This is a genomic window from Lysobacter sp. Soil_N_23 (genome assembly GCF_057656135.1).
Window position 1 is genome coordinate 55,047 of the sequence record NZ_JBDGKY010000010.1, and the last position, 57,671, is coordinate 112,717.

The 57,671-nt window shown below is 67.4% G+C and carries 44 protein-coding genes and 1 tRNA gene (2 of these 45 cut by a window edge); 23 read left to right on the forward strand and 22 right to left on the reverse strand.

Going from position 1 to position 57,671, the window contains the following annotated elements:
* From AC3A3X_RS09445 to AC3A3X_RS09485, 9 genes are all read left to right on the forward strand, one after another.
* On the forward strand, positions 1–533 hold the 3' portion of the coding sequence (locus tag AC3A3X_RS09445; protein WP_487582771.1) for a DUF1318 domain-containing protein. It extends 109 nt beyond the left edge of the window; 533 of the gene's 642 nt are visible here — the last part of the coding sequence; the start codon falls outside the window, past its left edge; it ends in the stop codon at positions 531–533.
* Between the two features lie 182 nt (positions 534–715).
* The gene (rlmD, locus tag AC3A3X_RS09450; protein ID WP_487582772.1) at positions 716–2,047 is read left to right on the forward strand and encodes a 23S rRNA (uracil(1939)-C(5))-methyltransferase RlmD; all 1,332 of its coding nucleotides are present in this window, start codon (positions 716–718) and stop codon (positions 2,045–2,047) included.
* A 20-nt stretch (positions 2,048–2,067) separates the two neighbouring features.
* Complete coding sequence (locus tag AC3A3X_RS09455; protein ID WP_487582773.1) at positions 2,068–2,592, forward strand: CYTH domain-containing protein; 525 nt, start codon at positions 2,068–2,070, stop codon at positions 2,590–2,592.
* Between the two features lie 32 nt (positions 2,593–2,624).
* Positions 2,625–3,326 (forward strand): DsbA family oxidoreductase, encoded by a 702-nt coding sequence (locus AC3A3X_RS09460; RefSeq protein ID WP_487582838.1) that lies wholly within the window; start codon positions 2,625–2,627, stop codon positions 3,324–3,326.
* A 132-nt stretch (positions 3,327–3,458) separates the two neighbouring features.
* On the forward strand, positions 3,459–4,454 hold the full coding sequence (gene nagZ, locus AC3A3X_RS09465) for a beta-N-acetylhexosaminidase (protein ID WP_487582774.1): 996 nt from the start codon (positions 3,459–3,461) through the stop codon (positions 4,452–4,454).
* Complete coding sequence (locus AC3A3X_RS09470) at positions 4,454–5,023, forward strand: hypoxanthine-guanine phosphoribosyltransferase (RefSeq protein ID WP_487582775.1); 570 nt, start codon at positions 4,454–4,456, stop codon at positions 5,021–5,023. The genes nagZ and AC3A3X_RS09470 overlap by 1 nt, the downstream gene beginning before the upstream one ends.
* 4 nt (positions 5,024–5,027) lie before the next feature.
* Positions 5,028–5,792, forward strand: coding sequence for an S-methyl-5'-thioinosine phosphorylase (locus AC3A3X_RS09475; protein ID WP_487582776.1), 765 nt, complete (start codon positions 5,028–5,030; stop codon positions 5,790–5,792).
* Positions 5,793–5,889: 97 nt separating this feature from the next.
* The gene (locus tag AC3A3X_RS09480; RefSeq protein ID WP_158733706.1) at positions 5,890–6,096 is read left to right on the forward strand and encodes a cold-shock protein; all 207 of its coding nucleotides are present in this window, start codon (positions 5,890–5,892) and stop codon (positions 6,094–6,096) included.
* A gap of 483 nt (positions 6,097–6,579) precedes the next feature.
* Complete coding sequence (locus AC3A3X_RS09485) at positions 6,580–8,244, forward strand: acyl-CoA dehydrogenase family protein (protein WP_487582777.1); 1,665 nt, start codon at positions 6,580–6,582, stop codon at positions 8,242–8,244.
* A 15-nt stretch (positions 8,245–8,259) separates the two neighbouring features.
* Here the strand turns inward: AC3A3X_RS09485 and AC3A3X_RS09490 are convergent, their stop codons facing one another.
* The 6 genes from AC3A3X_RS09490 to AC3A3X_RS09515 form a co-directional block, all read right to left on the reverse strand.
* The gene (locus AC3A3X_RS09490) at positions 8,260–8,703 is read right to left on the reverse strand and encodes an HIT family protein (RefSeq protein WP_487582778.1); all 444 of its coding nucleotides are present in this window, start codon (positions 8,701–8,703) and stop codon (positions 8,260–8,262) included.
* A 114-nt stretch (positions 8,704–8,817) separates the two neighbouring features.
* Positions 8,818–9,228, reverse strand: a complete 411-nt coding sequence (locus AC3A3X_RS09495) for a hypothetical protein (RefSeq protein WP_487582779.1) — start codon at positions 9,226–9,228, stop codon at positions 8,818–8,820.
* 113 nt (positions 9,229–9,341) lie between these two features.
* Positions 9,342–11,108: an ABC transporter transmembrane domain-containing protein gene (locus AC3A3X_RS09500; RefSeq protein WP_487582780.1), complete on the reverse strand. Its 1,767-nt coding sequence runs from the start codon at positions 11,106–11,108 to the stop codon at positions 9,342–9,344.
* Entirely contained in the window at positions 11,105–11,710 is a 606-nt protein-coding gene (locus AC3A3X_RS09505) for an IMPACT family protein (RefSeq protein WP_487582781.1), read from the reverse strand. The genes AC3A3X_RS09500 and AC3A3X_RS09505 overlap by 4 nt, the downstream gene beginning before the upstream one ends.
* Complete coding sequence (locus AC3A3X_RS09510) at positions 11,707–12,795, reverse strand: hypothetical protein (RefSeq protein ID WP_487582782.1); 1,089 nt, start codon at positions 12,793–12,795, stop codon at positions 11,707–11,709. The genes AC3A3X_RS09505 and AC3A3X_RS09510 overlap by 4 nt, the downstream gene beginning before the upstream one ends.
* Positions 12,796–12,798: 3 nt before the next feature.
* Positions 12,799–13,374, reverse strand: coding sequence for an RNA polymerase sigma factor (locus tag AC3A3X_RS09515; RefSeq protein ID WP_487582839.1), 576 nt, complete (start codon positions 13,372–13,374; stop codon positions 12,799–12,801).
* A gap of 175 nt (positions 13,375–13,549) precedes the next feature.
* On the opposite strand from AC3A3X_RS09515, the gene AC3A3X_RS09520 reads away from it, so the two are divergent.
* The 4 genes from AC3A3X_RS09520 (at position 13,550) to AC3A3X_RS09535 (ending at position 23,481) form a co-directional block, all read left to right on the forward strand.
* Positions 13,550–16,462 (forward strand): putative bifunctional diguanylate cyclase/phosphodiesterase, encoded by a 2,913-nt coding sequence (locus tag AC3A3X_RS09520; RefSeq protein WP_487582783.1) that lies wholly within the window; start codon positions 13,550–13,552, stop codon positions 16,460–16,462.
* A 358-nt stretch (positions 16,463–16,820) separates the two neighbouring features.
* On the forward strand, positions 16,821–19,889 hold the full coding sequence (locus AC3A3X_RS09525) for a TonB-dependent receptor (RefSeq protein WP_487582784.1): 3,069 nt from the start codon (positions 16,821–16,823) through the stop codon (positions 19,887–19,889).
* 474 nt (positions 19,890–20,363) lie between these two features.
* Positions 20,364–21,914 (forward strand): sulfotransferase family protein, encoded by a 1,551-nt coding sequence (locus tag AC3A3X_RS09530; protein ID WP_487582785.1) that lies wholly within the window; start codon positions 20,364–20,366, stop codon positions 21,912–21,914.
* A gap of 1 nt (position 21,915) precedes the next feature.
* The gene (locus AC3A3X_RS09535) at positions 21,916–23,481 is read left to right on the forward strand and encodes a tetratricopeptide repeat-containing sulfotransferase family protein (protein ID WP_487582786.1); all 1,566 of its coding nucleotides are present in this window, start codon (positions 21,916–21,918) and stop codon (positions 23,479–23,481) included.
* Positions 23,482–23,571: 90 nt separating this feature from the next.
* Here the strand turns inward: AC3A3X_RS09535 and AC3A3X_RS09540 are convergent, their stop codons facing one another.
* Positions 23,572–25,383 carry a vWA domain-containing protein gene (locus tag AC3A3X_RS09540; protein WP_487582787.1) on the reverse strand — a complete coding sequence of 604 codons (1,812 nt, stop codon included), beginning with the start codon at positions 25,381–25,383 and terminating at the stop codon, positions 23,572–23,574.
* A 362-nt stretch (positions 25,384–25,745) separates the two neighbouring features.
* On the opposite strand from AC3A3X_RS09540, the gene AC3A3X_RS09545 reads away from it, so the two are divergent.
* A complete protein-coding gene (locus tag AC3A3X_RS09545) occupies positions 25,746–26,411 on the forward strand; it encodes a hypothetical protein (protein ID WP_487582788.1) in 666 nt (221 codons plus the stop codon).
* A gap of 93 nt (positions 26,412–26,504) precedes the next feature.
* Here the strand turns inward: AC3A3X_RS09545 and AC3A3X_RS09550 are convergent, their stop codons facing one another.
* The 3 genes from AC3A3X_RS09550 to xseA form a co-directional block, all read right to left on the reverse strand.
* On the reverse strand, positions 26,505–27,968 hold the full coding sequence (locus tag AC3A3X_RS09550) for an aldehyde dehydrogenase family protein (RefSeq protein ID WP_487582789.1): 1,464 nt from the start codon (positions 27,966–27,968) through the stop codon (positions 26,505–26,507).
* 35 nt (positions 27,969–28,003) lie between these two features.
* Entirely contained in the window at positions 28,004–29,650 is a 1,647-nt protein-coding gene (locus AC3A3X_RS09555; protein WP_487582790.1) for an acetolactate synthase large subunit, read from the reverse strand.
* Positions 29,651–29,869: 219 nt separating this feature from the next.
* A complete protein-coding gene (gene xseA / locus AC3A3X_RS09560; protein ID WP_487582791.1) occupies positions 29,870–31,237 on the reverse strand; it encodes an exodeoxyribonuclease VII large subunit in 1,368 nt (455 codons plus the stop codon).
* Positions 31,238–31,345: 108 nt separating this feature from the next.
* On the opposite strand from xseA, the gene ispG reads away from it, so the two are divergent.
* Together ispG and AC3A3X_RS09570 are read left to right on the forward strand one after the other, a co-directional pair.
* A complete protein-coding gene (gene ispG / locus AC3A3X_RS09565) occupies positions 31,346–32,626 on the forward strand; it encodes a flavodoxin-dependent (E)-4-hydroxy-3-methylbut-2-enyl-diphosphate synthase (RefSeq protein WP_487582792.1) in 1,281 nt (426 codons plus the stop codon).
* Entirely contained in the window at positions 32,616–33,305 is a 690-nt protein-coding gene (locus AC3A3X_RS09570) for a phosphatase PAP2 family protein (RefSeq protein WP_487582793.1), read from the forward strand. The genes ispG and AC3A3X_RS09570 overlap by 11 nt, the downstream gene beginning before the upstream one ends.
* Positions 33,306–33,425: 120 nt before the next feature.
* On the opposite strand, the gene AC3A3X_RS09575 is transcribed toward AC3A3X_RS09570, so the two are convergent.
* From AC3A3X_RS09575 to AC3A3X_RS09625, 11 genes are all read right to left on the reverse strand, one after another.
* Positions 33,426–34,313: a DMT family transporter gene (locus AC3A3X_RS09575; RefSeq protein ID WP_487582840.1), complete on the reverse strand. Its 888-nt coding sequence runs from the start codon at positions 34,311–34,313 to the stop codon at positions 33,426–33,428.
* Between the two features lie 23 nt (positions 34,314–34,336).
* Positions 34,337–35,374 carry a UDP-N-acetylmuramate dehydrogenase gene (gene murB / locus AC3A3X_RS09580; RefSeq protein ID WP_487582794.1) on the reverse strand — a complete coding sequence of 346 codons (1,038 nt, stop codon included), beginning with the start codon at positions 35,372–35,374 and terminating at the stop codon, positions 34,337–34,339.
* Positions 35,371–36,429: a quinone-dependent dihydroorotate dehydrogenase gene (locus AC3A3X_RS09585; RefSeq protein WP_487582795.1), complete on the reverse strand. Its 1,059-nt coding sequence runs from the start codon at positions 36,427–36,429 to the stop codon at positions 35,371–35,373. The genes murB and AC3A3X_RS09585 overlap by 4 nt, the downstream gene beginning before the upstream one ends.
* 154 nt (positions 36,430–36,583) lie before the next feature.
* Positions 36,584–38,116, reverse strand: a complete 1,533-nt coding sequence (gene amaB, locus AC3A3X_RS09590; RefSeq protein WP_487582796.1) for an L-piperidine-6-carboxylate dehydrogenase — start codon at positions 38,114–38,116, stop codon at positions 36,584–36,586.
* An 82-nt stretch (positions 38,117–38,198) separates the two neighbouring features.
* Positions 38,199–38,275 (reverse strand) — tRNA-Arg (locus AC3A3X_RS09595).
* Positions 38,276–38,468: 193 nt separating this feature from the next.
* Positions 38,469–39,728 carry a dicarboxylate/amino acid:cation symporter gene (locus AC3A3X_RS09600; protein ID WP_487582797.1) on the reverse strand — a complete coding sequence of 420 codons (1,260 nt, stop codon included), beginning with the start codon at positions 39,726–39,728 and terminating at the stop codon, positions 38,469–38,471.
* An 85-nt stretch (positions 39,729–39,813) separates the two neighbouring features.
* A complete protein-coding gene (locus AC3A3X_RS09605) occupies positions 39,814–40,590 on the reverse strand; it encodes a L,D-transpeptidase family protein (protein ID WP_487582798.1) in 777 nt (258 codons plus the stop codon).
* Position 40,591: 1 nt separating this feature from the next.
* Positions 40,592–41,440 (reverse strand): MurR/RpiR family transcriptional regulator, encoded by an 849-nt coding sequence (locus AC3A3X_RS09610; protein ID WP_487582799.1) that lies wholly within the window; start codon positions 41,438–41,440, stop codon positions 40,592–40,594.
* Between the two features lie 22 nt (positions 41,441–41,462).
* Entirely contained in the window at positions 41,463–42,560 is a 1,098-nt protein-coding gene (locus AC3A3X_RS09615) for a dipeptide epimerase (protein WP_487582800.1), read from the reverse strand.
* 171 nt (positions 42,561–42,731) lie between these two features.
* Positions 42,732–44,135 carry a C40 family peptidase gene (locus tag AC3A3X_RS09620; protein ID WP_487582801.1) on the reverse strand — a complete coding sequence of 468 codons (1,404 nt, stop codon included), beginning with the start codon at positions 44,133–44,135 and terminating at the stop codon, positions 42,732–42,734.
* Positions 44,136–44,178: 43 nt separating this feature from the next.
* On the reverse strand, positions 44,179–45,345 hold the full coding sequence (locus AC3A3X_RS09625) for a DUF819 family protein (protein WP_487582802.1): 1,167 nt from the start codon (positions 45,343–45,345) through the stop codon (positions 44,179–44,181).
* 246 nt (positions 45,346–45,591) lie between these two features.
* Between AC3A3X_RS09625 and AC3A3X_RS09630 the strand changes: the two genes are divergently transcribed.
* The 5 genes from AC3A3X_RS09630 to AC3A3X_RS09650 all read left to right on the forward strand — a co-directional run bounded on the left by AC3A3X_RS09630 (position 45,592) and on the right by AC3A3X_RS09650 (position 53,806).
* Positions 45,592–47,007: a transglutaminase-like domain-containing protein gene (locus tag AC3A3X_RS09630; protein WP_487582803.1), complete on the forward strand. Its 1,416-nt coding sequence runs from the start codon at positions 45,592–45,594 to the stop codon at positions 47,005–47,007.
* Positions 47,008–47,089: 82 nt separating this feature from the next.
* A complete protein-coding gene (locus AC3A3X_RS09635) occupies positions 47,090–50,098 on the forward strand; it encodes a TonB-dependent receptor (protein WP_487582804.1) in 3,009 nt (1,002 codons plus the stop codon).
* A 90-nt stretch (positions 50,099–50,188) separates the two neighbouring features.
* Complete coding sequence (gene lysA, locus AC3A3X_RS09640; RefSeq protein ID WP_487582841.1) at positions 50,189–51,484, forward strand: diaminopimelate decarboxylase; 1,296 nt, start codon at positions 50,189–50,191, stop codon at positions 51,482–51,484.
* Position 51,485: 1 nt separating this feature from the next.
* Entirely contained in the window at positions 51,486–53,039 is a 1,554-nt protein-coding gene (locus AC3A3X_RS09645; RefSeq protein ID WP_487582805.1) for a serine hydrolase, read from the forward strand.
* A complete protein-coding gene (locus AC3A3X_RS09650) occupies positions 53,036–53,806 on the forward strand; it encodes a M15 family metallopeptidase (RefSeq protein ID WP_487582806.1) in 771 nt (256 codons plus the stop codon). The genes AC3A3X_RS09645 and AC3A3X_RS09650 overlap by 4 nt, the downstream gene beginning before the upstream one ends.
* Positions 53,807–53,944: 138 nt before the next feature.
* On the opposite strand, the gene AC3A3X_RS09655 is transcribed toward AC3A3X_RS09650, so the two are convergent.
* On the reverse strand, positions 53,945–55,012 hold the full coding sequence (locus AC3A3X_RS09655; RefSeq protein WP_487582807.1) for a serine hydrolase domain-containing protein: 1,068 nt from the start codon (positions 55,010–55,012) through the stop codon (positions 53,945–53,947).
* A gap of 129 nt (positions 55,013–55,141) precedes the next feature.
* Here AC3A3X_RS09655 and AC3A3X_RS09660 point away from each other — a divergent pair, with 129 nt between their 5' ends.
* Positions 55,142–55,765 carry an ECF-type sigma factor gene (locus tag AC3A3X_RS09660; RefSeq protein WP_487582808.1) on the forward strand — a complete coding sequence of 208 codons (624 nt, stop codon included), beginning with the start codon at positions 55,142–55,144 and terminating at the stop codon, positions 55,763–55,765.
* On the forward strand, positions 55,762–57,671 hold the 5' portion of the coding sequence (locus tag AC3A3X_RS09665) for a serine/threonine-protein kinase (RefSeq protein WP_487582809.1). Its footprint extends 892 nt past the window's final position; 1,910 of the gene's 2,802 nt are visible here — the first part of the coding sequence; it begins with the start codon at positions 55,762–55,764; its stop codon lies beyond the right edge, outside the window. Before AC3A3X_RS09660 ends, AC3A3X_RS09665 begins: the two co-directional genes overlap by 4 nt.

Sequence of the window (57,671 nt, forward strand, 5' to 3'; positions counted from 1 at the left end):
TCGAGAAGGTCATTGGCGACGAAGCCCAGCAGACGCAGCCCCAGCCGCAGGACAAGCCCGGCGGGCAGAGCGCATCGCTGTCTCCGCGCGGCTCTGGTGCGATGAGTTCCGGTTCGCTGGCCTCGCGCATCGACTGGCTGTCGCTGGTCGGCATCGGCACGGCCCAGGCGCAGGACCAGCCGGACATCAACATCAAGACGCCGGCAATCCAGGCGATCCGGTCGCGAATGGCCTCGCGCTTCAACGACCAGCTGCGGGCGCATTTCGATTCCGGCGCGCTCGGCTTCGCCAACGACGGCACCATCAGTGTCCGCGATGCGGCCAAGATCCCGCTGCCCGAGCGGGTGGGCGTGAACCAGGCGGTCGCCGAGCAGGGCCGTGACGCCAAGGCCGTCTACCGCGAGATCGCGGTGGCCAACAACCATCCCGAGTGGGAGCAGCAGATCCGCGCCGTGTTCGCGCGCCAGTGGATCGACAGTGCGCGCGCGGGGTGGTGGGTGCAGGATGCGGGTGGCGGCTGGAAGCAGAAGTAGTGCGAGCCCCTCTCCCGCTTGCGGGAGAGGGGTTGGGGTGAGGGTGAGGGTGAGGGTGAGGGGTGAGGGTGAGGGTGAGGGGCAGCCCTCATCCGCCCTTCGGGCACCTTCTCCCGCACGCGGGAGAAGGGAGACAGTCGCATCTGCGACAATAGCCGGCCCCCAGTTTCACGCCAGCCGCTGTGGCCCGCATAGATCAGACCCCCTTCGAAGTACAAATCACCGGACTCACCCACGACGGCCGCGGCGTAGCCCGCCGGCCCGATGGCAAGGCCGTGTTCGTCGCCGGCGCATTGCCGGGCGAGCGCGTCATGGCCTCGCAGACCGGCCGCCACCGCAGTTTCGATGAAGCCCGCACGGTCGAAGTGCTCGAGGCGGCGCCCGAGCGCGTCGACCCGCGCTGCCCGCATTTCGGCACCTGCAGCGGCTGCGCCCTGCAGCACTACGCGCAGGACCAGCAGATCCTCGCCAAGCAGCGCGTGCTGATGGAGAACTTCGAGCGCATCGGCCATGTCACGCCCGAACGCATCCTCGCGCCGCTGACCGACGCCGCCTGGGGCTACCGCCGCAAGGGCCGCTTCTCGGTGCGCCGCGTCGAGAAGAAGGACAAGACCCTGGTCGGTTTCCGCGAAACCGATCCGCGTTTCGTCGCCGACCTGCGCGAATGCCACACGGTGATCCCGCAGATCGGCGAAAGCATCGGCGCGCTCGCCGCGCTGGTCGACGGCCTGCAGGCACGGCGCGAGATCCCGCAGATCGAGTTCATCGCCGGCGATCCGACCCCGGACTTCAGCGGCATCGCGTTGACGATCCGCCACCTGGTGCCGCTGACCGACGCCGACAAGGACGCCCTGGTCGCCTTCGGCCAGGCGCACGGCTTCGCGATCTTCCTGCAGCCGGCCGGCGTGGACAGCGTGCATGCGTTGTGGCCGGCCGAACCGAAACTCGCTTTCAGCCTGGCGCAGTGGAACCTGGAATTCCTGTTCCGCCCGCTCGACTTCATCCAGGTCAACGCCGGCCTCAACGGCAAGATGATCCAGCATGCGATCGACCTGCTGCAGCCGCAGCCGGGCGACCGCGTGCTCGACCTGTTCGCCGGCCTGGGCAACTTCACCCTGCCGCTGGCGCGCCAGGTGCGCGAGGTGGTCGGCGTGGAAGGCGAGGCGGGACTGGTGCGCCGCGCGCGCGAGAACGCCGCGCACAACAGCATCGCCAACGCCGACTTCCATGCCGCCGACCTGGCCAAGGACCTCAGCGGCGAGTCCTGGATGAAGCAGGGTTTCGACAAGCTGCTGCTCGATCCGCCGCGTTCAGGCGCAGACGTGGTGCTGGCGCAGCTTCCGCTGAAACAGTTCGGGCGCATCGTCTACGTCAGCTGCCATCCGGCCTCGCTGGCGCGCGATGCCGGCTACCTGGTCAACGAACGCGGCTGGAAACTGCGCGCAGCAGGCGTGATGGACATGTTCCCGCACACCGCGCACGTGGAGTCGATCGCGATGTTCGAGCCGGGCTGATCCAGCACAAAGGAGCTTTCATGGGCATCGAAATCGAACGCAAGTTCCTGGTCACCGGTGATGGCTGGCGCGCGGCCGCGCGCGAAGTCGTGCCGATGGCGCAGGGTTACATCAATGACCAGGCCGCGATGGACAGCGGCGCGATGAAGGCTTCGGTGCGCGTGCGCATCGCCGGCGACGAGGCCTTCCTCAACCTCAAGTCGCGCGAGTTGGGCCACACCCGCCAGGAGTTCGACTACCCGATCCCGGTCGACGATGCGCGTGGCCTTCTGGCGCTGTGCGTCGGCGGCCTGGTCGACAAGCGTCGCCACTACGTCCAGCACGAAGGCCACCTGTGGGAAGTCGACGAGTTCCTCGGCGACAACGCCGGGCTGGTGGTGGCCGAGATCGAGCTGTCATCGGCGGACGAGGCGTTCGCCCGGCCGGCGTGGATCGGCGCGGAAGTGACCGAGGCGGTGCGCTACTACAACCTCGCCCTGGCCACGCGGCCTTACTCGCAGTGGAGCGAGAGCGAGCGTTCCGGCGCGGTTGCATCGACCCATTGAGGCCCCATCTTGGCACCATGAGCAACAAACCCCTGCGCATCGATATCTGGTCCGACGTGGTCTGCCCCTGGTGCTGGATCGGCAAGCACCGCCTGCGCGCGGCGCTGGCGCAGCTGGGCGAGGTCGGGCAGAACGCCGATATCCACTGGCACGCATTCCAGCTCGATCCCGAGTCCGACGAGATCCCGGTTCCGCTGCGTGAGGCGTACGAGCGCAAGTTCGGCGGCGCGGAACGCACCGAGCAGATCCTGGCGCAGACCCAGGCGGCCGGTCGCGCCGAAGGCCTGCCGTTCGACTTCGACCGCGGTCAGGTGCGGGTCAATACGCTCCAGGCGCATCGCCTGGTCTGGCTGGCCGGTCAGGAAGGCGACGCCGACCAGGTCGGCGAGGCGCTGTTCCGCGCCCATTTCGCCGAAGGTCGCAATCTGGCCGACGTACAGACGCTGGTCGATGCCGGCGCCGCGGGCGGCCTGTCGGAGCAGCGCGTGCGCGCGATGCTCGATTCCGACGAGGGCCTGGCCGAGGTGCGCGCACAGCTGGGCCAGGCGCGCGCGCTCGGCATCCAGGCCGTGCCGACGTTCGTCCTCGATGGACGCCTGGCGGTGCAGGGCGCACAGACGCCGGATGTGTTCCGCGATGCCTTCGCCCGCATCGGCATCGCGCCGGCCGTGGGCGAGCCAGCCGCCGGCAAGGATGAAGACGCCGCCTGCGGACCGGACGGCTGCGCCGTCTGATCGCCTGACCGTTCACAGCTGACCGTTCACAGCTGAATCTGACAACGGTCGCGGGGCTGCCGCGGCCGTCCATCTGCGCGACAATGCGGGGCCGCGCCCTTGGCGCAGCCCCCACCGCCTGGAGTTTTCCGCATGCTCGTGATCGGCGTCGCCGGCACCGAACTTACCGCGCAGGAGCGCGACTGGCTGCAGCACGACGCGTGCGCCGGCGTGATCCTGTTCACCCGCAACTTCGCCTCGCGCGAGCAGGTCGCCGAGCTGTCGGCGGCGATCCGCGCCGCAGCCACGCGTCCGCAGTTGATCTGCGTCGACCAGGAAGGCGGCCGCGTACAGCGCTTCCGCGAAGGCTACAGCGCGCTGCCGCCGTTGCAGGGCTTCGGCAAGCTCCATGCCGACGACCGCGAGGCCGCTTTGAAGCTGGCGGAAGAGCACGCCTGGTTGATGGCGACCGAAGTGCAGGCCAGCGGTGTCGACCTGAGCTTTGCGCCGGTGGTCGACCTGGATCGCGGCAGCCTGGTGATCGGCAATCGAGCGTTCTCCGACGATCCGGCCGTGGTCGCCGAGTTCACCCGTGCCTACGTGCGTGGCATGCACGCTGCCGGCATGGCCGCTACGCTCAAGCATTTCCCGGGCCACGGCTCGGTGCAGGCCGATACCCATTTCGACGATGCGGTCGATCCGCGCCCGCTCGACGAACTGCGTGCCACCGACCTGATTCCCTTCGTCGCCGGCATCGAGGCCAAGGCCGATGCGGTGATGATGGCGCATGTGAAGTACCCGGCGGTGGCGCCGGAGCCGGCGGGCTATTCGAAGTTCTGGATCAACGACGTGCTGCGCAACGAGATGGGCTTTCGCGGCGTGGTCTTCAGCGACGACATCGGCATGAAGGCGGCGTTCTCGGTGGGCGGCATCAAGGCCCGCATCGACGCCCATTACGATGCCGGCTGCGACGTGGTGCTGGTGTGCCACCCGCAACTGGTCGAGGAATCGCTGCAGGCCGTGCAGGGGCGCACGCTCAACACGATGGCGCTGACCGGCCTGATCGGTCGCGGCGCGATGGGTTGGGACGGCTTGTTGGCCGACAGCCGCTACGGCTCGGCGCGCAGCCACCTGGAGGGCCTGGCCTGATGAGCACGACTGCTGCCAAGAGCAACGACCTGGCCGCCGCACTGGCCAATTCCGACCTGCTGATCGACCGGGCCACACTCGAACAGGCGATCAGGGACATGGCCGCGCCGATCTGCGCCGATTACGGCGACGACGTGCCGGTGTACCTCACCATCATGCACGGCGGCCTGCCGTTTGCCGCGCAGCTGGCGATGGAAGTCGGCGCGCTCGGACTCGACCTTGAGTTCGACTATCTGCATGCCACGCGCTATCGCGGTGCCACGTCCGGTGGCGAGCTGACCTGGAAGCATCGTCCGGCGACGCCGCTGCAGGGGCGCCGCGTGCTGCTGGCCGACGACATCCTCGATGAGGGCCACACCCTGGCCGCGATCCGCGCCTGGTGCCTGGAGCAGGGCGCCAGCGATGTGCGCATCGCCGCGCTGGCGGTGAAGGTGCACGACCGCTGCGTGCCGGGCCTGCATGCCGACTACGTCGGCGTCGAGGTGCCGGACCGTTACGTGTTCGGCTACGGCATGGACTACCACGAGCAGGGCCGCAACCTGCCGGCGATCTACGCGTTGAAGGACTGAGCTGATGAGTGGGATTGCACTGGCCGTCATCGGCGGCACCGGCCTGTACAAGCTGGCGGCGCTGCGCGACGTGGAAACGCTGCAGCCGTCGACCCGCTTCGGCGCGCCGTCCGGGCCGATCCGGCTCGGCACGCTCGACGGTCATCGCGTCGCTTTCCTCGCCCGGCATGGCGAAGGCCATTCGCTGCCGCCGCACAAGATCAACTACCGCGCCAATCTCGCCGCGCTGCAGTCGCTCGGCGCGCAGCGCGTGCTCGCGCTGAACACCGTCGGTGGCATCGGCGAGCGCTTCGGGCCGTGCGTGCTGGCCTGTCCCGATCAGTTGATCGATTACACCTGGGGACGGGCGTCAACGATTTGTGAAGACGAGGGGTCCGAGGTTCTGCATGTCGACTTCGGTGAGCCGTACACGCGCGCGCTGCGGCAGGACGTGATCGCCGCGGCGGCCAGGGCGGGTGTCGATCTGGTCGCCGAGGGTTGCTACGGGGCGACCCAGGGGCCGCGTCTGGAAACCCGCGCCGAGATCGCGCGGATGCGCCGGGACGGTTGCGATCTGGTCGGCATGACCGGCATGCCGGAAGCCGGCCTGGCGCGCGAATTGGGCCTGGATTACGCCTGTCTGGCCATTGTCGCCAACTGGGCGGCCGGCGCTGGTCCGAACCCGGACGAGGTCATCACGCTGCAGGACGTGCTCGACAATGTGGCCGTCGCCTCGGCCGGGTTGCCGGCGCTGCTGGCGGCCCTGCTCGGTCGTCCGGGGCAGGGGTGATTGTCAAGCCGGCATTCAGTTTGCATACTCGACCGGCGCGTGGGCCCGGCTGTCGGACCCTGCGCGACTACGCATCCAGCATGAGGTTGATAAGGACATGCAGTACGGCACCGTGAAATGGTTCAACGACGCCAAGGGCTTCGGGTTCATTTCGCCCGAGGACGGCAGCGCAGATGTGTTCGCGCATTTCTCTGCGATCAACGCCAAGGGCTTCCGCAGCCTGCAGGAAGGCCAGCGCGTCAGCTATGAGCTGACGCAGGGTCCGAAGGGCGCGCAAGCGTCGAACATCACGCCGGTGGCGTGATCTGACGCAAGCCCGGCAATATCGGCTTGGGAGGCCCCGCATTGCGGGGCCTTTTTTTTGCTTCTGTCGTCCCGAACGTAGTGAGGGACCTGCTTGCGCTGTTGCTGTTGCATGTTGGGCTTGCGTCTGCGGAGGGGCGCCGTCCGCCGGGCCGGGGATTGCTCCGCCCCTTAGTCGGACATCCTGTCCGAATGCGGGGCGCGGGACATCCATGTCCCGCTGCGGAGCAATCCCCAGCCCGGCGGACGACGCTCCGGTTCTTCGTTGCACGGTCTTCGGCGGCCCTCACCCCAACCCCTCTCCCGTAAACGGGAGAGGGGCTCCTACCGTTAGGCCGTCATCCCCGCGAAGGCGGGGACCCAGCGACGGTGCTCTGACGACCGTCATCCTTTGACTACCGTCATCCCCGCGAAGGCGGGGATCCAAGGACGTTGCTTCGTGGGCACGCCTGGCTTGCCCACGTCAGGGGCCTAGAATCACCCCATGCCCGCGCCGGAGTCGCAGATGCCACCGCTGCCGCCGTTTGCCACGCACCTGGTCGAGAACCAGCCGCCGGAGTTCGGCCCGCGCGATCTGTGGCGCGACGACAGCGCGCTGTGCGAAGCGGTCGTGCGCGAGGGCGGCGGCGATTTCACCGATGCGCTCGCGACCTACGGTGCGCTGGCCGGCGACGAGTTGTACCGGCTCAGCTTCGATGCCCATCGCGACCGTCCGCGTCTGCGCACGCACGATCGCTTCGGACAGCGCATCGATCTGGTCGAGTTCCATCCCAACTACCACCGCATCATGCAGGCCGGCATCGAGCACGGTGTCGCCGGGCTGTCGTGGTCGCAACCGCGTCCTGGTGCGCATGTCGCCCGTGCCGCGCTGAGTTACGTGCACCATCAGGTCGAACCGGGCAGCAGTTGCCCGCTGACCATGACCCACGCCGCGATTCCGGTGCTGCGGCACGCGCCGGCATTGCACGAGTGGGCCGGCAAGGCGACCTCGCCGTACTACGACCCGCGCGATGTCGGCATCGAGCACAAGCTCGGGGTGACACTGGGCATGGGCATGACCGAGAAGCAGGGCGGCAGCGATGTCCGTGCCAATACCACGCGCGCCACGCCGCTCGCGGCGGAAGGCGAGTACCTGCTGGTCGGGCACAAATGGTTTTTCTCCGCGCCGATGTCCGACGGTTTCCTGGTGCTGGCACAAGCGCCGGCCGGGTTGAGCTGTTTCCTGCTGCCGCGTTGGCGGCCGGACGGTGGCAAGAATGCGTTCCGCCTGATGCGGCTCAAGGACAAGCTCGGTGACTGGTCCAACGCGTCGTCGGAAGTGGAGTTCGCCGACGCCTGGGCCTGGCGGATCGGCGACGAGGGGCGTGGCGTGGCGACCATCATCGAGATGGTGATGCTGACGCGGCTGGATTGCATGCTCGGCGCCGCGGCGGAAATGCGCATGGCGCTGGCGCAGGCGATGCACCACACCCATCACCGCCGCACGTTCGGCAAGCGCCTGGTCGAGCATGCGCTGATGCGCAACGTGCTCGCCGATCTGGCCATCGAGGCCGAGGCGGCGATCACGCTGTCGATGCGCGTGGCGCGCGCGGTCGATCGCTCCGCGCACGATCCGGCTGAGGCCGCGTTCGCGCGGATCGCCACCGCGATCGGCAAGTACTGGATCTGCAAGCGCGCGCCGGCCTTCGTCAACGAAGCCCAGGAGTGCCTGGGCGGTGCCGGTTATGTCGAGGAATCGATCCTGCCGCGCCTGTACCGGCAGGCACCGCTCAATTCGATCTGGGAAGGCAGTGGCAACATCCAGTGCCTGGACGTGATGCGCGCGCTGCAGCGCGAGCCGCAGACCGGACAGGCACTGCTGGCCGAACTGGAGGCGGCCGCGCACCTGGATCCGGACTTCGACGCCGAGTTGAAGGAACTGCGTCCGGTCCTGGTCGGCGAAGCCGAAGTGCCGGAGGTCGAGGCACGACGCTGGGTCGAAGCCCTGGCACTGGCGCTGCAGGCCAGCTTGCTGCTGCGCGACGGCAGCCCCATGGCGGAGCCATTTTGCTGCAGCCGGATCGGGGGCGACCATGGCAACGCACTGGGCACGCTGCCGCGCGATTTCGATCTGGGACCGATGATCGCGCGTGCCTGGTCGCCGGACTGATCGCGCCGTCGCCGCTCAGCGTTCGCTGCGGATGCGTTGCAACTGCGCACGCAGCACGTCCGCATGGGCATTGAGCGTGGCGCGGTCCGGCGTTGGCGGCGCGGCCGGGTAGACGCGCAGGAAATCGTCATCGGGCATGCGTGGATGGATGTGGATGTGCATGTGCGCGACCTCCTGGAACGCGGCCTCGCCGATGGAGTGCCACAGGCTCAGGCCCTTGTTCGGGAATGCTTCGCCGACCGCGCGCGTCACCAGTGCGACCGTGGCCATCAATGCCGCGCCGGTGGCCGGGTCGAGCTCGCGGACATCGTTCATGTGTCGGCGCGGAATCACCAGCGTGTGGCCGGCATGAAACTGGCGCAGGCCGATGAAGGCCATCGTCAGTTCGTCCTCGAAGACGATACTGGCCGGTGCCTGGTATGCGGCGATGGCGCAGAACGGACAGTCGGTCGTCGTCATGCAGGTTTCCGGTTCGGGCCGCGCGCGCAAGGTGCGCCGCAACAGCGTGCCCGCCGGATCGACAGGCGGCAAGCACTCGATGCAATCGAACCGGGAGGGCGCTACCAGATCACGCTACCAGATCCCGATTCGCGGTTCGAAGCTGCGGCTCTTGCTGTTGTGCGTCGCGCGTACGCTGATGCTGCCGGGGACGAAACTCTTGCCCTTGTACTCGACGTCCATGCTGAGCTGGTCGACGAGCCCGTCGTTGCGCAGGGACAGCAGGGTTTCGGTCACCAGGTCCATGATCTCCGGGATGCCCGGTGGCACGTAGATCAGGTTGTACGGCTCGCGGTTGCCGCCGAGCTCCTCTGGGAAGAGGGGGATCTCGAACAGCATCCCTTGTTGGACCAGGTCACGGGCGATGTCGAGTGAGCCGACGTGCGAATAGTCCGCCGCGGTTCTCGCTGCACGGTGCGGCACCGCTGTTGCGATGCCTGCCTTGATGCCTGTTGACGGTTCGACAGCGTTTGAAGTGGACTTCATCTGCACTCCGCATCGTTCGAGACCGACGCTAGGGTGCATTCGCGATACCGCGAAACGAATCAGAATCGTCTTAAACGTGACGACGCCAACACGACTCCCGGACCACGCACGGCTCAGTCCAGGAACTGCAGCCTGGCCAGCTCCGCGTACAGTCCATCCTGTTCCAGCAGCTGCGCGTGCGTGCCTTCGGCGACGATGCGGCCGTGGTCCATGACGACGATGCGATCGGCTTTCAACACCGTCGCCAGGCGATGGGCGATGACCAGCGTCGTGCGCCCTTCCATCAGGGTTTCCAGTGCCTTCTGCACCGCTCGCTCGCTCTGCGCGTCGAGCGCGCTGGTGGCCTCGTCGAGCAGCAGGATCGGTGCGTCCTTGAGCAGTGCGCGGGCGATGGCGATGCGCTGCTGCTGGCCGCCGGACAGGCGCGCGCCGCGCTCGCCCAGCTCGGTGTCGAGGCCGTTGGGCATGGCGGCGACGAAGTCCGTCGCGTGTGCCGCAGCCACCGCGTGCTCCACCTCGGCGTCGTCGGCGTCGAGGCGGCCGTAGCGGATGTTCTCGCGCGCGCTGCTGGCGAAGATCGTCGGCTGCTGCGGCACCAGTGCGATGGCCTCGCGCAGGTCCGGCAATGCCAGCTGGCGGATGTCGATGCCATCGATATTGATGCGGCCGGACTGCGGGTCGTGGAAGCGCAGCAGCATCGAGAACACCGTGCTCTTGCCGGCGCCCGAAGGGCCGACCAGGGCCACGGTCTCGCCCGGACGCACGCGCAGGCTGAAGCCCTCCAGCGCCGCGGTGTTGGGACGTTGCGGGTAATGGAAGGTGACGTCGTCGAAGTCGATCCCGCCTTGCAGTGGCACCGGAAGCGCGGTCGGTTGCGGGGCCGAGGCGACCGCGGTCTCCTCGACCAGCAGCTCGCTGATGCGGCCCATGCCGCCGGCAGCGCGCTGCAGTTCGTTCCAGACTTCGGCCAGGGCGCCGACCGAGCCGCCGCAGAGCAGGGCATACAGCACGAACTGTCCGAGCGTGCCGGCGCTCATGCGGCCAGCCAGCACATCGTGCGCGCCCGACCAGAGCACCAGCGTGATCGCGCCGAATACCAGCATGATCGCGATCGCGGTGACCCAGGCCTGGGCCTGGATGCGCCGGCGCGCGGTATCGACGGAGGTCTTCACGGCGACACCGAAGCGGCCCTGCTCATAGGGTTCGCGTGCGTGGGCCTGCACCGTGCGGACCGCGCCGAGGGTTTCGTTGGCCAGCGCGTTGGCGTCGGCGATGCGGTCCTGGCTGGTGCGTGAGATCTTCTTGAGGCGACGGCCGCCGACCACGATCGGCAACACGGCCAGCGGGATGCCGACCAGGGCGAAGGCGGCCAGGCGTGGACTGGTGACGAACAACATGGCGATGCTGCCCAGCACGGTCACCGAGCTGCGCAATGCCACCGACATGCTCGAGCCGACGACGCTGCGCAGCAGTTCGGCGTCGGCGGTCAGGCGCGATACCAGCTCGCCACTGCGGTTGCGGTCGTGGAAGCCGGCATCAAGGCCTATCAGGTGGGCGAACAATCGCTGGCGCAGGTCGGCGACGACGCGTTCGCCCAGCAGCGACACGAAATAGAAGCGCGCGGCGGTGGCCAGCGCCAGCGCGACGGCGACGGCGAACAGCAGCACGAAGGCGCGATCGATCGCGCCGCCGCCCTGAGTGAAGGCCTGGTCGATCATCGTGCCGAAGGCCTTGGGGAAGGTCAGGGTCGCGGTGCTCGATGCCGCCAGCGAGACCAGCCAGGCAACGAACAGGGCGCGGTGCTGGCGCACGAACGGCCACAGCGTGCGCAGGTTGCCGATGGGGGCTTTGCTTTGGGTGGGGTCAACGCGAGCGTTCATGGCGTTCCGTCAGGGAGTTCGTCGCCGAAGCGCACCCGGTCACGTGTGGCGTCGCGAAGCCTGACTTTCAAGGGCGACAGTTGCTCCGAGGGTAATCGCAAGCGCAGGCGGGCACCGCTCGCATCGAAGCGCTCGTCGAGCTTTTCCGCGGCGTGGGCGGCGATGGCGGCGTGGACGGTGCCGGTGTCGGCGAAGGGATAGTCGAGTTCGACGATGACATGGACGACGAGAATGCGCCGGGGCGCCACCCGCAGGCATTCGGCCGCGCTGCCACCGTAGGCGCGGACCAGGCCGCCGGCGCCGAGCTTGATGCCGCCGAACCAGCGCGTGACCACAGCCACGACCTGATCAAGGCCCTGGCCGTCGATGGCGGCCAGGATCGGCCGTCCCGCGGTGCCTGCCGGTTCGCCATCGTCGTTGAAGCGGTACTCGCTGCCGATCCGGTAGGCCCAGCAGTTATGCGTGGCGGCGGGATCGCCGACCTGCGCGATGAAGTCGAGCGCGGCCTGCGGCGTCGTGACCGGCGCGGCATGGACGATGAAGCGACTGTGCTTGACCTCCAGTTCGAAGGAAGTCGGTGCGGCCAGTGTTGCCGAAGTCATCGCGTCGGGTCGGCCAGGGCGCGCAGGTCGTCCGGCAGGCGTACGCGCGGGTACGACTTGCGAAACTGCTCCAGGCTCTGGCGGGCGCCATCGAGGTCGCCGTCGTCGCGGCGGTCGCGGATGCGCTGCAGCCATTGCGCAGGCGCCAGTTCGCGGTCGTTGCGCACCGGCACATCGGCCATGCCGATGCGGCTGCCGGTGACTTCGATGCGGTCGAGCGTGGCGCCGGACGCAGTCGCCTCCGCGGCGCTGGAATCCGCCGGCGCTGCCGCCGCCCGGTCGGCCGCGACCACCGACGCCGCCTGCGAGCGCAGTTCGCGATCTGCGTCGACCTGCTTCGGCGCCTCGTTCGCCGTGGCCTTGCGCTGCATCGCGGACGCCTGCGCCGCGGCGCGCTGCCGCTGCTCGCCTTCGCCGATCACTGCGGTGGCCGGCGCAGCCGGCGGTGAAGCCGGCGCCGGGGCCGAGGAGTAGGGCATCGAATCGCCGCGCACGGCTGCCGCCGCGGTCGCTTGCCCGGAATGCGCTGCCGGATCGATCGCCTCATCGAGGAAATGTTCCGACGGTTGACCAGGTGCCGGTGCCGGAGCCTGAGCCGGAGCCGGAGCCGGAGCCGGAGCCTCCTTCGCCGCAATGGATTCCTCGCGCGCCGGCGCGGCCTCGCGCCTGGCCATTGCGGGCGCCTGCAGGGCACGCGCAGGAGCGGGGGCGTCGGCCGCCGGCGGCGGCGGTGGCGGTGGGGCTGCTGCCGGCTCCGGCCGCTCGATGACTTCGGCGGTGACGAAGCCAAAGTCGCCTTCCTCTCGCGGCGCCCGCGGTGCCGGGGCCGATGGGCGCAACTGCCAGACCACGCCGACGGCCAGCGCCAGCACCGCCGCCATGCCGGCGCCGGTGACCAGGGTCGCCGGCACGCCGGTCAGCGCCAGCCAGCGTCGATTGCGACGCGGTGCCACGGCCGCGTGCGCGGCGGCAAGGATCTTTGCGTCGAGCGCCGGCGAAGGACCGTCGCGCGGCCCCAGTCGCGTCAGCCGGTCGGCCAGGGCGCGCTCTTCAGGGGTCAGCGGTTCGTCGAAAGGATGGCTCATGGGTCAGTCACTCAGCTCGCCGGGCTCATCGCTCAGTCCGGCGCGCAGCTTGTCCATCGCATAGCGCAGGCGCGATTTGACGGTTTCCCGGCCGACGCCGGTGATTTCGCCGATGTCCTCCAGGCTCAGTTCCTGTTCCAGCCGCAGCAGCACGACTTCGCGTTGCTCCTCGGGCAGCGCCGCGATCGCCAGCTGCAGGCGCCGGCGCTGTTCGAATTCGGACAGTTCCCGCTCCGGGGTGGTCGGGTCGGGTACGCGCGCGGCGCGTTCGTCGCCGTCCTCCGGAGCCGCCGGGCGGTGCTTGAGACCGCGCCAGTGATCGTTGAGTCGATTGTGGGCGATGCGGAACAGCCAGGTCCTGAACGCGGCGTCGGGCTTCCAGCCCTGGCGAGCGGCGATGACCCGCTGCCAGACGTCCTGGAAGAACTCGTCGGCAAGGGCGCCATCGCGCACCTGGCGCAGCAGGAACCGGTACAGCGGGCCGCGGTGGCGGGCGTAGAGGGTTTCGAACGCAGCCGTGTCCCCGCCGGTCCAGGCCAGCATCAACAGGTCGTCGCTCGGATCCTCGCCCGCGTTCATCCGCGGCAGGGTACGGGCTGGAGGCGCCAACGGGAAGCCACGAGGCATCGGCGGCACGGTCAGTTGCAGGGCCAGGTCCATATCAGATGAACGGATCGCAGTTCGCGACGGGGTTGATCCCCGCATGGCCGGCGGCGCGCTATCCTTCGGCGTCCGACCAGGGGCCCAATCCGCAGTGTCAAATCGCAGCAGGCCAAAGGCCGTCCGAATCGTCGATGCCGGCTACGGACGCGATTCGCTGGCCGACACCCTGCAGGAAGCCCTGCCGCCCGGTGCCGAAGTCGCCGTGCTCTGGCGCGACCCGAACTCCGGCATTGCCGCCGGTTCGGCCTCGCCAGGTGCGACCAGCGCGCTGGCCAGCCGCGCCGAGGTGCTGCTGCAGCGCAGCCCGGTCGGCCAGCATTCGCACCGCATCGAGACTGCCTGGACCACGGCCGAGGGCGTTCGCGTGGCGATCGCGGTGCAGTTGCCCGCGCCGGTCGCCAGCGAAGTGCGTGAGATCTGGCTGGCGATGGCCCAGCGCGTGGTCGTCTCGCACCTGGTCGCGTTGCGCACGCTGGCTCGCGCCGAATCGCTGGAGAAGTCCGAACGCCTGCAGCAGGCGCTGTTCGAGATCGCCGACCTCGCCGGTTCCGACCTGGAGCTGGCCGACATGCTGCGGCGGATCCACACCGTCGTGGCCGGCCTGATGTACGCGGCCAACCTCTACATCGTGCTGTACGACGATGTCCGCGACAGCCTGCGCTTCCTTTACTTCGCCGACCAGGTCGACACCTACGTCGCCGAACCCGAGCGCGACATCGCCATCGACGACATGCCCAACAGCGTGACCGTGGCGCTGCTGCGCCATGGCGAACCGCTGCAAGGTCCGTCCGAACTGATCCGCGACCGCCTCGGTGTCGCCCGCGATGCCCGCCACGGACCCGACAGCGAAGACTGGCTGGGCGTGCCGATGCGCCGCGAAGACCGCATCTGCGGCGCGATCGTGGTGCAGAGCTACGACCGGCCGGACGTCTATGGCGAAGAGGAGCGGGCGTTGTTGTCGTTCGTCGCCCAGCACATCCTGACCGCGCTCGACCGTTTCCATGCCCGCGAAGAACTCGAACGCCGGGTCGAGGAACGCACCCAGGCCCTGCAGCTGAGCAACCGCGACCTGCAGGCGGAGATCATCGAACGCCAGCGCGCCGAACGCCTGCAGCGCGCGTTGTTCCGGATCGCCGAACTGTCGATCACCTCCGAGACCCTGGAGCGCTTCTACACCCAGGTCCACGACGTCGTCAGCGACCTGCTGTACGCGCGCAATTTCTATATCGCGCTGGTCTCCGATGACGGTGAGGGCCTGGAATTCCCCTACTCGATCGACGAACGCGATGCCAATCGCGTGGCTCGCAAGCTCGCTTCCGGCCTGACCGAGTACGTGATCACCCGTGGCCGCGCGTTGCTGGCCGATCGCAAGCGTATCGCCGCGCTGGAAGCGCAGGGCCTGGTGCGCAGCCGCGGTTCGCTCGCGCATTGCTGGCTCGGCGTGCCGCTGTTCCACAACGAGGCGGTGGTGGGCGTGATCACCGTGCAGAGCTATTCGCCTGCGATCAACTTCAGCGTCCGCGACCAGGAACTGCTGACCTTCGTCGCCCATCACATCAGCATCGGCCTGGCGCGCAAGCAGGCGCAGGATCGCCTCGTCTCGGCCCACGCCGAGCTGGAGCAGCGCGTGGATTCGCGCACCCGCGAGCTGGCCCAGGCCAATACCGAGCTGCTGGCGCAGATCGGCGAGCGCCTGCGCGTGGAGCAGCAGCTGACCCACCAGGCGATGCACGACGCACTGACCGGGCTGCCCAACCGCAGCCAGTTGCTCGACCGCCTGGCGCAGGCGATCGTGCGGGCGCGCAGCGAGCAGCAGCGAACGTTCGCGGTGCTGTTCCTGGACCTGGACCGTTTCAAGCTGGTCAACGACAGCGTCGGCCACTCCGCCGGCGACGAACTGCTGGTCGAGGCCGGTCGACGGATCGTCGAAGCCGTCCGCGAGGACGACACCGTTGCGCGCCTGGGCGGCGACGAGTACGCGATCCTGATCGAGGACATCGACGGCCCGGAGGTCGCCGAGGAACTGGCCCAGCGCGTGCTGCGCGCACTCGGCGAGCCGTGCTGGATCGCCGGGCGCGAAGTGTTCCCGTCGGCCAGCCTCGGCATCGCCCTGTGGCATCCGCGCTACCGCACCGGCGCCGAGCTGCTGCGCGACGCCGATGCCGCCATGTACCGGGCCAAGGCCGCCGGCCGCGACCGCTGCGCGATATTCGACGAAGCCATGCGCGAAGAGGCCGTGCGCATCCTCGACCTCGAGGCCGACCTGCGCCGTGCCATCAATGGCGACGGCTTCGTCGCCTTCTACCAGCCGATCGTGCGCCTGGACGACCACCGCGTGATCGGCCACGAGGCGCTGCTGCGATGGCGCCATGAGCGCCGCGGCCTGCTCACGCCGAGCGAGTTCATCGGCGTGGGCGAGGACAGCGGCCTGATCGAGGAGGTCGACTGGATCCTCTACGGCCAGGTGATGGAGGAGCTCGCCCGCGGCGGCGAGGGCTACATCTCGGTCAACGTGTCGCCGCGGCATTTCCGTTCGGGCGATTTCGCCGACCGCCTGCTGCGGATGATCGACCATGCCGGCGCCGACCCGCACCGCCTGCGCATCGAGATCACCGAGGTGGCCCTGCTCGACGACGTGCCGCGCGCGCTGCGCATGCTGCGGACCCTGCGCAGTCATGGCGTGCTCGCCCAGCTCGACGACTTCGGCACCGGCTTCTCGGCGCTGTCGTACCTGCACCGGTTCCCGATCGAGTGCCTGAAGATCGACCAGAGCTTCGTTTCCGGGCTGATCGGCGACGCCCAGCCCGAAAGCGTGGCGGTGGTCCGCGCGATCCAGGCCCTGGCAGGCACCCTGGGCATCCACACCATCGGCGAAGGCGTCGAGACCGAGGCCCAGCGCGCCGCCCTTCGCGAGCTGGGCTGTACCTACGGCCAGGGCTACCTGTTCGGCTATCCGGCCGAGCGTGTCCATACCCAGGCCCTGCTGCGCGCCGTCAGCGGCTGACGTCTGCCGCAATTCCGAGCTGCTGACCGCCCCTCGACCGTCCCGGTCGACAGGGGGCGGCCCTTGCCGTGTCCGGCAACTTTCATACCGCCAAAACAGGCAAAGACAACCAGCCAATTCTGTTAACAGCGAGCTTTTTCTCCGTTAGTTGGCATTTGTCAATAGAAAAATGGCAATTTCGTAAAGTTCACGTGAAAGTTGTATTAAAAATGTGATGGATCTCACAAAACAAGAAATCAACAAAGGTGAACGTCTCGTTAACCGTTGACCCGGCCATGTGCCTGAAGTCATGTTCGCTAGGCCTTACAGGGCAATTCCATTTGCTGAATTTGGGGGAAATGTGTCTAAACGTTCATCCATGAACCGCAATCTGCGGCGCAGCGCGCTTACCGTGGCGCTCGGCGTGTGCTTCGCCTCCTCTGGCGTCCACGCCCAGTCCACCGCTGGTGCCGTGTTCGGTCAGGCGACGGCTGGGGAGACCGTCGTCGTCGAGAACCCGGCAACGGGCTTCCGTCGCGAGATCACCGTGACAGGCGATGGCACCTACCGCGTGCCGGCTCTGTCGCCCGGCCAGTACCGCATCACCCTGCAGCGTGCCGATGGCACGACCGCAGTCCGTGAAGGCGTCGCAGTCAGCGTGGGTACCGGTACTCCGGTCAACTTCGCCTCGGCTGCCGGCGGCTCGGCCACCACCCTCGACAGCGTCGTCGTGGTCGGTGCCCAGGCAGTGAACCCGATCGACGTCTCGTCGGTCGAGTCCACCACCATCCTGACCGCCGCCCAGATCGCCAAGATCCCGGTGCTGCGTGACGCCACCTCGGTCGCCCTGCTGGCCCCGGGTACCGTCCGTGGCGACAACGCGTTCGGCAACCTGGCGTCGTTCGGTGGTTCCTCGGTCGCCGAGAACCAGTACTACGTCAACGGCTTCAACGTCACCAACTCGTTCCGCGGCCTGAACTTCTCGAAGATTCCCTTCGAGGCGGTGGCCGAGCAGCAGATCAAGACCGGTGGCTATGGCGCCGAGTTCGGTCGTTCGCTGGGCGGCGTGATCAACCAGGTCACCAAGCGCGGTACCAACGAATTCCAGGCCGGCGCAAATGTGTTCTGGCTGCCGGAAGGCCTGCGCGAAGACGTCGAGAACACCTACTACTCCAACCCGCTGGTTCCGGGCGACCTGGGCAAGCTGCGCCAGGACAACTCCAACGACAGCGACGGCGCCTACAACACCAGCGTCTGGGCTGGCGGCGCGCTGGTTCCCGACAAGCTGTTCGCCTGGGGCCTGGTGTCCTACAGCAACCAGGATCAGGACATCTACAACAGCGTCATCTCCTCGACCAACAGCAAGGATTCGATCGAGGGCCCGACCTGGTTGGTGAAGCTGGACTGGAACATCAACGACAGCAACAAGCTCGAGTTCACGGCGTTCTCCGACGAGCAGGAAACCACCAGCAAGACCTACCGCAACGGCGCCACGCACATCGACCGCGACGAGCTGGTCGGTACGTCGTACCTGACCAACGGCGGCGAGAACTACATCGCCCGCTACACCGGTTACGTGACCGACACCCTGACCCTGTCGGCGCTGTACGGCCACAGCGAGTTCTCGCGTGAGCGTTACCTGGTCACCGCGGCGGGCGAACGCGTTCAGTACGGCGGCAACCTCAACGTGCCGGCAACCGGCTGCCCCGTGATCACGGACGTGCGTCCGGGCTACCGCACCAGCATCACCGGTAACTACACCAGTGATTGCAACATCACCGGCGGCTCGATCGATCGCATCGACTCGGCCGATACGCGTGACGCATGGCGATTCGACGGTGACTGGCAGATCGGCGACCACCAGATCGGCTTCGGCTACGACGCGGACGAGTACGAGTCCGTGGCCGGCCAGTCGATCGAGGGCGGCCGCATCTGGCGCTACTCGACCGTCAATCCGAACGGCGAGCTCCTGCCGGACGGCACCGGCGACGGCGACGAGTTCGACATCGTCCGCGAGCAGATCGTGACCCAGGGCTCCACGGTCAAGGTCAAGCAGCACGCGCTGTACGTCGAGGACAACTGGAACATCACCGACAACTTCCTGGCTTACATCGGCGCGCGCTGGGACACCTTCGAGAACCTCAACGGCTTCGGCGAGACCTACGTCAAGATCAAGGACCAGTTCGGTCCGCGTCTGGGCTTCTCGTGGGACGCCAATGGCGACTCCACGCTGAAGATCTACGGTAACGCCGGCCGCTACGCGCTGCCGCTGACCCCGAGCGTGGCCGTTCGTGGCGCCAGCGCCTCGCTGTTCACCCGTCAAAACTTCAACTTCACCGGTATCGATCCGGTCACCGGTGCCCCCATCGGCCTGACGCCGCGTGGCGCACTGCAGTACGTCAACGGTGAATTCGGCGAGCCGAAGAACCCGGAGACGATCGCCTCGAAGAACCTCGACCCGATGTACCAGGACGAGTTCATCCTCGGCTTCCAGAAGCAGCTGACCGAGCACCAGAGCGTCGGCATGCGCGGTACCTACCGCAAGCTGAAGGCGGCGATCGACGACAACTGCGACTACACGCCGATCGTGGCCATGGCCGAGGCCGACGGCTTCACGCCGGTCCTGCCGAGCGCCGGCTTCCCGTACTGCCGCATGTTCAACCCGGGTGCCGACGCGGTGTTTGCGACCGACCTGGAAAACAACGGCACGCTGACCGAGTACACGATTCCGGGTGACCTGCTGTCGCCGGAAGCCAAGCGCAGCTACAAGGCGCTGGAGCTGTTCTGGGATGGTGGCTGGGAGAAGTTCTTCTTCCAGGCGTCGTACACCATGGCCTGGAACAAGGGCAACACCGAAGGTGGCGTCAAGTCGGACATCGGCCAGGCCGATACCAACGTGACGCAGGACTTCGATTACAAGGAACTGGCAGTCGATTCCTACGGCTACCTGCCCAACGATCGTCGCCACAGCCTGAAGGTGTTCGGCAACTACCAGTTCACCGACGAGTGGTCGGTCGGTGCCAACCTGCTGGTGCAGTCGGGTCGTCCGATCAACTGCTTCGGCGTGCTGGCGATCGACGAGGTGGATCCGGAAGACGATCACCTGCACGGCTACGGTTCGTCGTTCTTCCGTTGCGGCACCACCGAGGCAGGTGGAGGCTTCGACGAGAGCGGCACGCCGTTCCCGGCCCATGCCGTGCCGCGCGGCACCGCCGGTCGTCTGCCCTGGACCAACTCGATCGACCTGAACGTGGCGTACTTCCCGAGCTGGTCGAAGGGTCTGCAGTTCAAGATGGACATCTTCAACGTGTTCAACAACCAGAAGGTCACCTCGGTGACGGAAGTGGCAGAGGACGCCGTCAGCGGCGCGCCGCTGAACACCTACCTGCTGCCGCGTACCTTCCAGGCGCCGCGCCAGTTCCGCTTCATGGTTCAGTACGACTTCTAAGATTCAAGTTCCACTTTTCTCTCTCACGGCCGCCGCAAGGCGGCCGTTTTTTGTTCTCGTTCCCTTTGCTTGAAGGTTGGCGGCATCTGTCGTCCCGAACGCAGTGAGGGGCCTGTTGGTGCTGGTGCTGTTGCTGTTGCGTGTTGGGCTTGCGTCTGCGGAGCAATCCCCGGCCCGGCGGACGACGCTTCGGCATTTCGTTTCCCGGTCTTCGGCGGCCCTCACCCCAACCCTCTCCCGCAAGCGGGAGAGGGGCTTCTCCGTCATTGGAAGACCGTCATCCCCGCGAAGGCGGGGACCCAGTGACGTTGCTCGAGTACCCTCCGCTCGCCGACCACTCGGAACCTTTCCGGCGAAGGAAGTTTTGCCAGAAACCCCGACTTTCCGGCCCAAACGGCGTTGTGCGCGCAACGTATGCCGCTATGCTTGAAGCGTTCTTCCGATGGCGGATCTATGCAGGCTGTTCTTTCCGAAATGTGGGGCCGGGCGCAGCGGCTCGAAGCCGAAGGCGCGTTGGATCGCGCAGGACGCGTGTACGAGGAGATGCTGGCGAGGGAGCCGCACCACGTGCCGGCGCAGTTGCGCATGTCGCGACTGGCGCAGTTCGGCGATCGCTACTGCGCGGCGAGGGAGCATGCGCTGCGCGCCGCCGACGCGGTGCGGCTGAAGGCCAGCACGCGCAACGCCGGCTATGTCACCGGGCGCCTGCTGGAGTTCGCCGAGGAGGCGGAAGTGGCCTCGGTGATCCTGTCGGCCGACTGGTCCGATCCGAACATCCTCCAGCAATCGGCGGTACTGGCGCAGCACCTGTGGCTGGCCGGGCGCTACGAGGACGCGCTGCGTTTCCTCGACGCCGTCGCCCGTCATGTGCCGGCACATCCCCTGCTGTCGTTCACGCGCGGCAATGTACTGCGCTTCCTGGGCGACATGGCCGGCGCCGAGCAGTCGTACGAGGCGGCGCTTGCGCTGTCTCCCGGTTTTCCCGATGCGCACTGGGCGCTTGCCACCCACTCCCGCGCGCGAGTGCCGTTGCAGCGTGTCCCGCGCATTCGTCAGGCGCTGGCACGTTGCCCTGTCGGCGGTATCGAGCAGGCTCATCTTCTGTACGCGCTGTTCCATGAGATGGACGCGGCGGGAGAGGTCGACGAGGCCTGGCAGGTGCTCGAGCAGGGCGCGGCGATCATGCGCAGGCGTCTGGCGTATGACGCTTCCGCCGAAGCGGCCTATCTGCAGGCGCTCAAGCGCCTGCCGGTGCCGCCGGCCACCGCAGCGGTGGCCGCGCAGGCACTGGGGTCGAGCGAACGTCCGCTGCCGGTATTCATCGTCGGCATGCCGCGCAGCGGGACGACGCTGCTCGATCGCATCCTCGGCAACCACGGCTGGGTGGATTCGCTCGGCGAGCGCAACGATTTCCAGATGGCGATGAGCCAGGCTTCCGATCACTTCTTCCAGCGCACGCCGGCCAGCCTGGAGCGCGTGGCGCAGGTGGATGCGCGGACTGCCGGCCATCTTTTCCAGCAGCGGATGCGATTGCTCGCACCGGGGCGTCCCTGCGTGCTCGACAAGAATCCGCAGAACCTGTTCAACATCCCGCTGATCCTGCGGGCGCTGCCGCATGCGCGCATCCTGTGCCTGCGCCGCGATCCGATGGATGCCTGCTTCTCGAATCTCAAGGAGCTGTTCCAGGGCGACGCCTATGCGTACAGCTACGGCCTGGACGACCTGGCCGCGCACAGCCGCCACGCGCAGCAATGGATGCAGCACTGGCAGGACGCGGCGCCGCATGCGGTGCGCGTGGTCGATTACGAAGCGCTCGTGGCCGACCCGGAAGCCGTCGCGGCGCAGCTGATCGAGTTCCTGGGGTTGCCCGCGCAGCCTGGCCTGTCCGACATCACCCGCAACCAGGCGCCCGTGGCGACCGCGAGCAGCAGCCAGGTGCGTGAAGGCATCCACGGCCGCGGGGTTGGCGCGTGGAGGCGCTATGAGCGCCAGCTGCAACCGTTGCGCGAACGGCTGGAGGCCTGAGATGTCGAACGTCGCCCCCGCCGCGCTGCAGGCGTTGATATCCAAGGCCGAGTCGCTGGCCGAGAGCGACGACCTCGACGGTGCCATTGCCGCGTTCGAGCAGGTGCAGGCCCTGCGGCCCAATGAACCGTACTCGCTCATACAGCTGTCCTATCTCAGCTCGCTTCGTGGCCACTATCGGCGCGCTGAGAACTACGCGATGGCGGCAGCGGCCAGCGGCACCACCGACCCCAGGCTGCTCGCCGAACTGCTGCCGCGACTGCGCACCTTCAACCGGGTGCCGACGCTGCAGGCCGCAATCGATCGCGCCAAGCCGATGTCGCGCATGCCGATCCCGCTGCTGATCGCCGCGGCCGCGCAGCTGAGCTACGTCAATCTTCCCGGTCGCGCGATCGCCTTCCTGGACGAAGCCAGGCGCGCCGACCCGGACTACCCGCCGACGCTGCTGGCACGCGCCCAGGTCCTGACCTATCTGGGCCGGTTCGCCGAGGCCGGGCAGGACATCGAGCGCAGCCAGCGCCGCGCGCCCGAGATCGCACAGGGGTATTGGCTGGCGGCATGGGTCCGCAAGCAGACCGCCGACAGCAATCACGTTGCGGCGATCGAGCGGGAACTGCAGCGGCCAGGGCGATCTGCCGAAGACATCGCGCTGCTGTCGTTCGCACTGCACAAGGAACTCGACGATCTCGGCCGGCATGAAGCGGCCTGGAATGCACTGGTGCGCGGATGCAGGGCCAAGCGCTCGCGACTCAGCTACGACAACGCGACCACGGCCAGCCTGTTCGATGCGCTGTCGAAGTTCGAGCCGGCAACCTCGGTCGTGAACCGGGGGCAGGGCGAGGCCACGCTGCCGATCTTCATCGTCGGCATGCACCGCTCCGGCACCACGTTGCTGGAACAACTGCTCGACGGCCACCCGGAAGTTCGCGGCCTCGGCGAGCTCTACGACTTCACCAGCGCAATGCGCCATGCCACCGACCATCATTGCCGTGGCGTGATCGATCGCACCCTGGTCGAGCGCGCGCAGGGTGCCGATCTGGCCGCCGCCGGCGCGCGTTACCTCGACAGCGTGAAGTGGCGAGCCGAGGGCCGACGCTGCTTCACCGACAAGCTGCCGTCGAACTTCCTCAACATCGGCTTCATCGCCCACGCCCTGCCGCAGGCGAAGATCCTGCACATGGTGCGCGATCCGGTCGAGACCTGTTTCTCGAACCTGCGCGAACTGTTCTCCGAGGCCAACGCGTACAGCTACGACCCGATCGAACTGGCCGACTATCACCGCCATTACAAGCGCTTGATGGCGCGGTGGCATGCGCGGTTCCCGGGCCGGATCCTCGATGTGGAGTACGCGAAGCTGGTCTCCGATCCGGAGGCCGAGTTGCGCCGTGTCGCCGATTTCTGCGGACTGGCGTTCGATCCGGCCATGCTCGAGATCGGTTCGCGAAAGCGTGCGGTGGTGACTGCCAGCGCGGTGCAGGTGCGCGACAGCATCCAGGTGCGCGAGCGTCCGAAGTGGGCGCCGTACGAGCCATGGCTGCAGCCGATGATCGAGCGCCTGCGCGCCTGAACCGGTCTGGTAGGAGCGAGCTTGCTCGCGATCGGGCCTATCGGCCGCGGCACGCCCGATCGCGAGCAAGCTCGCTCCTACGCCGGGGGGTTATCGGCCCAGGCCGATACGGGTTTCCTGATTCGGGTCGATCTGCGCCTGCGCAAGCTTCATCAGCGCCACCAGTTCGGCACGTTCGCCATTGGCGTCTCGCCCCTTCGACGCAGTTGCCGACCGGATGATGCCGTCCAGACTCCAGCCGTCCATCCGGCTGCCGCCGCGTAGCGCGTCGGCGAAGCCGGCGACGGCACTGGCCAGGCGCAACGATTCGCTCGGGCTGCCGGTCACCTGCGAGGCCAGTACCGGCGCCTCGATCAGCCGGCTGCGATCCTGGCCCGGAAGCTTGTAGCGCAGGCGCAGGTGGGCGATCTCGCCGCCGAGGTCGGTCTTCGCGGTTTGCGTCGAGGCACCGTAGCGCAGGGAGCCGACGCGCTGCGCCGATGAGGAGGCTGGCGTTATCTCGTACAGCGCCGTCACCTGGTGGCCGGCGCCGATGTCGCCGGCATCGACCTTGTCGTTGTTGAAGTCCTCGCGCTGCAGCACCCGGTTCTCGTAGCCGATCAGGCGGTACTCGGCGACCTGGGCCGGATTGAACTCGATCTGGATCTTGACGTCGCGGGCGATGGTCATCAGCGTCGAACTCATCTGTTCGACCAGCACCTTGCGCGCCTCACGCAGGCTGTCGATGTAGGCGTGGTTGCCGTCGCCGACATCGGCCAGCTGTTCGGCCATCTCGTCGTTGTAGTTGCCGCTGCCGAAGCCGAGCGTGCTTAGTGCGATGCCGTGCTTGCGCTGGTCGCCGACCAGTGTCTCCAGTGCGTTCTGGTCGACCGTGCCGACGTTGAAGTCGCCATCGGTGGCGAGGATCACCCGGTTCACGCCCTTGTCGATGTACGCCTGCCGGGCCATGGCGTAGGCCAGGCGGATGCCATCGCCGCCGTTGGTGCTGCCGCCGGCGTCGAGGCGGTCCAGCGCGGCCAGGATCTCGCCGTGGCGATCGCCTGGCGTGGGTGGGAGCACGAGTCCGGCGCTGCCGGCATAGACCACGATCGAGACGCGGTCCTGACTGCGCAATTGCGGCACCAGTTGCCGCAGTGCGGCCTTGACCAGCGGCAGCTTGTCGGGCGAGTCCATGGAGCCGGAAGTGTCGATCAGGAACACCAGGTTGGACGGTGCCAGCGTTGCCTTGGGCACGTCATAACCCTTGATGCCCACCATCAGTAGCTGACGCTGTGCATTCCACGGCGCCACCGCCAGTTCGGTGGTCACGCGGAACGGCACTTCGCGCGTGGCCGGTGCGGGGTGGCCATAGTCGAAGTAGTTGATGAACTCCTCCGCGCGAACGGCATCGGCCGGCGGCCGCACGCCTTCGTTGAGCATGCGGCGTACGTTTGCATAGCTGCCGGTATCGACATCGACCGAGAAGGTCGACACCGGATCTTCCGTTGCACGGCGCACCGGGTTGTCGACGATTGCCGCGTAGCGTTCGGTATTGGCCGGTTGCTGTTGCGCGGGCATCGCCATGGGCATCGCGGGCGCGTAACCGACCCTGGAACCTGTGACCATGATCGCGTCGAGCGTAGGAGAAGGCGCGGGCGGAGATGCCGGTGGCGGCGCAAGCGACTTCATGGGTGCCTCGCGGCGCTGGCGCCTGGCATCGGTCGTGCCAGCTTCCTTGGCCGCGGTCGATTGCACGCAGGCGGTCATGGCGGCGTCGGCCGCCATTTCGGCGGCCATTGCGGCCGGTTCGGCTGCCGCATCGGCACGTTCGGCCTGCGACGAATCACGGGTTGCGTGACAGGCGGACAGCGCCAGCGTGACTGCCATGAACAGGGTGGGGCGGACGACGGGAGTGCGCTTCATGTTGCTGTCTCCGGTTGGGTTGCAGTGGCCAACGAGCGGAGCGATCGAACGGGGTTAAGCCTTCACGATTTTCTCCCGTGGCCGGCCATGGGCCAGAAGTGCCCCTGACCAATGGCGATGTTCAATGCATCGCATTCACCCAGTGCAGCAAACGCAATTGCCTGCGTTGTGCATAAACGCGCAACAGCTGTCACGCATCCTATTTCACGTATCCCAGAAGTTGGTATGACCTTTCGAACTGGTGGAGGCGCGAGAGTCGCGCGCACGATTGAACCCGCCGGTTACGTCTCACAGCTCCCCCCTCATCAGCTCCCCCCGCGTCGTCGACGCTCTTGCTGGAGGTACCTGCCATGACCCGTTTCATGCCTTCCCCCCTGAAGCACGTATTGCCCCGTCGCATATTGGCTGCGGCAATATTCCTGGCCGCGTCGTCGGCCGCGGTCGCCGGTTCGCCACACCTTATCTATTTGCCGTCCACTGAAGCCGGCGTCGATCACGCCGCGATCGTGCAGGCGTTCGAAGACCAGGGATTCGAAGTCAGCACCTTCGCCTATGCCGGTGAAACGCGCCTTGCCTATGCGCACCGCATCGCCGACGAAGTACGCGCGCTGATGGCCAAGGGCGTCGCGCCGGAGGAGATCAATGTCGTCGGTGCAGGCACAGGTTCCAAGGTCGCCACGCTGACCTCCGCGCTTGTCGGCGACAGGCACGTCAACTACGCGCTCCTGGGCCAGTGCGATCCGGTAATGAAGGCCAACTACAACTTCCGCATGAGTGGCCGCGTACTCGGCATCCACGACGCCAACGACAGCACGTCGCTGTCGTGCCGCTCGCTGTGGGGCGACTCGCCCAAGGTCAGCGAGCGCAAGGAACTGGTGCTCAACAGCGGCCACGGTGCGGCGCTGTTCCACGCGCCAAGGCAGGAATGGCTGCAGCCGGTGACCCAGTGGGCCACGGGCGGCGAAGTCAGCGTTGGCGAGACCAGCATCGGCAAGGTCGACGAGCCGGCGCCAGCGCCGCGCAGGTAGTACCTATCCAACGGTCTGGCAGGCCTCACATTCCGCTCGCCCTCACCCCAACCCCTCTCCCGCAAGCGGGAGAGGGGCTAGAAAGCGCGTTGTTCAAGCGGTTGCGTCGCGGATCACCAGCAGACGCTGTTCGGTCATGTCTTCGATCGCATAGCGCACGCCCTCGCGACCGAGGCCCGAGTGCTTCACTCCGCCGTAGGGCATGTTGTCGACGCGGAAGCTCGGCACATCGCCGACGATGACGCCGCCGACATCGAGGCGATCCCAGGCGCGCATGGCGTGGTCCAGGTGCGCGGTGAACACGCCGGCCTGCAGGCCGAAGTCGCTGTCGTTGACCTGGTCGATGGCCTGCTCGAAATCGTCGAACGGCTCCATCAGCGCGACCGGAGCGAAGGCTTCCTTGCGGTACAGATCGCTGTTGCGCGGCACGCCCTCCAGCAGCGTCGCCGGCACCATGTTGCCGCTGCGGGCGCCGCCGGCCAGGCGCTTGGCGCCACCCTTGCGCGCGGCCTCGATCCAGCTGTCCACGCGCTTGGCCGCGGCCTCGTCGATCATCGGGCCGATGAAGGTCTTCTCGTCGCGCGGATCGCCCATCGGCAACTTCGCCACCGCTGCCTTGAGTTTCTTGCGCAGCCTGTCGTAGATGGCCGCGTGCGCGTAGATGCGCTGCACGCTGATGCAGCTCTGGCCGCTCTGGTAGTAGGCGCCGAAGACCAGTCGTTCGACCACGCGGTCCAGCGGCATGCCCGGGTCGTCGTCGATGATGCAGGCGGCATTGCCGCCCAGCTCCAGCGTGACCTTCTTGCGCCCGGCGCGGGCCTTGAGGTCCCAGCCGATCAGGCCGCCGGTGAAGCTCAGCAGGGCAATGCGTTCGTCCTCGATCAGCTGCGCGGCGTCCTGGGTCGAACAGGCCAGTACCGAGAATGCGCCACGAGGCAGGTCGGTCTCGGCCAGTATTTCGGCAATGATCAGCGCGCCGATCGGTGTCTTCTCCGAGGGCTTGAGTACGAACGGGCAACCGGCGGCAAGTGCCGGCGCCACTTTATGCGCGACCAGGTTCAACGGAAAGTTGAACGGCGTGATGAAACTGCACACGCCGATCGGCACGCGCTTCACCATGCCGCGGTAGCCGCGCGTGCGCTTGGAGATCTGCAGCTCGATCACTTCGCCGTCGATGCGGGTCGCCTCGCCGGCGGCGATGCGGAAAGTATCGATCAGCCGGGTGACCTCGCCGCGTGCGTCGGCGATGGGCTTGCCGGCCTCGATGCACAGCGCCAGGGCAAGCTCGTCGAAGCGTTCCTGGAAACGCATGACGCAGTGTTCGAGCACGTCGCGGCGGGCATCGGGCGGGAAGGCGGCGACCGCCTCGCGTGCCTGGTGGGCGGCCACGATCGCCTTGCGTACCGCCGTGGCGTCGGCCAGGGCGACACGGGTCGCGCGTTTTCCGCTGTACTTGTCCAGTACGTCCAGGTCGGTGTTGGCGGCGACCGGACGGTTGGCGAGGTAGTACGGGTAGCTGGCCATCAGGCCGGAGGCGGCGCGCTTTGGCTTGGCCATGTCGTTCTCCGATGAAAGAAAGGGGGGGCGGATGACTACTGCAGGACGGCGCTCAACTTCGGAATCTCCTCGTTGAGCAGGCGGTCGTCGTCGCTGTAGTCGATGGGCACTTCGATCAGGTCGATTCCCGGGGTGTCCAGGGCACGCTGCAGCATCGGCGCGAACTCGTCGGCGGAGGCGGGGCGATGCCCGCGTGCACCATAGCTGCGCGCATAGCGGACGAAGTCCGGATTGCCCAGGTCCATGCCGAAGCTCGGATAGCGCTCGTGCGCCTGTTTCCACTTGATCATGCCGTAGGCGTCGTCGCGCAGCACCAGCACGGTGATGTCCAGGCCCAGGCGCACGGCGGTTTCGAGTTCCTGCGAGTTCATCATGAAGCCGCCGTCGCCGCATACCGCCAGCACGCGCCGATCCGGGCAGACGATTCGCGCCGCGATCGCCGAGGGCAGGCCGGCGCCCATCGTCGCCAGGGCGTTGTCGAGCAGCAGCGTGTTGGGTTCGCGGCAACGGTAGCAGCGGGCGAACCAGAGCTTGTAGAGGCCGTTGTCCAGGCAGACCACGTCGCGCGGGCCCATGACGCTGCGGACGTCGGCGACCAGTCGTTGCGGGGCCATCGGGAAGCGGTCGGCGTCGCTGCGTTCGACCAGGTTGGCCAGCAGCGCGGCGCGCACCCGGTCGAAGAAGGCGAAGTCCCAGTGTGCTTGCGCCGACAGCACCTCGCCCAGTTGCCAGACGGTGTTGGCGATGTCGCCGACGACCTCGATCTGCGGGAAGTACACCGCATCTACCTCGGCGCCTTCGTAGTTGACGTGGATGACGGTGCGGCGTCCCTCGCGCATGAAGAACGGCGGTTTCTCGATCACGTCATGGCCGATGTTGACGATGCAGTCGGCGGCATCGATCGCGCGGTGGACGAAGTCATGATCCGACAGCGCGGCGTTGCCCAGCCAGAGCGGGTGCAGCTCGTCGATCACGCCCTTGCCCATCTGCGTGGTGAAGAACGGGATGCCCAGCTTGTCGATGAACGATCGCAACTGGTGCGCGGTGGTCTTGCGGTTGGCGCCGGCGCCGATCATCAGCAAGGGGTGGCGCGACTGGCTGATCGCGGCGGCGGCGTGGGCGATGGCTTTGTCGTCGGCGATGGGGCGTCGCGAGAAGGAGGCGGGAATCAGGCGCGCGCCGGTTTCGTCACCGGCGATGTCCTGCGGCAGCTCCAGGTGGGTGGCGCCGGGGCGTTCTTCCTCGGCGCGGCGGAAGGCCTCGCGCACGCGCGCCGGGATGGCGTCGGCGGAGACGATCTGGCGGGTGTACTTGGTCAGCGGCCGCATCGTGTCGACCACGTCGACGATCTGGAAGTGGCCCTGGCGGCTGGTCTTGATCGGTTTCTGGCCGGTGATCATCAGCATCGGCATCGCGCCGAGCTGGGCGTAGGCCGCCGGCGTGACCAGGTTGGTCGCGCCGGGACCGAGCGTCGACAGGCAAACGCCGGCCTTGCCGGTAAGGCGGCCGTAGGTGGCGGCCATGAAGCCGGCGCCTTGTTCGTGGCGGGTCAGGACCAGGCGGATGCGCGAGGTGCGCAGCGATTCGAGCAGGTCGAGGTTTTCTTCGCCCGGAATGCCGAAGACGTATTCCACGCCCTCGGCTTCGAGCGCGGCGACGAACAGATCGGAGGCCTTGGTCATGCACGCTTCCTCGGGCACGGGTCCGCGCATCGTAGCGGGGGGCGTGTGAGGGATGCTTGAGCCCACTCCCACGAGATGGTGAGTGGTTGGCGTGAGGAATGTTGAGCCCCTCTCCCGCTTGCGGGAGAGGGGTTGGGGTGAGGGCAGCTGTGCGCATCGCGAAGAGCGCCCTCATCCGCCCTTCGGGCACCTTCTCCCGCACGCGGGAGAAGGGGAGGATCAGTCGTCCTTGGGCTCGACCCGCACCTGCAGCTGCCCATCGCTCAACCGCGCGGCCAGCCGGTCACCCGGTGCCGCATCCAGCACGCTGCGCACGACCCGGCCGTCGGCATGCTGCAGGATCGAATAGCCGCGAGCGACGGTAGCCAGCGGGCTCACCGCTTCGAGCGAGCGTGCCAGGCCGCGCAGGTGCATCGCGTCCTTGGCCAGTCGGCGCACGATGGCCGCCTGCGGACGCGGGCGCAAGGCCGCCAGGCGTTCGCGCAGGCGGGCAATGCGGCCTTGCGGATGGGCGGCGCGCAGCACCGCATCGGCATGGCGCAGGCGAGCGCGCTCGCGTTCGAGCTGCTGGCGCCAGGCGGCGTTGAGGCGACGCAGGGCTTCGCGCTGGCGGCGGCCGAGCGCTTCCAGTCGCGCTTGTGGACGCATGGCGTTGAGACGCAGCGCGGCGCGGTCGGCGCGCTGCATCGCCTGGCGCAGGCGTTGCGTGTGCAGGTTGCGCAGGCGCGATTCGAGGATGCGCAGGCGATGCAGCAGGTCCTCGCGATTGGGCGCCAGCAGTTCGGCCGCGACAGACGGCGTCGGTGCGCGCACGTCGGCGGCGAAGTCGCTGAGGCTGAAGTCGGTTTCGTGGCCGACCGCCGACACGATCGGCACCGGCGAGGCCGCGATCGCGCGCGCCAGGCGCTCGTCGTTGAACGCCCACAGGTCCTCGAGCGAACCGCCGCCGCGCGCCAGCACCAGCACGTCATAGCGTGCCGAGGCGATGGCCCGTTGCAGCATGGCAACTATTTGCGCCGCCGCCCCCTCGCCCTGGACCTGGACCGGCAGGACGTCGGCCTCGACCAGCGGGAAGCGCCGCGCCAGCACGCTCAGCACGTCGCGCACGGCCGCGCCGCTGGGGGAGGTGATCACGCCGATGCGGCGGGCGAAGCGCGGCAGCGGCCGCTTGCGCTCGACATCGAACAGGCCTTCGGCGGCCAGGCGCGCGCGCAGTTCCTCGAATGCGCGCCGCAGCGCGCCTTCGCCGGCCTCTTCCAGGTGGTCGAACACCAGCTGGTATTCGCCACGGGCTTCGTACAGCGTCAGGCGGCCACGGCCGAGCACGCGCAGGCCTTCGCGCGGGACGAACTTCAGCCAACTGCTCTTGGGGCGGAACATCGCGCAGCGGACCTGGGCGCGCGCGTCCTTGAGAGTGAAGTAGAGGTGGCCCGAAGAGGGCCTGGAGACATTGCCCAGCTCGCCCTCGATCCACACCTGCGGGAACGCTCCTTCCAGCAGATCGCGCGCCAGCGTGTTCAGCTGGCTCGGCGTCAGCACCTGGTCGGCGTGGCCGCCCGGGCCCGGTTCGGTGGGGAAGTCGTTCATGGACTGCTGGCTATCACGGCCGGTCAAGGTAGCGCAGCGGCCGCCACGGGTCACCCCCGGGTCAGCCGCAGGTGGGGCTGGCTACGCGCCTGGCCTACAATGGCAGCCATGAATTCACATGCTCCCGCGCCCTGCGCACACCCCGGCTTCGGCCCGCTCCCGCGACGCCTGACGCGTACCGTGCGCATCGGCGGCGTCGAAGTCGGCGGCGGCCAGCCGGTGGTCGTGCAGTCGATGACCAATACCGATACCGCCGACGTGGCCTCGACCACCAGGCAGGTCGCCGAGCTGTGGCGCGCCGGTTCGGAAATGGTGCGGGTGACGGTCAACACGGTCGAAGCCGCCGCCGCCGTTCCGCGCATCGTCGACAAGCTGGCGATGATGGGCGTGGAGGTGCCGATCATCGGCGACTTCCACTACAACGGCCATCAACTGCTGACCGCAGAGCCGGCCTGCGCCGAGGTGCTGGCGAAGTACCGGATCAACCCCGGCAACGTCGGCTTCGGCAAGAAGAAGGACAGCCAGTTCGCCACGCTCATCGAGCTGGCGATCAAGCACGGCAAGCCGGTCCGCATCGGCGCCAACTGGGGCTCGCTCGACCAGGCCCTGGCTGCACAGCTGATGGACGAGAACCACAAGCTCCCCGAGCCGCGCGAAGCCGCCGAAGTGCTGCGCGAGGCGCTGATCCGCTCGGCACTGGACTCGGCTGCGCGCGCGGTCGAGCTGGGCCTGTCGGCCGACCGCATCATCCTCAGCGCCAAGGTCAGCGGCGTGCAGGAGCTCATTGCCGTGTACCGCGAAATGGCCCGTCGCAGCGATTTCGCCCTGCATCTGGGCCTGACCGAGGCCGGCATCGGCAGCAAGGGCATTGTCGCCTCCAGCGCCGCGCTCGCCGTGCTGCTGCAGGAAGGCATCGGTGACACCATCCGCATCTCGCTGACACCCGAACCGGGCCAGTCGCGCACCAACGAAGTCATCGTCGCCCAGGAGCTGCTGCAGACCGTGGGCCTGCGCGCGTTCACGCCGATGGTCACCGCCTGCCCGGGTTGCGGCCGCACCACCAGCACCTTCTTCCAGGAGCTGGCGCAGAAGGTGCAGGAACACGTGCGGGCGAAGATGCCGGTGTGGAAGATCAGCCATCCCGGCGCGGAGAACCTGACCCTGGCGGTGATGGGCTGCGTGGTCAACGGCCCGGGCGAGTCGCGTCACGCCAATATCGGCATCTCGCTGCCGGGCACGGGCGAGGCGCCGTCGGCACCGGTGTTCGAGGACGGCGAGAAGACCGTGACGCTGCGTGGCGAGAACATCGCCCACGAGTTCGTCGAGCTGATCGACCGCTACGTCGAGCGCAAGTACGGCGCGGCAGACGACGCAGCGCGTGCCGGCTGAGGGCAGCGGCGCACTAAGCCAGGAGCTGTGCTACGGCGCAGACGTGCTGCGTCGCTACGGCGGCCGGCTGCTGCTGGTGTTCGTTGGCCTGTTGTTGCCGCTGTGGGGCTTCGCCGAGCTGGCCGACGAAATCCACGAGCAGGAAGCGATCGCGTTCGACGAACCGATCCTGCATTTCGCCCATGATCTTGCCCGAGAAGGCTTCGATCGCTTCTTCGTGCTGATTTCGCGGATCGGATATCTGTGGGGCGTGGTGCCATTCGACATCGCGCTGGTGCTGGTCCTGACCTTGCTGCGCCGATACCGCGAGGCCACCTTCGCCGCGATCGCGCTGGCCGGTTCGGCGCTGCTCAACATCGCCACCAAGGCGGCGTTCGCGCGCGAGCGGCCGTCGCTGTGGGGCTCGATCGCACCGGAGCACAACTTCAGTTTTCCCAGCGGACACGCGATGGGCTCGATGACGCTGGCCTGGGTGCTGGTGCTGCTGGCATGGCGCACGCGCTGGCGCTGGCCGATGGTGGCGCTGATGCTGCCGTTCGTGGTGCTGGTGGGATTGTCGCGGGTGTACCTGGGCGTGCATTACCCGTCGGACATCCTCGCCGGGTGGGCGGCGGCGAGTGTGTGGGCGGTGGTGGTGTATCTGCTGGTGTACTGGGGTGGCTTGCGACCGTGGCGTTGAATCTCCCTTCTCCCGCTGGCGGGAGAAGGTGCCCGGAGGGCGGATGAGGGCGTTTTTGGCGGTGACCGTCGCCTGCCCTCACCCCAACCCCTCTCCCGCACGCGGGAGAGGGGCTTTCCATCAGCCGCCTGGCGTCGCGGCCGACGTCGGCGCAGCCGTCGCCGCGCGCCGCGTCAGCACCGCCTCGCGATGGGCGATATAGGCATTGGCCGACAGGATGATCGCCGCGCCCGCCCAGGTCCATCCGTCCACGCTCTCGCCAAACCACAACCAGCCCGCGGTCGCGACCAATGGCAGCTGCATGAAACTGATCGGCGTCAGCGCGGAAACCTCGCCGAGCTTGAGCGCATGGGTCCACAGAACCTGGCCGCCGGTGCCGAAGATGCCCGCACCGATCACCCACAGCCAGGCGATCCCCTGCGGCCATTCCCACACCCAAAACGCCGGCAGCAGCGACATCGGCACCCAGAACAGATAGGTGTAGAGGACGATGGTGTTGGCCGCGTCCACGCGCGAGAGCTGCTTGATCTGGATCGCGACGACACCGCTGAGCACCGCGGCGAGCAGCGCGATCAGCGTGCCGGTGCTGAACTCGGCCGAGCCCGGCCGCACGATCACCAGCACGCCGACAAACCCTATCGCCACCGCCGCCCAGCGCCTGGCGCGGACGTGCTCGCCGAGGAAGATCGCCGCGGCGATCGTCACGAACACCGGCGTGGAGTACGACAGCGAAATCGCCTGCGCCAGGGGCAGGTGCCCAATCGCCCAGAAGCCGGCCAGCATCGAACCGATGCCGATCGCGCAGCGGACGAAGTAGCGCGGCAGCTGGCGCGTGCGCAGCGAGGCGCGGTCGACGCCGGCGATCAGCGGCAGCACCGCCATCAGGCCGAACAGGTTGCGGAAGAACGCGATCTCGAACGTGTGCAGCGTCGCCGATGCCAGCCGGATCGTGATCGCCATTGCGCCGAAGCACAGCGTGCTGGCGAGCATGAAGCCCGCCGCGCGCATCGGGGTTGAGGTTGCTGCTGCGTTCACCAGGTGGCGCCGATGACCCGCGGTTCGGGCTCGATCGCCACCTCGAAGCGCGTGCGCACCGAGTCGGCGATGCGCCGGGCCAGGTCGAGCAACTGCTGGCCGCTGGCGTGGCCATGGTTGACCAGCACCAGCGCATGCGTCGCAGCGACGCCGGCGTCGCCGTCGCGGTGGCCCTTCCAGTCACAGGCGTCGATGAACCACGCGGCCGACAGCTTGCGCGTGCCGGCATCGTTGCCACGGAACACCGGCATCGTCGGGTATTGCGCCTGCAGCGCTTCGGCCTGGGCCAGCGCCACGATCGGATTCTTGAAGAAGCTGCCGGCGTTGCCGAGCACGGCGGGGTCGGGCAGCTTGCGACGGCGGATCGCGATCACCGCATCGGCAACGTCGCGCGGCGTCGGTGCGGCAATGCCCATCGCCACGATCTCGTCGCCGATGCCGGCGTAGTCGAGTTTCAGCGACGGCGCGCGCGGCAGCGCGAACTCGACCGCGGTGACGATGTAGCGATCGGGTTCGTGCTTGAACACGCTGTCGCGGTAGGCGAACGCGCAGGCGTCGGCGTCGAGGCGATGGAGCTGGCCGCTGGCCGGTTCAAAGGTCTCGACGGCGTGGATGAATTCGCGCACCTCGACGCCGTAGGCGCCGATGTTCTGGATCGGCGCGGCGCCGACCGTGCCGGGAATCAATGCCAGGTTCTCGAGTCCGGCCAGGCCCTGGTCCAGCGTATGCATCACGAAGCCGTGCCATTGCACGCCGGCATCGGCGCGGACGATGGCGACGCTGTCGTCGCGCAGCACGCGCACGTCCTGACCGGTCAGTGCCAGCACCGCTGCCTCGGGATTGCCGGCGAACAGCAGGTTGCTGCCGCCTCCGAGAACCAGCGGCGGACGTTCGCGGAACTCCGCACGCGTCAGAAGTTCCGGCAGGGCGCGGGCATCGCCCAGCTCAGCCAGCCACGACGCGCGCGCCGCGACGCCAAAGGTGTTGCGATGATCGAGCGGGGCATCGCGCAGGATGCGGACGGCCTCGCTCATACGATCGGCGGCATGTTGCCCCGGCTCGGGGCTTCCTTGCGTCGGCGCATGGCCTCGACGCATTCGTGCACCAGGGCCGGGCCGCGGTAGACCAGGCCGGTGTAGCACTGCACCAGGGTCGCACCGGCGGCCATCTTGGTCGCGGCGTCGGCGCCGGAGAGGATGCCGCCGACACCGATCATCGGGATCGATTCGGGCAGGCGCGTGCGCATCATCCGCAGCACCGCGGTGGCCTGGCCCATCAGCGGCCGGCCCGACAGGCCGCCGGCCTCGGAGGCATGCGGGGCACCGTCGATACCGATGCGCGAGACCGTGGTGTTGGTGGCGATGACACCGTCGACCTGAAGGTCGCCAAGTACGCGCGCGGCCGCCTCGACATCGTTGTCGCTCAGGTCCGGGGCGATCTTGACCAGCATCGGCACGCGCTTGCCGTGCAATGCGCCCAAGCGCTCCTGCGCTTCGCGCAGGATAGACACCAGCCGCCGCAGCGACTGCTCTTCCTGCAGCTCGCGCAGGCCGGCGGTGTTGGGCGAGGAGATGTTGACGGTGACGTAGTCGGCGAGCGGGTAGACGCGCTCCAGGCAATGCAGGTAGTCGGTTTCCGCCGATTCGTTCGGCGTGTCCTTGTTCTTGCCGATGTTGATGCCGAGCAGGCCGCCGCGACGGCGGGCCTTGCCGACATTGCGCACCAGTTCGTCGACGCCGGCGTTGTTGAAGCCGAGGCGATTGATCACCGCCTTCTGATCCGGCAGGCGGAACATGCGCGGCTTCGGATTGCCTTCCTGCGCACGCGGGGTGACCGTGCCGACTTCGACGAAGCCGAAGCCCAGCGCCAGCAGCGCATCGATGTGCGCGCCGTTCTTGTCCAGGCCGGCGGCCAGGCCGACCGGATTGGGAAAGGTCAGGCCGAAGGCGCGCGTCGGCAGCGGCGCCGGGCGGCGGCCCAGCAGCGGGCCCAGTCCGCTGCGATAAGCCGCTTCCAACGCAGTGAGCGTGGCGCCGTGCGCCGTCTCTGCGTCCAGTCCGAACAGGAAGGGGCGGACGATGGAGTACATGTCAGCCCCTTGCCGTCACGTAGACGCCACGCACGAGGGCACGCGTGCCACCGGGCACCAGGCTGACGTCAGCGAGCGTGCTGTTGTCGCGACGGACGACTGCTTGCATGCGGCGGGTCCTGGTTCCTGTTTCCGGGTTCCGATGGCGGGGCGGTCAGAGGTCGAACTTGATGCCCTGTGCCAGCGGCAGCGCGTCGGAGTAGTTGATGGTATTGGTCTGCCGGCGCATGTAGGCGCGCCAGGCATCGGAACCCGACTCGCGACCGCCGCCGGTTTCCTTCTCGCCGCCGAACGCACCGCCGATCTCCGCACCGCTGGTGCCGATGTTGACGTTGGCGATGCCGCAGTCCGAACCGGCCGCCGACAGGAACGCCTCGGCCGACTTCAGGTTCTGGGTGAAGATCGACGACGACAGGCCCTGCGGCACGTCGTTCTGCAGCTCGATGGCCTCGTCGAGCTGGCCGTACTTCATCACGTACAGGATCGGCGCGAAGGTTTCGGTCTGCACCACTTCGGCGTCGTTCGACAGGCCGGTCACGATTGTCGGCAGGACGAAGTTGCCTGGGCCGTCGATGGCGGCGCCGCCGGTCTCGACCTTGCCGCCGCTGGCCTTGGCCTTCTCGACGGCCTCCAGGTAGGCCTGGACCGCGTCACGGCTGTTGAGCGGGCCCATCAGGTTGTTCGGGTCGGTCGGGTCGCCGATCTTCTTCTCGACCTGCTTGTAGGCGGTGATCAGCTTGGCCAGCACGTCATCAAAGATCGACTCCTGCACGAACAGGCGGCGCGTGGTGGTGCAGCGCTGGCCAGCGGTGCCGACGGCGCCGAAGGCGATGGCCGGGATCGCCAGCTTCAGGTCGGCACTGGGGTCGACGATGATCGCGTTGTTGCCGCCCAGCTCCAGCAGCGAGCGGCCCATGCGGCGGGCGACGCGCTCGCCGACGATGCGGCCGACCTTGGTCGAGCCGGTGAAGCTGATCAGGCCGACGCGCTTGTCGTCGACGAAGTTCGAGGCCAGCTCGGTGCCGGCATCGTTGAACAGGAAGAAGATGTCCGGGAAACCGCCGGCCTTGAGCGCGGCGTTGCAGATCTTCATCGAGGCGATCGCCGACAGCGGCGTCTTCGGCGAGGGCTTCCACAGGGTGATGTTGCCGCAGATGGCGGCGATGAAGCTGTTCCAGGCCCACACCGCGACCGGGAAGTTGAAGGCCGAGATCACGCCGACGATGCCGATCGGGTGCCACTGCTCGTACATGCGGTGGCCGGGGCGTTCGGAATGCATGGTCAGGCCGTAGAGCTGGCGCGACAGACCGACGGCGAAGTCGCCGATGTCGATCATCTCCTGCACTTCGCCGTCGCCCTCTGGCTTGGACTTGCCCATCTCCAGCGCGACCAGCGAACCCAGCGCGTCCTTGTGCTTGCGCAGCGCATCGGCGCACAGGCGCACGGCTTCGCCGCGGCGCGGGGCCGGGGTGGTGCGCCAGACCTTGAAGGCGGCCTGGGCACGGTCAACGATTGCGTCGTAGTCGGCCTGCGAGGAGGCCTGGACCTTGGCCAGCACCTCGCCGTTGGTCGGGTTGATCGACTCCAGAACGCCGGCGTCACGGGTCGGCGACCATTCGCCGCTGCCGAGGTAGGTGCCGGATTCGGTATCGGTCAGGCCGAGGGCGGTGAGGACGGGGTGGGTCATCGGACGTGCTCCTGGGGGACTTGAAGGCGAGGCGAGATGGCGCTGGAAGCAGGTTCCAGCCGCAACCTCCGGCTCACCGCAATGGCGGCCCCGACACGATTCGAACGTGCGACCTGTCCCTTAGGAGGGGACCGCTCTATCCAACTGAGCTACGGGGCCAAGCTTTGAAATCAGGGTTAACTAAATCAGGGGTTTGGGAAACGCGAGCGCGGCATTTTCGCATGATTGCGTCGGATTCGGGTTGGCCAGGTTGCCCGATCCCCCCGCCTGCCACGGGGAGAGGTAGGAGCGAGCTTGCTCGCGAACCCACGTTCGGCGCACCGGGCAAGCCAGGTCGCGAGCAAGCCCGCCCCTACAAGGGAGACGTTTCGGCTGCGGCCTCGGGCTCGGTCTGGCCCTTGGCCACCACCGCCGTGGCGGTGAGATCGCCGGTCACGTTGCCCAGCGTGGCGAACACGTCCGGGATGGTGTCCAGCGCCAGCAGCAGGCCCAGCGGCTCCACCGGCAGGCCCATCGCCTGGGTCACCGGCATGTTGGTGGCCATGAAGCTGACCTGGCCGGGCAGGCCGACCGAGCCCATGCTGATCACCACGGCCAAGGCCGCGCCGGCCGCCATCTGCGCGGCGCTGAGGTCGACGCCGTAGGCCCAGGCGACGAACGACGCCACGCCGATGTACTGCATCGGGCTGGTGATGCGGAACAGCGACACCGCCATCGGCAGCACCAGCGAGGTCACGCTGAGCGGATGGCCCAGGCGCACCCGCGAGCTTTCGATCATCGCCGGCAGCGAGGCCAGCGACGACTGCGTGCTGGCGGCCACCGCCTGCGCCGGCACGATCGCGGCGGCGAAGCGGCGGACGCGTTCGCCGCCGGCCAGCACCGCGATCGGGTACATCAGCGCTGTCGCGCACAGGTACATCGCCGACAGGATCGCGATGTACCAGCCGAACGCGCCGATCATGCCGTGGCCGACTCGCGCGCACACCGCAAGCACCAGCGCGAACACGCCCACCGGCGCCGCCCACAACACCCAGCGCACGATCACCACCATCACGTCGGCGATGGACTGGACCAGTTCGAGCAGGCGCTCACGGCGGTGGGGCTCGATGCGGGTCAGGGCGAAACCGAAGAACAGCGCGAACACGACCAGCGGCAGCATCGCGCTCTGCGCGGCGGCGGCTATCGCGTTGCTGGGAATGACACCGGCGAACCAGTCGGCCAGCGAATTGGGCAGGCTCAGCTGGGCGGTGCCGGCGGTGGCCGCGCGCAGCGATTCGGCCAGGCCTTCCTGGCGCGGCACCAGCGAGAACAGCAGCGGCGCCACGATCGCGGCGAACGCGGCGCAGACGCTGAGGATGATCACGAAGGTGATGATCGCCTTGCGCGCGGTGCGCCCGGAGGCGGCGGCGTCCGTGGCGGTGTTGACGCCGATCACCACCAGCGCCGCCACCAGCGGCACCACGGTCATCTGCAGGGCATTGAGCCAGAGCCGGCCGATCGGCTGGACGAAGTCGGCGACGCCGGTCGCGGCGGTGACGTCCCACCAGGCCAGCAGCAGGCCGATGAGGGCACCAAGAAAGAGTCCGAGCAGTACGCGGGCGGTGGTCGACACGGGAAATCCTGGCAAAAGAAGGAAATGTAGGAGCGACCTTGGTCGCGACCAGGCGTCCGGCGGCCGGTCGCGACCAAGGTCGCTCCTACAGTGTGGGCAAATTCCAGGCTTGTTGCAGCCTTTCGTACTCCGCCATCGGCAGCAGCACGAACACCGGCTTGCGCTTCGGATCCAGCCACGCCAGCAACTGCTGCATCACCGGCTCGGCCATCGCCGTGCAGCCGGCGGTCGCCTCGCCCGGCGCCTTCCACAGGTGGGCGAAGATGCAACTGCCGGCGCCGCTGCGATTGCCGGGGTTGTGCTCGATCACGAAGCCGAGCTTGTAGCGCTGGTCGCCGCCGGCATGCAGGTCGCGACGCATCGGTTCGGTCGAGCCGGCGACGGCGTCGGCGCCGACCTGGCGTGCGTCGACGATGCGGTTGTACAGGGGCGATGCGTTGACGTCGATGCAGTAGTCCGACGCCGTCATCGCCTGGTAGGGCCAGGCGCTGGCCGTGCTGTCGGCATAACCGAACGCGGTGCCGATGCGGAACACGCCGGCCGGTGCGCGGCCGTCGCCTTCGACTTTCTGCGGTTGGCCCGACTGCGGCGCGTGCAGGCCGACACCCCAACCGGAACCACTGCGACCGACCGTGATCGGCGCCGCCTCTCCCAGCGCACGCCAGCCACTGCCGTCACGCTCGTAGCGCTGCAGCGTGCCGGTGTTGGCGTTCCAGTCCGCGGTCGTCACCACGACCATCTGTGTTGCGCCGTTCCACGGCCGTTTCGCCTGGCCTGGCTTCATGCCGGCGCAGCCGACGAGGGCAACTGCGACCAGGGTCGCGGCGGCGAGGGCGAGCAGGGGGCGGATCGGATCGGTCATCTCAGCTGTCCAGCAGGTCCTGCATGCGTTCGAAATTGAAGTCCAACTGGCTGCGGCGGTCGTCGTTGCCATCGCACAGCAGGATGAAGATGAGGTCGAGCAGGTGCTGCAGCGCGCACTGGTACAGCAGCGGCTCGATATGCCGGCGCTCGTCGTGGGCCGATACCAGCAACGCCGCATCGGCATGCGCCCGCAGCGGATTGGGCGTGTGGCGGCTGACCGAGATCACCTTGCCGAAACGCTCGCGGAACAGGCGGCTGATCTGGCACAGCGCCGGCTGCCTGCCGTGCTCGGAGAACACCAGCAGCACATCACCTGGAGCGGCGCTGGAGACGCCGGCCTGCATCAGGATCGCATCGACGTAGTGCACGGTGAGGATGCCCAGCATCGACAGGCGCGTGGCAAACGCGCGCGCCGGAATGCCGTCCTCGCCCAGGCCGATGATGAATACCTTGCCGGCCTGCTGGATTGCCGCCGCGATCGCGTCGATGCGCTCGGGTGGGTTGATCAGGCGCGTGGCCGCTTCGGCCTGCGCCTTGAGGTGCCACAGATCTTCGGCGAGCGCGGCATGCGGGTCGTCGTTGCGCACTTCGCTGGCGACGGTGTCGTCGCCGCCGTCGCCGCGCGCGACCGCCTGGCCGATCGAGTACTTGAGGTCCGGATAGCCCTTGTAGCCCAGCTTCTGGCTGAACTTGACCACGCTCGACTGGCTGATGCCGAGCGCGTTGGCCAGCTGCTGCGAGGAGTAGTCGCGCAGCAGGTGGGCGTTGTCGAGCAGGAAGTCGGCGATGCGGCGTTCGATGGCGGACATCTGGTCGCGTTCGGATCGGATCTTCAGCAGGGGCGACATGGCGGGTCCTCGTCAGGCCTCATCATGCCTCGATGGGCACCAGCCCGCGGATCTCGCGGATGCCCAGGCCGGGCGCATCGGTCACCGAGATCTCGGACTCGTTGAAGTTGACGCCGCCGTCGACCGGGTTGAACGCGCACAGCGACGGTCCATCCAGGTCGACCTTGGTGATCGCGCTGGACTTGGCCACCGCCAGGTGGACCGCTGCGGCGACGCTGATGCTGCTTTCGAGCATGCAGCCGATCATGCATTCCACGCCATAGAGCGCGGCGATGTCGGCGATGCGGATGGCATTGGACAGGCCACCGGTCTTCATCAGCTTGATGTTGATGATGTCGGCCGCGCGCATGCGGATCAGGTCGATGACCTCGGTCGGGCCGAACACGCTCTCGTCGGCCATGATCGGCGTGTGCACGCGCTCGGTGACGTACTTCATGCCGTCCAGGTCCCTGGCCTTGACCGGCTGTTCGACCAGCTCCAGCCGCACGCCGGCGTCCTCGAGCATGCTGATGGCGTACACCGCCTGCTTGGCGCTCCAGCCCTGGTTGGCGTCCAGGCGCAGCAGGGCGCGGCCCTCGACCGCGGCATAGATCGCCTTGACCCGCTCGATGTCGACGCCGATGTCCTTGCCGACCTTGATCTTCAGCGACTCGAAGCCGCGATCGACCGCGCTGATCGAGTCGGCCACCATCTTGTCGATGTAGTCGACGCTGATGGTGATGTCGGTGGTGATGACCGGGTCGCCGCCGCCGAGCATCTTGTACAGCGGCACGCCGTAGAGCTGGCCGAACAGGTCGTAGACCGCGATCTCGACCGCCGCCTTGGCGCTGGTGTTCTTCTCCAGCGCCGACTGGATCAGCGCGGTGATGTGGTTGAGGTTGGCGATTTCCTGGCCGATCACGCGCGGGGCGATGAACTTGCGGATCGCCTCGATGATCGAGCCATGGGTGTCGCCGGTGATGACCGCCGTCGCCGGCGCCTCGCCGTAGCCGATCTGGCCGGTGTCGGTATGCACCGAGACCACGATGTCCTCCACCGCCTCGACCGTGCGCAAGGCGGTCTTGAAGGGCGTTTTCAGCGGGACGCGGAGCATGCCGAAGCGGATGTCGGTGATTTTCATGGGGCTCTTGTGAGAAGAAGCGGGAATGGGGAGTGGGGAATGGGGAACGATGGGAAGAGGTGGCTGGGGCAATGGTGGCTTTCTGATGCGTGTCCGAAGGTTCGTGGAACATCAGGGGCGGGAGACTATCGTTCCCTCTTCCCCATTCCCGCTCCTCACTCCCGCTTCATCTCAAGGCCTCACCCGCTGCACATTGGTCATGCGATCAACATAGGTCTGCTTGCCGTTGAACAGCAGCGGCGTCAGCGGTGACACCGTCACGCCGTTGGTCTTCGCGCGGACGGTCTTGCCGTCGGCACCGCTGAAGCTCAATCCGGTGGTGTCGTGGATCACGTAGGGTTCGCCGTCGAACTGGCCGATCACCATCATCACGTGGCCGGGGATGTAGACCAGATCGCCGACCTGGAGTTCGTGGGCGATCTGCAGCCGCCTTTCGCGGTTGTCCTTGTCGCTCAGGGCTATGCGGTTGAGCGCCGGGCTGACGGCCTGGTCGCTGGTATTGCGCGGCAGTTCCACGCCCATGCTGCGATAGATCTCGGAAACGAAGCCGCTGCAGTCGCGGCCGTTGTAGCTGTGGCCCCAGCCGTAGCGCTCGCCGAGGAACTTGAAGCCCTGTTCGATCAGGTTGCGCCCGCTCAGCGGCAGGTAGTGGTCCTGGCTGGGTTCGCGTCGCGGCAGCAGGGCCGGGGCGAAGCGCAGGCTGGCATCGTCGTTGCGAACGGGCAGTTCGATCACGTGCGACGTGTATCCATCCTGGCCGTTGACCGGCTTGCCGACCGGCCAGTCCGCCAGCACCGGCACGCGCACGCCCATGTCGAGCTGCAGCTCCGACACGCCCGGTTCCTCCTGGGTGAAGACGGTGGTGGCGCGGGCGCCGGTGACCACCCGATAGGGCGCCTTGCGGCCGTAGCCAAGCACCTGGTCCTGGCTGCCGAGGGCGACGTGGCGCTTCTCGACCCACGCGGCGTAACGTGGGCTCACCACGAACCACCATTGGCCGTCGCGGCTTTCATGGGCAACCACCACCGGATCGCCCGGGAACAGCGCGCTCTCCTGGAAGCGGTCGATGTCGTGGTCGTCGTCCGACGAGAACACGCGCAGCGAAGTCGGGAACGTGCGCAGGGCGGCGCGATGCACGACCAGGCCATAGCGCGTGTCCTGGCGTTCGGGGATCGCGGCGAGATGGATCGAGTCGACCGCTTCGTCAAGCGTTGCCTTCGCCACCGGCTTGCCGTGCTCGTCGAACAGCGCCTTCGACGGCCGCCGCGACAGCGCCTCGATCCAGCCGCTTACCTGCGCGCGATCCAACGTGCCTTGCAACGCCGCCAGGTCATGGATGCTTTTGTCGAGCCGATGCAGGCGCGCGTTCTGCGCGGCGATCGCATCGGTGTCGAGGATGACGCGATCCGGGTCGGCGAGCTGCTTGACCCAGAACGCAGGGTCGAGCTGGGCATCGTCGACACCGATCACACCGGTGCTGGCGGGAATGGTCCATGCCCGTTCGCGTGCCGCCAGCGGCTGCAATGCCGTGCCGGCGAGGTACAGGGAAAGGGCAAGGGTCAGTGGCAGGCGCATGGTTCGGGTTCCAATGAGTCTGTTCCGGAAGTCTGTACCGCGATCAGCTCGCAATGTTCGCAACAGGGGCCAGGCCGGACAGCAGCCCGGCCATCGCCAAGCCAACACCGGTGCCCAGCACCAGGCCCAGCATCGCCAGCAGCACCGCCACCGGCACGAGTGCGCGGGCATAGGTCGCCGCCAGCACCGGCGCGGTCGCCATGCCGCCGATCTGGGCGAGCGAGGAAATGCCGCACAGGTGCAGGTCGAAGCGGAACAGGCGCGCGGCCAGCAGCAACAGCGCGACATGCACGATCAGCACAGTGAAGCCGACGACGACAAACAGCGGCGCGGTATCGAGACCCTGGAAGTTGCTTTGCGATGCCAGCACTGCCACCAGACACGCCAGCATGGCACTGGCCAGCGGCGCCGGCACGGGCGAATGGGCGAGGCTCGTGCGCGCCAGCACCAGGCCGACGACGGTGGCGATCAATACCGTCCAGGCCGTCGTGGTGAGGAAGCCGCCGACCGGCAGCAACGCCGCGACCCAAGCCGACAGATTGCCCACCAGCAGCGCCAGGCCCAGCCACAGCAGCACGCTGCCCGGGCCGGCCTCACCGGTCGTCCTGGGCTCGACCTGCGGCAGCGGTGCACGCGCGTCGGCGCCGGTCCAATGGTTGAAGGCCGGCGCGAAGCGGTTGATCGAGAACAACACGATCACCCACACCGAGTAGCAGACCGCATCGGCCAGCAGCACCGACGGCAGCAGATTGTCGGGAAGCCCGATCGACTGTTTCACCGCGACCAGGTTGGCCGAGCCGCCGGTCCAGGTCGCACTCAGCGCCGCCAGCATCTTCCAGCCGTCGGCGGGCAGGGCATTACGGAAGATCAGGTAGGCAATGACTATCGCCGCCAGGATGCTGAGCATCGCGCAGGCGAACACCGCCAGCATGCGCGGCCCCAGCTTGACGATCGCGCGCAGGTCGCAGCCGACCATCAGCAGGAACAGCAGGGCCGGCAGCAACTGGCCGGTGAGCGAGCGTTGCGCCGCGGCAATCTCCGGCGTGGCCCGCCATAGGCCGGCCACTGCCAGGGCGGTGACGAACAGATAGGTAAGGACGATCGGCGGCAGCACCGAGAACAGGCGCCAGCCGTACCGCTTCTCCAGGGACGGAAACAGGCCCGCCGATACCAGCAAAACCGCGGCGTAAGGCCAGACCGTTTCGATCATCTTGATTTGTCCCCTCAGGGCCACCGGACGGAAGGCGGTAGCCGACTGGGTCAGAATACATACTTCATTTCTTGTTTTAGTCAAGAATAAATTATTGACCGAGTACTCCACTCATGTTACACAGTCGTGAAACGGCACCCCTTGGGTCGACTGCACGTGGACAGTCTTACGCCTTCGCTTGAACTGAAGACCCCTCGGAAGCGCAAGCTGCGTGCGCTGGCTGTCTCCGTCCTGTGGCTTTCGCTGATGACCACCGCGGCCCTGGCCGGCCGAGCCGGCGACACGGTCGAGGAAGTCACCGCGAGCATAGATGCCGGTCACTTCAAGGAGGCGAGCGCCGAGATCGACAGCGCGCTGGCCCAGTCCGACTTGAGTCCCGATGCGCGCCAGGCCCTGGAATTCCAGCGCGAGCGCATGCGTCGGATCCGCCTGGACTTTCCGATCACCGAGCCCGAGGCGAAGGCCAGGCTGCGCGAGCTGATCCCGGACATGACCGATGAGGAGTTCGCCGGCTGGAAGGCCTCGAACCAGCTCGAGCACATGGTCATCGACGGGGTTCCTTACTACTTCAGCCGCTCGGTCTCCAATCTGTTCCGCGTCAGCCCGCAGGCGACGGCCAGGCGTGCCAAGCCCGCGCCCCGCAACGACGGGCCGATGGAATCGGCCAACGCCTACCACGATGAAGCGCTGGCGCAGGCCCGGGCGACGGGCAAGAGCAGCGTCGCCCCGCGCCGTGTCCGCGTCACCCAGTCGATCATCGTCAATGCCGATGCGGTTCCGGCGGGGGAGGTCGTGCGCGCCTGGATTCCGTTCCCGCGCGCGATCGCCGGCCAGCAGGAAAACATCGAACTGATCTCGAGCGCACCGGCCACGCACGTCACGGCGCCGGAATCGACCCTGCAGCGCACCGTCTACATGGAACAGCCGGCGGTCAAGGCGACGCCGACGAAGTTCTCGGTTACCTACGAACTGACCATCTTCGGCCAGGTCCACCAGATCGATCCGGCCAAGGTCGTCCCCGCAGGCAACAACGCGGAACTGGCGCCGTACCTGGGCGAGCGCCCGCCGCACATCGTCTTCAGCGACGACATCCGCGCGTTCTCGAAGAAGGTGGTCGGCGACGAAAAGAATCCGTACCGCATCGCGCAGAAACTCTACTCGGCGGTCGACAGCATTCCGTGGGGTGGCGCGCGCGAGTACTCGACGATCACCAACATCAGCCACTACGCCCTGCATTCCGACCACGCCGACTGTGGCCAGCAGACGCTGCTGCTGATGACGCTGCTGCGCCTCAACGGCATCCCGGCGCGCTGGCAGTCGGGCATGGTCTATTCCGACGGCACGTACGACAACCTGCACGACTGGGGTTTCATGTACCTGGCGCCGTACGGTTGGGTGCCGGTGGACGTCACCACCGGACAGTTCAAGGGCGCCGGCGATCCGGGCGTCGAGTGGTTCTACCTCGGCGGGCTGGATGCCTACCGCATCGCGTTCAACGACGACTACGGCACCGACCTGGTGCCGCGCAAGCAGCATTTCCGGTCGGAAACCGTGGACTCACAACGCGGCGAAGTGGAGTGGCAAGGGGGAAACCTCTACTTCGACCAGTGGGACTACCAGTTCGAGGCGAAGGTGCTGCCTGCGGAAACGGCTGCCAGGTAGTCCGGCATCGGCCAACCGGCTTCAAATCCGGAGCTTCAAATCCAGTTTCAAAACAAGACAAATCCAGTAAGGGGAGAGAGGGATGAACGGCAAGGCACTTCGTAGGGCAACGCTTAGCATCGCGTTGGGAGCATGCATCGCGTCAATGGTGCCAATGCTGGCTTCGGCACAAACCGTCAGTGGTGCGGTGGTCGGCCATGCCACGCAGGGCGACCAGATCACGGTCACCAACACCGAGACCGGGCTTTCGCGCTCGACGACCGCGGATGCCAAGGGCAACTACCGCATCGCCCAGCTGCCGATCGGCAACTACTCGCTGCAGGTCATGCGCGATGGCCAGGCCGTCGGTCAGCCAATCGCCGTCGCCGTTTCCATGGGCAGCGCGACCAACATCAACCTGGGCAGCGACGGCGCGGTCAACCTGGCTTCGGTGCAGGTCGTGGGTTCGCGCGTCGTGCCGCTGGTGGATGTCACCTCGACCGAGTCGGCGATGACGCTGACCGCTGAGGATGTGAGCCGCCTTCCGGTCGATCGCAACCTGTCGTCGGTGGCCCTGCTCGCGCCGGGCGTGACCAAGGGCGAGTCGTCGTTCGGCGGCATCTCCTTCGGCGGTTCGTCGGTTGCCGAGAACTCGTTCTACATCAACGGCCTCAATGTCACCGACTTCTACAACCGCAACGGGTTCTCGGAAGCGCCGTTCAAGTTCTACAAGGAATTCCAGGTCAAGACCGGCGGTTACTCGGTCGAGTTCGGCCGTACCACCGGCGGCGTCATCAACACCGTCGCCCGCTCCGGTACCAACGACTTCCAGGCCGGCGCGGAAGTGGTATTCGAGCCGCGCGCCTGGCAGTCGCAGGCCCAGGACCGCTACCACAACGGCGAGCGCTACCTGACCGCCAGCCAGGACGACTATTCCAGCAGCACGCTGGACATCTGGGCGTCCGGCGCGCTGATCAAGGACAAGCTGTTCTTCTACGGGTTGTACGAGCTGCGCGACTTCGAGCCGACCAACACCGACGACCTCGGCACGTCCATCACCAAGAACAACAACAGCGACGGCTTCTGGGGCGGTACGCTCGACTGGTACGTCACCGACAACAACATCCTCAGCCTGATGGCGTTCTCCAACAAGAATGCCAGCGTGGGCGAAGTCTTCCTTTATGACTTCGACAGCAAGGAGGTCGGCGCCAAGCAGAACGAGATCTACAACGACACCGGCGGCGACAACTGGGCGCTGTCATGGACGTCGAACATGACCTCGGACTTCTCGATGAAGCTCATGTATGGCGAAAACCATCGCCAGGCCTTCACCCGTTCGTTGCTGGACCTGGAGTGCAACCGCGTCCAGAAAGAAACCCAGTTCCCGGGGCCGGCGGGTGGCGAGCTATTGGGCTGCAGTACCAACTCCACGGTGTTCAACCGCGATGACGTGCGCGAGCAGGCCCGCGCCGACTTCGAATGGTCGCTGGGAGACCACCTGCTGAAGTTCGGCATCGACCACGAGGTCAATACATCCGACCACAAGCAGTACTACGCGGGCCCCGGTGCGATCTTCTACAACGTCTACAGGGGAGGTCCGGGCACTGCGACCCCGAACCCGGGCGGCGGCGTCGTCCCGGATGGCTACAGCGGTTACGTCCGTGCCCGCCGCAACGAGATTGCCGGCAACTTCGAGAGCACGAATTCGGCGTTCTATCTTGAGGACAACTGGTCGATCACCGACACCTTCCTGTTGAACCTGGGCATCCGCAACGAGGCCTTCGACAACAAGGACGGCGACGGCAAGAGCTACATCGAGATGAAGGACATGTGGGCGCCGCGCCTGGGCTTTGCCTGGGACATCAACGGCGATTCCACGATGAAGCTGTTCGGCAACGTCGGCCGCTACTTCCTGCCGGTGGCCAACGTCATCAACATCAAGCAGGCCGGCGGCCTGCTCGACCAGCGCACGTACTACGCGTTCAATGGCTGGGAGATTCACGAACTCAACGGTACGGAGTACGCGATGCCGGGCCTGGGGCCGCAGATCGGGCCGGTCGATGTCTCGCAGGGCGACGGCACCGTCGGCGACCTGCGTGCGGAAGTCGACCGCGACCTCGACTCGGTCTACCAGGATGAGGCGATCCTGGGCTTCCAGCAGATGCTCGACGAGAAGTGGTCGTGGGGCGTGCGCGGAATCTACCGCAAGCTCACCAACGCGATCGACGACATGGAGATCAGCGCCACCGGCCAGTGTGGCGAAGACGGCTACATCGGCTGGGTGATGGCCAACCCGGGCGAGAAGGTCACCGTCTGGGGCGACACCGACTGCGCAGGCACCATGGGCTGGGTCACGGTCGATACGGCGAAGGAAGGCTGGGCGCTGTACGACGCCGACGGCAATTACGTCGGCCAGCGCGGCTGGGTGAAGCCCAAGCGCACCTACAAGGCCCTGGAGTTCCAGCTCGATCGTGCCTGGGACGACAAGTGGGAGATGAACCTGTCCTACACCTGGTCCAAGAGCGAGGGCAATGCCGAGGGCCCGGTCAACTCCGATACCAACTTCTCCGACACCGGCCGCACCGAGAACTTCGATGATCCGTGGGTGAACTACGGCGGCTACGGTCCGCTCGCCAACGACCGCCGTCACCAGATCAAGGCCCGCGGCACCTACGCCTTCAACGACAACTGGCAGGTCGGTGCCACCCTCGATGCCAGCTCCGGTGGCCCGATCACCGGCTTCGGCACCGGCAACCCGTTCGATCCGACCAACTATCACAGCTATTACATCTGCACGGCCCAGTGCGACAGCGACGCGCCGGTGTACGTGCACTCCGCACGCGGTGCGTACGGGGAGATGCCGTGGACGTACGAGGTGGGTGCGAGCGTGAGCTACCTGCAGTCGTTTGGACGCTCCAACTTGCGTGTCAAGTTCGCGGTGTTCAACCTGTTCAACCAGCAGAAGACCGTGCGCGTGGACCAGGACCTGCAACCGAGCGTCGGCATGAGCGAAGAGGATCCGACCCAGCCGGAGCTCAACGGGTTCTTCGGTGTCGGCCAAGGCTTCCAGGCGCCCCGTTACGCCCAGCTGACTGTTTCCGTCAGTTTCTGATGGACCTCCAGGGCGGCCCGCTACCAGGCGGGCCGCCCTTCTTTTTGCAGGAATCCATGCATGCAGGTCAGTGCAAAAGTGCCGCGGGCGATGAGCGGAAGTGACGTGTTGGCAGCGGTTCCCGGGCCCGCGGCGGATACGGATCCGTCGGTGTTCGACGGCGTCGATCTGCACGCGCTGGCCGAACAGCTGCCGACTCCCTTCTACGCCTATTCCGCCAACGCGATCCGCCAGCGCATCGCCGGGTTGCAGGCGGCCTTCCGCGGCCTTGACCACCGCATCTGTTATGCAGTGAAGGCCAACTCCAACGTTGCCATCCTGCAGTTGATGGCCCATCACGGTGTCGGTGCCGACATCGTTTCGCTGGGCGAGCTCAATCGCGCTCTGCTGGCCGGCATTCCGGCCGAGCACATTGTTTTCTCCGGTGTCGGCAAGACCACCGAGGAGATCGCCTCGGCACTGGCTGTCGGCGTATGGCGATTCAATGTCGAGTCGTTGGACGAGCTGCAACTCCTGCAGGAGGTGGCGCAGCGGCACGGCGTATGCGCGCGCGCAGCGGCGCGCATCAATCCGGACGTCGACGCGCGCACCCACGAGAAGATCTCCACCGGCAAGTCCGAGAACAAGTTCGGCGTCTCCATCGACGAAGCCCGGCGCTGGTTCGCCAACGCCGGCGCCATGAGCAACGTCCTGCTCGACGGCCTGCATGCCCACATCGGTTCGCAGATCCTGAGCCTGGAGCCGTTCCGCGAGGCGCTGACCCGGGTGGAAACCTTCCGCCGCGAGCTGGTCGACGCGGGCCATCCGATCGCCAGCGTCGACATCGGTGGCGGCTTGGGGGTGTGTTACCGCAAGGGCGTCGATCTTCCGATTGCGGCCACGGAATACGCAGCGCTGGTGCGCGCGGTGTTCGCCGAATTCCAGGGCACACTGGTGCTGGAGCCGGGCCGTTACCTGGTCGCCGAGGCTGGTCAGCTACTGACACGCGTGATCCGGGTCAAGCCGGGTGTGGACCGCAGTTTCCTCGTGGTCGATGCGGCGATGAACGACCTGCTGCGCCCTTCGCTGTACGAGGCCTGGCACGAGATCGTGCCATTGGTCGGCGGCGACCGCGAGACGACGCGCTACGACGTGGTCGGTCCGGTCTGCGAGACCGGGGACACCTTTGCCCGCGGCCGCGCGATGGCGCGTTGCGAGGCCGGCGACCTGTTGTCGATCGGCAGCGTCGGCGCGTACGGTGCGTCGATGGCCTCGACCTACAACTCGCGTCCGCTTGCTGCCGAGGTCCTGCTCGATGACGGTCGCCATGCGCTGATCCGGCGCCGGCAGACGATGGCGGAGATGATCGCCGGGGAACAATTGCCACAGGTGTGGAATGAGACTTGACATGACGGCGCTGCGCTGCGGGTTGGTCGCACTGCTTCTGGCTGCGACCGCGGGCGTGCAGGCGGACCAGGGACGCGCCGACAAGGCTGATGTCGACGCGGTATTCGACCAGGTCGTCGCCCGCTACAGGTTGCCCGGTCTCGCGCTGGGCATCGTCGAGGACGGCAAGGTCGTCTATGCGCGCACGGAAGGCGAGCTGGTCGAAGGCGAAGGTCGCAAGATCGACGCGGCAACCCTGTTCAAGGTCGCCTCCAACACCAAGTCGATGACCACCGCCACGCTGGCGCGGCTGGTCGATGCCGGCAAGCTGCGCTGGGACGACCCGGTGGTGCGCTGGCTGCCGGATTTCCGCATGTACGATCCCTGGGTCGGGCGCGAGATGCAGGTGCGCGACCTGTTGATCCACAACAGCGGCCTGCGCGCCGGTGCCGGCGATCTGATGCTGTGGCCGGAGCCCAACACCTTCACCCGCGCCGACATCATCCACGGCCTGGCCTATCTGAAACCGCAGCGCAGCTTCCGCGCCGGCTACGACTACGACAACCTGCTCTACATCGTCGCAGGTGAAGTCGCGGCCGCGGCCGGTGGCGCACCGTACGAGGAGCTGGTCCGGCGCGAAGTGTTCGAACCGCTGGGCATGCAGCGCTGCCAGGTGGGCCAGTGGCGTCGCGACCTCGTCGGTAACGTCGCCCAGCCGCACATGCGCCAGGGCGAGCGCAACATTCCAGTGCGCAGCGATGGCGACGTGATCGCCGCCACGACGATGGACCCGGCCGGCGGTGTGCGCTGCAGCCTCGACGACATGCTGGCCTGGATCGGCGCGTGGCTGAAGCCGACCGGCACGACCGCGAACTGGTTGTCGCGCGGGCAGCGGGATGCGCTGTGGGCGCCGCAGATGCCGATGCCGTTGTCGCGGCGCATGCGCGAGTGGGACAACAGTCATTTCTCCGCCTACGGCTACGGCTGGCGCCTGGCCGATGTCGACGGCACGTTCAAGGTCTCGCACACCGGCACGCTGATGGGGATGTACTCGATGGTGACGCTGCTGCCCGACAAGGGCGTGGGCTTCGTCATCCTGATCAACGGCGAAGGCGAGCAGGCGCGCACGGTGCTGGGGCAGGTGCTGGTCAAGCGCTACACGCGTCCCGACCCGGGCCTGACGGTCGCCCATTACGCCGGTCTGCTGGAGCAGGAAGACGCCAAGCGCCCGGCCACCGAAAAGGCACCCGACACGTCGAAGCGGCACAAGGTCACGGCGAACGAGCTGGCGTCGCGACTTGGCGTCTATCGCGATCCCTGGTTCGGCGAGGTCTGGCTGTGCCGCGATGGCGACTCGGTGCGCCTGCGCGCCAGCAAGTCGCCGCTGCTGACCGGCATCGTGCAGCGCGCAGGCAAGCGCTGGCTGGTCAACTGGGACGACGACAGCGTCGACGCGGAAGCATGGCTGGATTTCCCGGAGGCCAGGCAGATGCGGATGGCCAAGGTCGACCCGCAGGCGGACTTCAGCTATGACTACGAAGATCTGGCGTTGACGTGGGAGCGCGGGTGCGAATGAAGCGCCAGGTGCGTAGGAGCGAGCTTGCTCGCGAACAAACGCTTCCGACACGCGGACGCCAGATCGCGAGCAAGCTCGCTCCTACGACGATGCTGCTGGTGATTGCGCTCGCCGTTACCGCCTGCGCCTCGACGCCACCGGCGACGCCCGAGGCCGCCGGCCTGGTCGACATCCGCACGCTGGTGCCGGACATCGACCTGGACATCCGCTACGCCGGCAACGACAACTTCGTCGGAACAAGGGTCGATGGCTACGGCGCGGCCCGATGCTATCTGCTGGCCGATGCAGCCAAGGCCCTGCAGCAGGCAGAGCTCGATCTGCGTCGCGAGGGCATGCGCCTGCGCCTCTACGACTGCTATCGCCCGGCGCGCGCGGTGCGGCACTTCGTTGCCTGGGCCGGAGACCTGGGCGACCAGCGCACCAAACCGCAGTACTACCCCCGTCTGGACAAGCGCCAGCTGCTGGGCGACTACATCTCGGCGACTTCCGGTCACAGTCGCGGTGCGACCGTGGACCTGACGCTGATGCAGTGCCGGGCAGATGACACGCCATGCGTGCCGCTGGACATGGGCACGCCGTTCGACTTCTTCGATACGCGCGCCAACACCGAATCGACGCAGGTCGATGCCCGCCAGCGCGAGAACCGCCTGCGCCTGCGGTCGGCGATGGAGCGTGCCGGGTTCCGCAACTATCCGATGGAGTGGTGGCACTTCACCCTCAACCCTGAGCCGGCGCCGAAGGTTTTCTACGACGTTCCGATCAAGTGATGCAGCCCTGAACAAGTCGAATGTCGTCCCGAGCGCAGCGAGGGACCTGTTGTGCGGCCGCGGAAAACAGATCCCTCGCTGCGCTCGGGATGACAGAGCAAGACTGGATCAGCTTCGCCTGAAAGGGGGCTTGGCGCCTCAGGGCGCCATCGCCAATCCGGCGATCCGCTTGGCCAGGCCATAAGGCTCCGGGTCGTCGCGGTTGGTCAGCACGACCACGGTCAGGTGACGCTGCGGATACCGCACGATCACGTTGCGAAAGCCGATCGTCTCGCCCGAATGCCATAGCGTCTCGCCGCTGATGCGCCAGCCGTAGCCGTACCGCACGTCGGGGTCATCCGTCGCCGTGGCCGGTGTGAACGCCTCGGCCAGCCACTCGCTGCGCAGCAGGCGCTGGTCATAGAGCGCAGCGTCCCACCTGGCCAGATCCGCGATCGAGGAATAGACGCCGCCATCGCCGAGCACGGCACTGGTGCTGCTCTGATCGGTCCGCCGCCAGCGCCCCTGTTCGAAACTGTAGCCGTAGGCGCGCCGGGCGACCTCGGAAATGCCGGCTTCAAAGGCGACGGTGCCCGCCATGCCCAGCGGCGCGAAGATGCGCTCGTGCAGGAAGGTCGCATAACGCTGGCCCGATGCGCGCTCGACGATCAGCGCCAGCAGCGCATAGCCGCTGTTGCTGTAGCGGTAGTCGCTGCCCGGTGCGAAATACGTGCGCTCCTGCGACGCCAGCAGGCGCAGGACATCGGCGTCGTGCACCTGCACCTCGCTGGCCGGGTCCATCACGTCCTCGTAATCGATCAGCCCGGAGGTATGCGTGAGCAGATGGCGGATCGTCACCGCATCGGCGGCGGCCGGCAGGGTCGGCAGCCAGCGCCGTGCGGGATCGTCCAGGCGCAGGCGGCCGTCCTGCGCGAGCAGCAGGATCGCCGTCGCGGTGAACTGCTTGCTTACCGATGCCAGGCGGTAGTTGGTCTCTGGAGTTGCCGCGGTGTCGGACTCGAGGTCGGCCAGTCCGTAACCGCGCTGCACCAGGGCATGGCCATCGCGCAACACCAGTACGGACGCTCCGGGCACCTGCCCGTCGTAGTCGCGCATCAACGCATCGATCCCTTCCTGGAGTGTCGGCTGCTGCTTCATGCTGTGGTCCCCGGCCGCGCAGCCTGCGAGAAGGAGGACGGAACCGAGTAACCAGGCAGGTATGCGCATCGGCAGATGGTAGCGGTCCGGCGAGGCGAATGGGCGTTCGTGCCCGTCGCAGGATGGCAGCGCCAGGTCTGCTTGCAGCGCCGCTGCCCCGCGACCACAATCGTCTGGTCCGGATTCGAGGCAATGCTCATGGATGAGCGCAAGGATGGGGCCGCAGTGGGCGGCGAAGATGGGCCGATGTGTCCGTTGCAGGGACAGTCACTCGAGAACTTGTTGCGGACTGCCCGCAACGGCGACACGGACGCCCTGGATCGTGTCTACGCCGCGATCTACGAGGAGTTGCGACGACACGCCCGTCGCCAGCTGTCCAGCCGCAACAGCACGCTGACGCCGACGGCCCTGGTCAACGAGGCCTACCTCAAGCTCAGCAGCGCCAGCATCGACCCGCGCGACCGCAATCACCTGTTCGCGCTGTCGGCCAGGGCGATGCGGCACATCGTCATCGATCACGCCCGCCGTGCCGGAGCCGGCAAGCGCGGTGCCCGACAGGTCCATGTCACCCTCACCGGGGACCTCCCCGATCCCAGGCAGGAAGCGGCCAGCGTGCTCGAGCTGGACAACGCGCTGCGACTGCTGGCGGACGTCGATTCGCGCCTGGCACAGGTGGTGGAGTGGCGCTACTTCGGCGGCTACAGCGAGGCGCAGATCGCCGACAGCCTCGGCGTCACGGTCCGTACCGTGCAGCGCGACTGGAGGAAGGCACGTGCCTTCCTGGGGGCGGCGCTCGCCGGTAGCGTGACCACGCCGTCATGAGCGCCCAGGTGGAACTGCAGCGACGTGCGCTCGCCATTCTCGACGCGGCCCTGGATCTTCCGCCTTTCGCGCGCGCCGCTTGCCTCGACCACGAGTGCGCGGGCGATGGTCGCCTGCGCGCACGGGTGGAGGAACTGCTCGACGGCGACCATGCCGTTGGCAGCGGCATACTCGATCGCAACGCGGACTCGCTGCTGGCGGTGCTGGGGCAGGTTGACGGGCAGGAAGACCGCAACGCCGATCTGATCGGCCAGCGCATCGGCGCCTGGCGGGTTCGATCGGTGATCGGGCGCGGTGGCATGGGCGTGGTCTACCACGCCACCCGCGCCGACGGCGCGTTCGAACAGGATGCCGCGCTGAAGCTGATCCGCTTCGGCCTGGACACACCCGCCACGCGCGAGCGCTTCCGCCGCGAACGCCAGATCCTGGCGCAGTTGCGCCATTCGGGTATTGCGGTGGTTCTCGATGGCGGAATGAGCGGGTGCGGTGCGCCGTACTACGTGATGGAACTGGTCAACGGGCAGCCGATGAACGCCTGGTGCGACGCGAACCGCCTGGGGCTGCGTCAACGCGTGGAACTGTTCTGCCAGGCGGTCGATGCCGTAAGCCATGCGCATGGACAGCGCGTCGTGCACCGCGACCTCAAACCGTCGAACCTGATGGTGACGGACGAAGGCCGCGTCAAGCTGCTCGATTTCGGCATCGCCGAGTGGCTGGTCGACGGCAACGCCAGCGCGCAGCCACCGGAATCGCGGGTGATGACGCCGCAGTTCGCAGCGCCGGAGCAGCTCGATGGCCATGCGGCCACTGCCGCAACCGACATCTACCAGCTCGGTCTGCTGCTGTACCAGCTGCTGTGCGGCTTATTGCCGTATCGGCTGACGGCTGCGGAGGCGTCAGTCGCGTCGATACGCCAGCGGCTCGATGCGATGCCGACGCTGGCGCAGGCGGGGGCAAAGGCTTCGCCGCAGATCGCGGAGCGTCGCGGTCACGATCCGCGCTCGCTGGCACAGGCGTTGTCCGGCGACCTGGGCGCGATCGTCGCCTCCTGCCTCCGGTACGAGCCCGAACGGCGCTATGGTTCCGCCGCGGCGCTCGCCGAGGATCTGCGCAACTGGTTGGGTGGCCGCCCGGTGAGCGTCCAACCCGCCACGCCCTGCTACCGGCTCGGCAAGTTCGTCTCGCGCCATTGCTTTGGCGTGTTTGCGCTGTCGGCCCTGTTCGTGGCGATGCTGGCGGGCGCCGGATCAACGCTCTGGCATGCCCGGCACGCCGCCATCGAAGCCGAGCGCGCACGCCGCGAGGCGGTCACGGCGGAAGCGGCCACGCGGTTCCTCGAGCGCCTGTTCTCATCGGCGCTGCCGCTGGATGGCGGCGACACCGGAATGACCGCGCGGGAGCTGCTGGAACTGGGTGCGAAACGCGCCCGCATCGAGTTCGACAACGACCCGGAACTGCGCTTCCGCCTGTTGACCACCATCGGCCAGAACTACGCCACGATGGGCGAGGACAGCACCTCGGTGGAGCTGTTCCGCGAGGCGCTGGCGATCGGGCCTGCCGAGATCGGCCCGGCGACGCGGGCGATGACCGCCTACCAGCTGGCGACATCGTCCTTCCTGCTGGGCAGGATGGACGAGGCCGTGGTCGCGCAGGCCTTGGCGTGGGTGGGCAACGATGGGCGCCCTCGCGCCCTGGCGCTGCGTTCGAGTCTGCTGCGGTTGCGTGGTGACATCCAGATCATTACCGGCCGCTACCAGCAGGGCATGCACGATCACGAGGCGGCCAGACGGCTGGCCGAACCCATCGCCACCAGCAACCCGCTGCCGTTGCTCGACGTCCTGGTCCGCCAGGCCTACGTGCAGTGGAAGATCCTCAACCTGCCGGATCGGGCGCGGGCGACATTCCG

Bases quoted from the DNA above. Each gene is read 5' to 3' on its own strand.
- AC3A3X_RS09455 (WP_487582773.1), top strand. From the start codon at position 2,068: ATGGGCATCGAAATCGAACGCAAGTTCCTGGTCACCGGTGATGGCTGG.
- nagZ (WP_487582774.1), top strand. From the start codon at position 3,459: ATGCTCGTGATCGGCGTCGCCGGCACCGAACTTACCGCGCAGGAGCGC.
- AC3A3X_RS09470 (WP_487582775.1), top strand. From the start codon at position 4,454: ATGAGCACGACTGCTGCCAAGAGCAACGACCTGGCCGCCGCACTGGCC.
- AC3A3X_RS09475 (WP_487582776.1), top strand. From the start codon at position 5,028: ATGAGTGGGATTGCACTGGCCGTCATCGGCGGCACCGGCCTGTACAAG.
- AC3A3X_RS09480 (WP_158733706.1), top strand. From the start codon at position 5,890: ATGCAGTACGGCACCGTGAAATGGTTCAACGACGCCAAGGGCTTCGGG.
- AC3A3X_RS09485 (WP_487582777.1), top strand. From the start codon at position 6,580: ATGCCCGCGCCGGAGTCGCAGATGCCACCGCTGCCGCCGTTTGCCACG.
- AC3A3X_RS09490 (WP_487582778.1), bottom strand. From the start codon at position 8,703: ATGACGACGACCGACTGTCCGTTCTGCGCCATCGCCGCATACCAGGCA.
- AC3A3X_RS09495 (WP_487582779.1), bottom strand. From the start codon at position 9,228: ATGAAGTCCACTTCAAACGCTGTCGAACCGTCAACAGGCATCAAGGCA.
- AC3A3X_RS09500 (WP_487582780.1), bottom strand. From the start codon at position 11,108: ATGAACGCTCGCGTTGACCCCACCCAAAGCAAAGCCCCCATCGGCAAC.
- AC3A3X_RS09505 (WP_487582781.1), bottom strand. From the start codon at position 11,710: ATGACTTCGGCAACACTGGCCGCACCGACTTCCTTCGAACTGGAGGTC.
- AC3A3X_RS09510 (WP_487582782.1), bottom strand. From the start codon at position 12,795: ATGAGCCATCCTTTCGACGAACCGCTGACCCCTGAAGAGCGCGCCCTG.
- AC3A3X_RS09515 (WP_487582839.1), bottom strand. From the start codon at position 13,374: ATGAACGCGGGCGAGGATCCGAGCGACGACCTGTTGATGCTGGCCTGG.
- AC3A3X_RS09525 (WP_487582784.1), top strand. From the start codon at position 16,821: ATGAACCGCAATCTGCGGCGCAGCGCGCTTACCGTGGCGCTCGGCGTG.
- AC3A3X_RS09530 (WP_487582785.1), top strand. From the start codon at position 20,364: ATGTGGGGCCGGGCGCAGCGGCTCGAAGCCGAAGGCGCGTTGGATCGC.
- AC3A3X_RS09535 (WP_487582786.1), top strand. From the start codon at position 21,916: ATGTCGAACGTCGCCCCCGCCGCGCTGCAGGCGTTGATATCCAAGGCC.
- AC3A3X_RS09540 (WP_487582787.1), bottom strand. From the start codon at position 25,383: ATGAAGCGCACTCCCGTCGTCCGCCCCACCCTGTTCATGGCAGTCACG.
- AC3A3X_RS09545 (WP_487582788.1), top strand. From the start codon at position 25,746: ATGCCTTCCCCCCTGAAGCACGTATTGCCCCGTCGCATATTGGCTGCG.
- AC3A3X_RS09550 (WP_487582789.1), bottom strand. From the start codon at position 27,968: ATGGCCAAGCCAAAGCGCGCCGCCTCCGGCCTGATGGCCAGCTACCCG.
- AC3A3X_RS09555 (WP_487582790.1), bottom strand. From the start codon at position 29,650: ATGACCAAGGCCTCCGATCTGTTCGTCGCCGCGCTCGAAGCCGAGGGC.
- xseA (WP_487582791.1), bottom strand. From the start codon at position 31,237: ATGAACGACTTCCCCACCGAACCGGGCCCGGGCGGCCACGCCGACCAG.
- ispG (WP_487582792.1), top strand. From the start codon at position 31,346: ATGAATTCACATGCTCCCGCGCCCTGCGCACACCCCGGCTTCGGCCCG.
- AC3A3X_RS09575 (WP_487582840.1), bottom strand. From the start codon at position 34,313: ATGCGCGCGGCGGGCTTCATGCTCGCCAGCACGCTGTGCTTCGGCGCA.
- murB (WP_487582794.1), bottom strand. From the start codon at position 35,374: ATGAGCGAGGCCGTCCGCATCCTGCGCGATGCCCCGCTCGATCATCGC.
- AC3A3X_RS09585 (WP_487582795.1), bottom strand. From the start codon at position 36,429: ATGTACTCCATCGTCCGCCCCTTCCTGTTCGGACTGGACGCAGAGACG.
- amaB (WP_487582796.1), bottom strand. From the start codon at position 38,116: ATGACCCACCCCGTCCTCACCGCCCTCGGCCTGACCGATACCGAATCC.
- AC3A3X_RS09605 (WP_487582798.1), bottom strand. From the start codon at position 40,590: ATGACCGATCCGATCCGCCCCCTGCTCGCCCTCGCCGCCGCGACCCTG.
- AC3A3X_RS09610 (WP_487582799.1), bottom strand. From the start codon at position 41,440: ATGTCGCCCCTGCTGAAGATCCGATCCGAACGCGACCAGATGTCCGCC.
- AC3A3X_RS09615 (WP_487582800.1), bottom strand. From the start codon at position 42,560: ATGAAAATCACCGACATCCGCTTCGGCATGCTCCGCGTCCCGCTGAAA.
- AC3A3X_RS09620 (WP_487582801.1), bottom strand. From the start codon at position 44,135: ATGCGCCTGCCACTGACCCTTGCCCTTTCCCTGTACCTCGCCGGCACG.
- AC3A3X_RS09625 (WP_487582802.1), bottom strand. From the start codon at position 45,345: ATGATCGAAACGGTCTGGCCTTACGCCGCGGTTTTGCTGGTATCGGCG.
- AC3A3X_RS09630 (WP_487582803.1), top strand. From the start codon at position 45,592: ATGACCACCGCGGCCCTGGCCGGCCGAGCCGGCGACACGGTCGAGGAA.
- AC3A3X_RS09635 (WP_487582804.1), top strand. From the start codon at position 47,090: ATGAACGGCAAGGCACTTCGTAGGGCAACGCTTAGCATCGCGTTGGGA.
- lysA (WP_487582841.1), top strand. From the start codon at position 50,189: ATGAGCGGAAGTGACGTGTTGGCAGCGGTTCCCGGGCCCGCGGCGGAT.
- AC3A3X_RS09645 (WP_487582805.1), top strand. From the start codon at position 51,486: ATGACGGCGCTGCGCTGCGGGTTGGTCGCACTGCTTCTGGCTGCGACC.
- AC3A3X_RS09650 (WP_487582806.1), top strand. From the start codon at position 53,036: ATGAAGCGCCAGGTGCGTAGGAGCGAGCTTGCTCGCGAACAAACGCTT.
- AC3A3X_RS09655 (WP_487582807.1), bottom strand. From the start codon at position 55,012: ATGCGCATACCTGCCTGGTTACTCGGTTCCGTCCTCCTTCTCGCAGGC.
- AC3A3X_RS09660 (WP_487582808.1), top strand. From the start codon at position 55,142: ATGGATGAGCGCAAGGATGGGGCCGCAGTGGGCGGCGAAGATGGGCCG.